Source organism: Tenacibaculum sp. AHE14PA (genome assembly GCF_019278465.1).
GTDB classification, from domain to species: domain Bacteria; phylum Bacteroidota; class Bacteroidia; order Flavobacteriales; family Flavobacteriaceae; genus Polaribacter; species Polaribacter bernardetii.
In genome coordinates this window covers 57,672-115,342 of sequence record NZ_CP058983.1, presented here as the reverse complement: position 1 = coordinate 115,342, position 57,671 = coordinate 57,672, and the positions used below count along the sequence as shown (strand labels likewise).

Annotated in this window: 58 protein-coding genes (1 of these 58 only partly in view); 29 read left to right on the top strand and 29 right to left on the bottom strand. The window is 30.4% G+C overall.

What is annotated here, in order from left to right; genetic code table 11:
• The first annotated feature begins 25 nt into the window (after positions 1–25).
• Positions 26–904 carry a bifunctional methylenetetrahydrofolate dehydrogenase/methenyltetrahydrofolate cyclohydrolase FolD gene (gene folD / locus H0I30_RS00540; protein ID WP_218772367.1) on the top strand — a complete coding sequence of 293 codons (879 nt, stop codon included), beginning with the start codon at positions 26–28 and terminating at the stop codon, positions 902–904.
• A gap of 42 nt (positions 905–946) precedes the next feature.
• Here the strand turns inward: folD and pepE are convergent, their stop codons facing one another.
• Complete coding sequence (gene pepE, locus H0I30_RS00535; protein ID WP_218772366.1) at positions 947–1,648, bottom strand: dipeptidase PepE; 702 nt, start codon at positions 1,646–1,648, stop codon at positions 947–949.
• Positions 1,649–1,718: 70 nt separating this feature from the next.
• Between pepE and H0I30_RS00530 the strand changes: the two genes are divergently transcribed.
• The 6 genes from H0I30_RS00530 (at position 1,719) to H0I30_RS00505 (ending at position 9,209) form a co-directional block, all read left to right on the top strand.
• Complete coding sequence (locus H0I30_RS00530; protein WP_218772365.1) at positions 1,719–2,498, top strand: hypothetical protein; 780 nt, start codon at positions 1,719–1,721, stop codon at positions 2,496–2,498.
• 4 nt (positions 2,499–2,502) lie between these two features.
• Positions 2,503–3,324: a carboxypeptidase-like regulatory domain-containing protein gene (locus H0I30_RS00525; RefSeq protein WP_218772364.1), complete on the top strand. Its 822-nt coding sequence runs from the start codon at positions 2,503–2,505 to the stop codon at positions 3,322–3,324.
• Positions 3,321–4,112: a carboxypeptidase-like regulatory domain-containing protein gene (locus H0I30_RS00520; RefSeq protein WP_218772363.1), complete on the top strand. Its 792-nt coding sequence runs from the start codon at positions 3,321–3,323 to the stop codon at positions 4,110–4,112. The genes H0I30_RS00525 and H0I30_RS00520 overlap by 4 nt, the downstream gene beginning before the upstream one ends.
• Positions 4,113–4,145: 33 nt before the next feature.
• A complete protein-coding gene (locus H0I30_RS00515) occupies positions 4,146–4,637 on the top strand; it encodes a DUF6702 family protein (RefSeq protein ID WP_218772362.1) in 492 nt (163 codons plus the stop codon).
• 65 nt (positions 4,638–4,702) lie between these two features.
• On the top strand, positions 4,703–6,823 hold the full coding sequence (locus H0I30_RS00510) for a M1 family metallopeptidase (RefSeq protein ID WP_218772361.1): 2,121 nt from the start codon (positions 4,703–4,705) through the stop codon (positions 6,821–6,823).
• A gap of 157 nt (positions 6,824–6,980) precedes the next feature.
• Complete coding sequence (locus H0I30_RS00505) at positions 6,981–9,209, top strand: M1 family metallopeptidase (protein WP_218772360.1); 2,229 nt, start codon at positions 6,981–6,983, stop codon at positions 9,207–9,209.
• 70 nt (positions 9,210–9,279) lie between these two features.
• On the opposite strand, the gene H0I30_RS00500 is transcribed toward H0I30_RS00505, so the two are convergent.
• A complete protein-coding gene (locus H0I30_RS00500) occupies positions 9,280–9,714 on the bottom strand; it encodes a hypothetical protein (RefSeq protein WP_218772359.1) in 435 nt (144 codons plus the stop codon).
• Positions 9,715–9,864: 150 nt separating this feature from the next.
• Between H0I30_RS00500 and H0I30_RS00495 the strand changes: the two genes are divergently transcribed.
• Positions 9,865–11,076 (top strand): peroxiredoxin, encoded by a 1,212-nt coding sequence (locus H0I30_RS00495; RefSeq protein ID WP_218772358.1) that lies wholly within the window; start codon positions 9,865–9,867, stop codon positions 11,074–11,076.
• A 71-nt stretch (positions 11,077–11,147) separates the two neighbouring features.
• The gene (locus tag H0I30_RS00490; protein ID WP_255554333.1) at positions 11,148–11,765 is read left to right on the top strand and encodes an HPP family protein; all 618 of its coding nucleotides are present in this window, start codon (positions 11,148–11,150) and stop codon (positions 11,763–11,765) included.
• A 22-nt stretch (positions 11,766–11,787) separates the two neighbouring features.
• On the opposite strand, the gene H0I30_RS00485 is transcribed toward H0I30_RS00490, so the two are convergent.
• The gene (locus H0I30_RS00485; RefSeq protein ID WP_218772357.1) at positions 11,788–14,316 is read right to left on the bottom strand and encodes a DEAD/DEAH box helicase; all 2,529 of its coding nucleotides are present in this window, start codon (positions 14,314–14,316) and stop codon (positions 11,788–11,790) included.
• A 61-nt stretch (positions 14,317–14,377) separates the two neighbouring features.
• Between H0I30_RS00485 and H0I30_RS00480 the strand changes: the two genes are divergently transcribed.
• Both H0I30_RS00480 and H0I30_RS00475 read left to right on the top strand, forming a co-directional pair.
• The gene (locus tag H0I30_RS00480) at positions 14,378–15,589 is read left to right on the top strand and encodes an RsmB/NOP family class I SAM-dependent RNA methyltransferase (protein WP_218772356.1); all 1,212 of its coding nucleotides are present in this window, start codon (positions 14,378–14,380) and stop codon (positions 15,587–15,589) included.
• Between the two features lie 303 nt (positions 15,590–15,892).
• Positions 15,893–16,327: a hypothetical protein gene (locus H0I30_RS00475; RefSeq protein ID WP_218772355.1), complete on the top strand. Its 435-nt coding sequence runs from the start codon at positions 15,893–15,895 to the stop codon at positions 16,325–16,327.
• Positions 16,328–16,367: 40 nt separating this feature from the next.
• Here the strand turns inward: H0I30_RS00475 and H0I30_RS00470 are convergent, their stop codons facing one another.
• Genes H0I30_RS00470 through H0I30_RS00455 form a run of 4 tightly spaced genes read right to left on the bottom strand, consistent with a single transcriptional unit; the run spans position 16,368 to position 19,007 of the window.
• A complete protein-coding gene (locus H0I30_RS00470) occupies positions 16,368–16,829 on the bottom strand; it encodes a MaoC family dehydratase (protein ID WP_218772354.1) in 462 nt (153 codons plus the stop codon).
• A gap of 14 nt (positions 16,830–16,843) precedes the next feature.
• Positions 16,844–17,464, bottom strand: coding sequence for a trimeric intracellular cation channel family protein (locus H0I30_RS00465; RefSeq protein WP_218772353.1), 621 nt, complete (start codon positions 17,462–17,464; stop codon positions 16,844–16,846).
• Positions 17,465–18,583 carry a DEAD/DEAH box helicase gene (locus H0I30_RS00460; protein ID WP_218772352.1) on the bottom strand — a complete coding sequence of 373 codons (1,119 nt, stop codon included), beginning with the start codon at positions 18,581–18,583 and terminating at the stop codon, positions 17,465–17,467.
• 34 nt (positions 18,584–18,617) lie between these two features.
• A complete protein-coding gene (locus H0I30_RS00455; RefSeq protein ID WP_218772351.1) occupies positions 18,618–19,007 on the bottom strand; it encodes a thioesterase family protein in 390 nt (129 codons plus the stop codon).
• Positions 19,008–19,108: 101 nt separating this feature from the next.
• On the opposite strand from H0I30_RS00455, the gene H0I30_RS00450 reads away from it, so the two are divergent.
• A complete protein-coding gene (locus H0I30_RS00450) occupies positions 19,109–20,446 on the top strand; it encodes an MATE family efflux transporter (RefSeq protein WP_218772350.1) in 1,338 nt (445 codons plus the stop codon).
• Here H0I30_RS00450 and H0I30_RS00445 read toward each other — a convergent pair.
• Positions 20,438–21,109 carry a DUF2461 domain-containing protein gene (locus H0I30_RS00445; RefSeq protein WP_218772349.1) on the bottom strand — a complete coding sequence of 224 codons (672 nt, stop codon included), beginning with the start codon at positions 21,107–21,109 and terminating at the stop codon, positions 20,438–20,440. The genes H0I30_RS00450 and H0I30_RS00445 overlap by 9 nt on opposite strands.
• A 217-nt stretch (positions 21,110–21,326) precedes the next feature.
• Positions 21,327–22,418 carry a redox-regulated ATPase YchF gene (ychF, locus tag H0I30_RS00440; RefSeq protein WP_218772348.1) on the bottom strand — a complete coding sequence of 364 codons (1,092 nt, stop codon included), beginning with the start codon at positions 22,416–22,418 and terminating at the stop codon, positions 21,327–21,329.
• A gap of 164 nt (positions 22,419–22,582) precedes the next feature.
• On the opposite strand from ychF, the gene H0I30_RS00435 reads away from it, so the two are divergent.
• Positions 22,583–25,327: a TonB-dependent receptor gene (locus H0I30_RS00435; RefSeq protein WP_218772347.1), complete on the top strand. Its 2,745-nt coding sequence runs from the start codon at positions 22,583–22,585 to the stop codon at positions 25,325–25,327.
• A 151-nt stretch (positions 25,328–25,478) separates the two neighbouring features.
• On the opposite strand, the gene H0I30_RS00430 is transcribed toward H0I30_RS00435, so the two are convergent.
• Positions 25,479–25,829, bottom strand: coding sequence for a 4Fe-4S dicluster domain-containing protein (locus H0I30_RS00430; protein ID WP_218772346.1), 351 nt, complete (start codon positions 25,827–25,829; stop codon positions 25,479–25,481).
• A 71-nt stretch (positions 25,830–25,900) separates the two neighbouring features.
• On the opposite strand from H0I30_RS00430, the gene H0I30_RS00425 reads away from it, so the two are divergent.
• The 12 genes from H0I30_RS00425 (at position 25,901) to H0I30_RS00370 (ending at position 35,927) form a co-directional block, all read left to right on the top strand.
• Positions 25,901–26,962: an acyl-CoA reductase gene (locus tag H0I30_RS00425; RefSeq protein WP_218772345.1), complete on the top strand. Its 1,062-nt coding sequence runs from the start codon at positions 25,901–25,903 to the stop codon at positions 26,960–26,962.
• A 54-nt stretch (positions 26,963–27,016) separates the two neighbouring features.
• On the top strand, positions 27,017–28,081 hold the full coding sequence (serC, locus tag H0I30_RS00420; RefSeq protein WP_218772344.1) for a 3-phosphoserine/phosphohydroxythreonine transaminase: 1,065 nt from the start codon (positions 27,017–27,019) through the stop codon (positions 28,079–28,081).
• Positions 28,082–28,171: 90 nt separating this feature from the next.
• A complete protein-coding gene (locus H0I30_RS00415; protein ID WP_218772343.1) occupies positions 28,172–29,125 on the top strand; it encodes an NAD(P)-dependent oxidoreductase in 954 nt (317 codons plus the stop codon).
• 15 nt (positions 29,126–29,140) lie between these two features.
• On the top strand, positions 29,141–30,379 hold the full coding sequence (locus tag H0I30_RS00410; RefSeq protein ID WP_218772342.1) for a DUF1015 domain-containing protein: 1,239 nt from the start codon (positions 29,141–29,143) through the stop codon (positions 30,377–30,379).
• Positions 30,369–31,049, top strand: coding sequence for a YggS family pyridoxal phosphate-dependent enzyme (locus H0I30_RS00405; RefSeq protein ID WP_255554334.1), 681 nt, complete (start codon positions 30,369–30,371; stop codon positions 31,047–31,049). Before H0I30_RS00410 ends, H0I30_RS00405 begins: the two co-directional genes overlap by 11 nt.
• 31 nt (positions 31,050–31,080) lie before the next feature.
• Positions 31,081–32,178, top strand: a complete 1,098-nt coding sequence (locus tag H0I30_RS00400) for an exonuclease domain-containing protein (RefSeq protein ID WP_218772341.1) — start codon at positions 31,081–31,083, stop codon at positions 32,176–32,178.
• A gap of 30 nt (positions 32,179–32,208) precedes the next feature.
• Positions 32,209–33,021 (top strand): ion transporter, encoded by an 813-nt coding sequence (locus tag H0I30_RS00395; protein ID WP_218772340.1) that lies wholly within the window; start codon positions 32,209–32,211, stop codon positions 33,019–33,021.
• Positions 33,022–33,930 (top strand): tRNA (adenosine(37)-N6)-dimethylallyltransferase MiaA, encoded by a 909-nt coding sequence (gene miaA, locus H0I30_RS00390; protein ID WP_218772339.1) that lies wholly within the window; start codon positions 33,022–33,024, stop codon positions 33,928–33,930. It abuts the gene before it with no gap.
• Positions 33,931–33,990: 60 nt separating this feature from the next.
• Entirely contained in the window at positions 33,991–34,494 is a 504-nt protein-coding gene (locus H0I30_RS00385) for an OmpH family outer membrane protein (RefSeq protein ID WP_218772338.1), read from the top strand.
• A gap of 21 nt (positions 34,495–34,515) precedes the next feature.
• Positions 34,516–34,680 carry a hypothetical protein gene (locus tag H0I30_RS00380; protein ID WP_218772337.1) on the top strand — a complete coding sequence of 55 codons (165 nt, stop codon included), beginning with the start codon at positions 34,516–34,518 and terminating at the stop codon, positions 34,678–34,680.
• A complete protein-coding gene (locus H0I30_RS00375; protein ID WP_218772336.1) occupies positions 34,680–35,501 on the top strand; it encodes a DUF1853 family protein in 822 nt (273 codons plus the stop codon). Before H0I30_RS00380 ends, H0I30_RS00375 begins: the two co-directional genes overlap by 1 nt.
• Before the next feature lie 21 nt (positions 35,502–35,522).
• Positions 35,523–35,927, top strand: coding sequence for a hypothetical protein (locus tag H0I30_RS00370; protein WP_218772335.1), 405 nt, complete (start codon positions 35,523–35,525; stop codon positions 35,925–35,927).
• On the opposite strand, the gene H0I30_RS00365 is transcribed toward H0I30_RS00370, so the two are convergent.
• The 14 genes from H0I30_RS00365 to H0I30_RS00300 form a co-directional block, all read right to left on the bottom strand.
• Positions 35,928–36,842 carry an EamA family transporter gene (locus H0I30_RS00365; protein WP_218772334.1) on the bottom strand — a complete coding sequence of 305 codons (915 nt, stop codon included), beginning with the start codon at positions 36,840–36,842 and terminating at the stop codon, positions 35,928–35,930. It abuts the gene before it with no gap.
• Positions 36,843–37,446: 604 nt separating this feature from the next.
• Positions 37,447–38,598 carry an SAM-dependent methyltransferase gene (locus H0I30_RS00360; protein WP_218772333.1) on the bottom strand — a complete coding sequence of 384 codons (1,152 nt, stop codon included), beginning with the start codon at positions 38,596–38,598 and terminating at the stop codon, positions 37,447–37,449.
• A gap of 134 nt (positions 38,599–38,732) precedes the next feature.
• Complete coding sequence (locus tag H0I30_RS00355) at positions 38,733–40,133, bottom strand: fasciclin domain-containing protein (protein ID WP_218772332.1); 1,401 nt, start codon at positions 40,131–40,133, stop codon at positions 38,733–38,735.
• Between the two features lie 293 nt (positions 40,134–40,426).
• Complete coding sequence (hisIE, locus tag H0I30_RS00350; protein ID WP_218772331.1) at positions 40,427–41,011, bottom strand: bifunctional phosphoribosyl-AMP cyclohydrolase/phosphoribosyl-ATP diphosphatase HisIE; 585 nt, start codon at positions 41,009–41,011, stop codon at positions 40,427–40,429.
• Positions 41,008–41,760 carry an imidazole glycerol phosphate synthase subunit HisF gene (gene hisF, locus H0I30_RS00345; protein ID WP_218772330.1) on the bottom strand — a complete coding sequence of 251 codons (753 nt, stop codon included), beginning with the start codon at positions 41,758–41,760 and terminating at the stop codon, positions 41,008–41,010. The genes hisIE and hisF overlap by 4 nt, the downstream gene beginning before the upstream one ends.
• 80 nt (positions 41,761–41,840) lie before the next feature.
• Positions 41,841–42,560, bottom strand: a complete 720-nt coding sequence (gene hisA / locus H0I30_RS00340; protein ID WP_218772329.1) for a 1-(5-phosphoribosyl)-5-[(5-phosphoribosylamino)methylideneamino]imidazole-4-carboxamide isomerase — start codon at positions 42,558–42,560, stop codon at positions 41,841–41,843.
• A gap of 10 nt (positions 42,561–42,570) precedes the next feature.
• The gene (gene hisH, locus H0I30_RS00335; protein ID WP_218772328.1) at positions 42,571–43,152 is read right to left on the bottom strand and encodes an imidazole glycerol phosphate synthase subunit HisH; all 582 of its coding nucleotides are present in this window, start codon (positions 43,150–43,152) and stop codon (positions 42,571–42,573) included.
• A 4-nt stretch (positions 43,153–43,156) separates the two neighbouring features.
• Entirely contained in the window at positions 43,157–44,290 is a 1,134-nt protein-coding gene (hisB, locus tag H0I30_RS00330) for a bifunctional histidinol-phosphatase/imidazoleglycerol-phosphate dehydratase HisB (RefSeq protein ID WP_218772327.1), read from the bottom strand.
• Positions 44,291–44,358: 68 nt separating this feature from the next.
• Positions 44,359–45,387: a histidinol-phosphate transaminase gene (gene hisC, locus H0I30_RS00325; protein WP_218772326.1), complete on the bottom strand. Its 1,029-nt coding sequence runs from the start codon at positions 45,385–45,387 to the stop codon at positions 44,359–44,361.
• On the bottom strand, positions 45,380–46,666 hold the full coding sequence (gene hisD / locus H0I30_RS00320; RefSeq protein ID WP_218772325.1) for a histidinol dehydrogenase: 1,287 nt from the start codon (positions 46,664–46,666) through the stop codon (positions 45,380–45,382). Before hisD ends, hisC begins: the two co-directional genes overlap by 8 nt.
• A gap of 12 nt (positions 46,667–46,678) precedes the next feature.
• Complete coding sequence (hisG, locus tag H0I30_RS00315; protein WP_218772324.1) at positions 46,679–47,536, bottom strand: ATP phosphoribosyltransferase; 858 nt, start codon at positions 47,534–47,536, stop codon at positions 46,679–46,681.
• A gap of 299 nt (positions 47,537–47,835) precedes the next feature.
• The gene (gene typA, locus H0I30_RS00310) at positions 47,836–49,608 is read right to left on the bottom strand and encodes a translational GTPase TypA (RefSeq protein ID WP_218772323.1); all 1,773 of its coding nucleotides are present in this window, start codon (positions 49,606–49,608) and stop codon (positions 47,836–47,838) included.
• A 67-nt stretch (positions 49,609–49,675) separates the two neighbouring features.
• Positions 49,676–49,978 (bottom strand): LETM1 domain-containing protein, encoded by a 303-nt coding sequence (locus H0I30_RS00305; RefSeq protein ID WP_218772322.1) that lies wholly within the window; start codon positions 49,976–49,978, stop codon positions 49,676–49,678.
• The gene (locus H0I30_RS00300; protein ID WP_218772321.1) at positions 49,978–51,141 is read right to left on the bottom strand and encodes a proline dehydrogenase family protein; all 1,164 of its coding nucleotides are present in this window, start codon (positions 51,139–51,141) and stop codon (positions 49,978–49,980) included. The genes H0I30_RS00305 and H0I30_RS00300 overlap by 1 nt, the downstream gene beginning before the upstream one ends.
• 103 nt (positions 51,142–51,244) lie before the next feature.
• Here H0I30_RS00300 and aroB point away from each other — a divergent pair, with 103 nt between their 5' ends.
• Entirely contained in the window at positions 51,245–52,303 is a 1,059-nt protein-coding gene (gene aroB, locus H0I30_RS00295) for a 3-dehydroquinate synthase (RefSeq protein ID WP_218772320.1), read from the top strand.
• Between the two features lie 39 nt (positions 52,304–52,342).
• Here aroB and H0I30_RS00290 read toward each other — a convergent pair whose 3' ends face one another.
• The 4 genes from H0I30_RS00290 to H0I30_RS00275 all read right to left on the bottom strand — a co-directional run bounded on the left by H0I30_RS00290 (position 52,343) and on the right by H0I30_RS00275 (position 54,979).
• A complete protein-coding gene (locus tag H0I30_RS00290) occupies positions 52,343–53,212 on the bottom strand; it encodes a mechanosensitive ion channel family protein (protein ID WP_218772319.1) in 870 nt (289 codons plus the stop codon).
• A gap of 58 nt (positions 53,213–53,270) precedes the next feature.
• Positions 53,271–53,774 carry a Dps family protein gene (locus tag H0I30_RS00285; protein WP_218772318.1) on the bottom strand — a complete coding sequence of 168 codons (504 nt, stop codon included), beginning with the start codon at positions 53,772–53,774 and terminating at the stop codon, positions 53,271–53,273.
• 239 nt (positions 53,775–54,013) lie between these two features.
• Positions 54,014–54,562, bottom strand: coding sequence for a hypothetical protein (locus H0I30_RS00280; protein WP_218772317.1), 549 nt, complete (start codon positions 54,560–54,562; stop codon positions 54,014–54,016).
• Positions 54,563–54,817: 255 nt separating this feature from the next.
• Complete coding sequence (locus H0I30_RS00275; protein ID WP_218772316.1) at positions 54,818–54,979, bottom strand: DUF1328 domain-containing protein; 162 nt, start codon at positions 54,977–54,979, stop codon at positions 54,818–54,820.
• Positions 54,980–55,292: 313 nt separating this feature from the next.
• Here H0I30_RS00275 and H0I30_RS00270 point away from each other — a divergent pair, with 313 nt between their 5' ends.
• On the top strand, positions 55,293–55,922 hold the full coding sequence (locus H0I30_RS00270) for an SOS response-associated peptidase family protein (RefSeq protein ID WP_218772315.1): 630 nt from the start codon (positions 55,293–55,295) through the stop codon (positions 55,920–55,922).
• Positions 55,923–55,944: 22 nt separating this feature from the next.
• Here H0I30_RS00270 and H0I30_RS00265 read toward each other — a convergent pair whose 3' ends face one another.
• Positions 55,945–56,982 (bottom strand): AraC family transcriptional regulator, encoded by a 1,038-nt coding sequence (locus H0I30_RS00265; protein WP_218772314.1) that lies wholly within the window; start codon positions 56,980–56,982, stop codon positions 55,945–55,947.
• A 158-nt stretch (positions 56,983–57,140) separates the two neighbouring features.
• Here H0I30_RS00265 and H0I30_RS00260 point away from each other — a divergent pair, with 158 nt between their 5' ends.
• Both H0I30_RS00260 and H0I30_RS00255 read left to right on the top strand, forming a co-directional pair.
• Positions 57,141–57,614: a hypothetical protein gene (locus H0I30_RS00260; RefSeq protein ID WP_218772313.1), complete on the top strand. Its 474-nt coding sequence runs from the start codon at positions 57,141–57,143 to the stop codon at positions 57,612–57,614.
• A 42-nt stretch (positions 57,615–57,656) separates the two neighbouring features.
• A protein-coding gene (locus tag H0I30_RS00255; RefSeq protein WP_218772312.1) for a hypothetical protein crosses the window boundary here: on the top strand, positions 57,657–57,671 show its 5' end (the start). It continues 186 nt past the right edge of the window; the window shows 15 of its 201 coding nt (coding positions 1–15); its start codon is at positions 57,657–57,659; its stop codon lies beyond the right edge, outside the window.

Sequence of the window (57,671 nt, the reverse complement as noted above, 5' to 3'; positions counted from 1 at the left end):
ACAATCACTACAACACAACAACACAATGATTTTACTAGACGGTAAAAAAACATCCGCAGATATTAAAGAAGAAATTGCTCTTGATGTATTAGATTTAAAAAATCAAGATAAAAAAACACCTCATTTAGCAGCCATTATTGTTGGTAACGATGGCGCTAGTTTAACCTATGTTAACGCTAAGGTAAAAGCATGCGACCGTGTAGGTTTTGAATCTTCTTTAATTAGACTTTCTGAAGAAACAACCGAAGAAGAATTACTTAATGAAATTGCCATTTTAAATATCGATAATGATATTGATGGTTTTATTGTACAGTTACCACTACCCGATCATATTGATGAACAAAAAGTATTAATGGCCGTAAATCCGGATAAAGATGTAGACGGATTTCACCCAACAAATGTTGGTAAAATGGCCTTAAACTTACCTACGTTTATTTCTGCTACGCCTTTTGGAATTTTAGAATTGTTAGATCGCTATAATGTTGAAACTAGCGGGAAGAATGTTGTCGTTATTGGTCGTAGTCATATTGTAGGTAGCCCAATGAGTATTTTATTGGCTCAAAAAAGAAAAATAGGTAACGCAACAGTTACTTTAACACATAGTAGAACCAAAAACTTAAAAGAAATTACTTTACAAGCTGATATTATTATTGCTGCTTTAGGTATTCCTGAATTTTTAAAAGCCGATATGGTTAAGGATAATGTTACTGTTATTGATGTTGGAATTACCCGTGTTGCCGACTCTTCTAAAAAACGAGGTTTTCGTTTAGTTGGTGATGTTGCTTTTAATGAAGTATCTGAAAAATCAGCATTTATAACACCAGTTCCTGGTGGCGTAGGTCCAATGACTATTGCCATGTTACTAAAAAACACATTACTCGCTTGTAAACGAAATGATTTATAACAAGTAAAAAAACTCCAAACATTTGTTTGGAGTTTTTTTGGGCTAAATTTTTATTTCTTTATTTGTTGCCAATTCAACAGGCATCTTATCTTTTTGAAATAATCGAGCAGATAAACTCCCTTTTAAAACAATCGAATCTCCATTTACTTCTAACCAACCTCCTTCTCGCAAACCTAAAACTGAAGTCATATTAAATACATGATACTCCTTTATTCTTGTTTCACGGGTTTCTCCCATATGCGTAGAATTTTCAATAGGATCTAAATAATGTGCATTTATATTAAACGGAATAAATTCTAACGTTTTAAAACTTGGCGGATATACAATTGGCATATCGTTGGTATTCATCATCGTTACTCCGCAAATATTACTTCCGGCACTGGTTCCTAAATAGGGCGTTCCGTTCTCTACAACTTCTTTTAAAGCACTTATTACATCGTTTTTATATAATTGATTTACCAGTTCAAAAGTATTTCCTCCACCTGTAAAAATCCCGTCCGCTTGTTTTAATGCTTCCTTCGGATTCTCGAACTCATGAATACCTTTTACTTTTTTAGCAATCGTAGCAAAAGCTTTTTTAGCAATAGCGGTATACTCGTCGTAACTTATTCCGCCAGGCCTTGCATAAGGAATAAATAAAATAGTATTCGCTTCTTTAAAGAAAGTAGTTAGCGTTGGTAATATATATTCTAAATATCCGCTTCCGTGAATCGTTGATGTACTAGCTATAATAAGTTTTTTCATACCTCAAATTAACAAAAATTTACCATCCTTTTAAAACATTTTTAAGACAAGTAGGTAGTTTCTTTGTAAAATGAGAAAGTTTTTATTTTTTATATGCTACTTAACTTCATTAATTATCGTTGCTCAAAACAATGCTAAAATTGTTTCCGGAACTATTTATTTAGATAGTTTAGCTTTGGAAGACGTACATATTATCAATCCTAAATTAGATATCGGTTCGGTTTCTGATAAACAAGGTCGTTTTGAAATTCTTGCTGCAAAAGGTGATGTTTTAATAATTTCTCACGTAAACTTCGAATATAAAGAACACCTTATTACAGAGGATGATTTAAGATTGCAACAGATTAACATTCATTTAGATAGTAAAACTTATATGTTAGATGAAATTGTTCTTAAAAAAAAGAAAGGTATTTTTGAAGTTGACAAAGACATACTAATATACAAAGGCCCAATTGTTAATGCCCAAACATTAAAGTTACCGTACGCTAAAAACCAACAGATTAAAGGTAAAAAAACGGTAGCTATTAACTCAGGTTTGTCTGTTAATTTAGGTGGACTCGTGAATGCTTTGAACGGTAATACAAAACAAAAAAAGGTTTTTAAAAAATTAAAGATCGAAGATGAAAATATCATTAAAATAAGAAAGCATTTTACAGATAGCTTCTTTATTTATCAGCTGAAAATAACAAAAGAAAACATCAATCCGTTTTTAGAATTTTGCATCTCAAAAGGTATTATCAATTTATATAGAAAAGATAAATTTTTAGAACTTACTACAGTTTTATTGGATAATAGTAAAAACTCTCCGTATCTTTTACATAAAGAAAACACTCGGGTTACTCAAAAATAAATCTATGAAAAAACAACTACTCTTACTTTTATTTTTTTTTACTATTTCTTTTAAAATCTTTGCTCAAGAAAATCGAAAATTTATATATGCTACGATAAAAGATAAAATCGGAGCAGTATCTAACGCACATATAATTAATCTAAAAACAAACCAAGGAACTTATACTAATGAAGAAGGTGAGTTTAGAATCTTAACAAAAGTTAATGATTCCTTACAAATATCGTTTGTTGGCTATAAAACAACCTTTTTTAAGGTGAAAATTAAGAATTTCGGCTTATTTAAGAATGAAATTATTTTAGAAAAAGAGGTTCTTGAGCTTGATGAAATTATATTAAAAAAACATGATTTAATAGGCTCATTAGGTGTTGATGCAAAAAAAACACCTAAAGATATTGGAAAAGACAAATCTAAAAGTGCTTTAGATTTTTCGATGATAGATTTTGAAAAAGTGGTTAGTACTATCGTTGATGCTATAGACCGTTCTAAAGCGCCAAACATGCAAAAACAAACGGATCCTACAGCTAAATTTGCTGGTGTAGGTGGTGGTTTTAATTCTGGTCCCGATAAATATGCTGCAGAAAAAAGAAGAGTTCGAAAAGAAATTAAATATAAAGAGAATTTTCCTAACATGTTAATTTCTCAGTTTGGTGAAAAATTCTTTTTTGATGAATTAAAAATTCCAAAAGAAAAATATCACCACTTTTTAGCTTACTGTAATTCCTTAAATATAGAAGGACTATATAAAGATGGCAAAGTCTTAGAAATGTTAAAAATATTACAACAAGAAAGTAAAAGTTATTTAAAAATTATAAATTCACCCGAATGAATAAACGGTTAGTCTTTTTTATTATATTAATTTCTTTTTTAAAAACACAATCTCAGGAAAATCGAAAATTCTTGTATGCTGATGTAAAAGATAAGATTGGCGGTGTTTATAACGCGCATGTTGTTAACTTAAATTCTAAACAAGGTACTTTTACCAATGAAAATGGCGAATTTAGAGTTTTAGCAAAAGTAAACGATTCTTTGCAAATATCTTTTATGGGTTATAAAACAGCTGTTTTTGTTGTGAAAATTAAGCATTTCGGAATACAAAAAAACAGCTTTGAGTTAGAGAAAACATTGTATGAATTAGATGAAGTTGCCTTAAAAAAAAATAATTTTTTAGGGTATTTAAGTTCAGACAGTAAAAATATTACCTCTACAAAAGAAATAAATGCAGAAACATTAAAACTTCCTTATGCTGGCTCTAGAATAATGACGCCTGCCGAAAGAAAATTACATACTGCAATGGGAGGAAGTCATCCGATAGGCTTAACCTCTGTTTCTTTAGATTATATCATTAATAGTATTTCCGGAAGGATAACTAAACTCCGAAAACTTAAATCTATTGAAACATTAGAGGTAAAAGTAAAAAAATTAAAAAACACGTATTCTAAGTATATTGTAAAGGAGTATAACATCAAAGAATCAGACGTTTACAAGTTTATTTATTTTTGTACTTCTGATGAAAATTTTAATCAGATTTATAATTCAGGTGACATAAATATGATTCTATTTTTAAAAAAGAAATCCGAAGCCTTTAAAAAACTACATTCAAACAATTATAATTAGTAATTTGGCGCAATAATTGGTCTTTAAAAAGTTATGAAAAAAATATTTATACTATTATTTATCCTTCCACTATTCTCTTTTAGTGTTCACAAATACTATATTTCTTTAACAGAAATTGAATACAAAGAAAAAACACAATCTGTTCAAATGATTATGAATGTTTTTATTGATGATATAGAAAATGCCATTAATAAAGACTACAACGTAGATTTACAATTAACTACAAAAGATGAGTTTAAAAAAGTTGATAAACTTTTCTTTAATTATTTACAAAAACATTTTAGAGTTAAAATAAACGATACTAATGTAACCTATCGTTTTATCGGTAAAGAATACGATGGTGATATTGTTTATTTTTATTTAGAAATTGAAAACATTACCAACATAAAAACCATCGAAATACAAAACGATGTATTAATAAATCATTTTCCTGAGCAACAAAACTTAATTAAAACGTCGATAAAAAAGGATCGAAAGAGTTTATTTTTAGATAAAAAAAATGATAAAGGTTTGTTAAAATTTTAACCTTCTTTAACAATACCAATTACTAATTATTACTTTTAAAAACTATTAAATAATTTACATACAGAATGAAAAAAAATATTTTATTCGTTTTCTCATTTTTTTTTGTGGCAGCTACTGCTTTTGCTCAACAAATTACTAAAGAAGGACATACGAATCAAAACAAATTCAGACAATTAAAACAAGAATTACCAACACCAAATAGTCAACGTACGGCTTCAGGAGCTCCTGGAATAAAATACACACAACAAAAAGTTGATTATACAATGGATATCGTATTGAATGACGATAAACAAAGTATTACAGGTAACGAAACAATTACATACCATAATAATTCTACAGATGAATTAACTTATTTATGGGTGCAGTTAGATCAAAATATGCGTGCAGCAGATTCTAAAACTCCAGATATTGCTCCAACTAAAATTCGTAAAAAATTGCCTAAACGTTTTTATGACAGAGCTTTTCCTGAAAAGCCTTTTGATGGTGGATTCAAAATTACAAATGTTACCAACGCAGACGGAACAAAATTATCACACACCATTAACCAAACAATGATGCGTATTAATTTACCCCAACCATTAGCTTCTGGCGATACATTTAAGTTTAATATTAACTGGTGGTACAACATCAATAATCACAGAACTCAAGGTGGTAGATCTGGTTACGAACATTTTCCTGAAGACAATAATAACAATTATGTAATTGCACAATTTTACCCAAGATTATGTGTGTATGATAATGTTGAAGGCTGGCAAAATGATCAGTTTTGGGGAAGAAGTGAATTTGCTTTAGAATTTGGAGATTTTAATGTAAATATTACTGTTCCTGCAGATCATATGTTAGGTGCAACAGGTGTATTGTTAAATAAAAAAGATGTTTTTTCTAAAACTGAATTAAAAAGAATTGAAAAAGCAAGAAAAACTTTCGACAAACCTGTTATTATTAGAACCCAACAAGAAGCTGAAAAAATTGAAAAAGGGCGTTCTAAAAAAACAAAAACTTGGAAATTTAAAGCGACCAATGTAAGAGATTATGCTTTTGCAACTTCAAGAAAATTTATTTTTGATGCAATGGCTGTTGATATTAATGGTAAAACAGTAATGGCTGAATCTTTATACTCTAAAGAAGCAAATCCGTTATACGGAGATCATTCTACAAGAGCTGTAGGACAAACGTTAAAAACATATTCTAGATATACATTTGATTATCCGTATCACAAAGCAATTTCTGTTGACGGACAAATGGGAATGGAATATCCGCAGATTTGTTTCAATCCAGGAAGACCTGATCTTGCTGATGGAGGTTATTCAGATAGAGTAAAATATAGAATGGTAAAAGTTACAATCCATGAGGTTGGACATAACTTTTTCCCGATGATTGTAAATTCTGATGAACGCCAATGGACATGGATGGATGAAGGTTTAAACTCTTACATGGAAATGTTAGCTGAATTAGATTACGACAAAGACTTTCCTATAACAAGAGGATATCCGAAGAATATTGTAAAATATATGAGCGGAGATCAAGCCAGAATTGCACCAATTATGTCTAAAGGAGATAACGTATATAGTTTTGGTAACAACGCTTACGGTAAACCTGCAACTGCCTTATGGATTTTAAGAGAAACCATTATGGGAAAAGAATTATTTGACCATGCGTTTGCAACCTATTCTAAAAGATGGAAATTTAAACACCCTACTCCTGCCGATTTCTTTAGATCTATGGAAGATGCTTCGGCAATGGATTTAGACTGGTTTTGGAGAGGATGGTTTTACTCTACAGATGTAACTGATATTGGCGTAAAAGATGTAAAGAAATTCTATACAACTACAAATGAAGATCATTCAGTTAATTTTACAGAAGACACTTCTAATGGTTTAGGTTTTACTAAAAAACAAAGTAAATATCATTATGAAATTACTTATAACAAACCAGGTGGTTTAGTAATGCCTATTATTGTTGAGTTTACTTATAAAGACGGAACAAAAGAAAAGAAAACATATCCTGCACAAATTTGGAGGTACAATGATAAGGAAGTAACAAAAGTATTTTCTTCATCAAAAGAAGTACAAAATATTACAATCGATCCTGATTTAGAAACTGCAGATGTAGATACATCTAACAACAGCTGGCCTAAAAAAACAACAACTAAATTCGATAAATTTAAGAATAAAGTTAAAGGTTAAAATAAACATATTTAAAGTTAAAAGCGGTACAAGATAATTGTACCGCTTTTTTTTGCACCTAAATTGTATAAAGGTTTGTTAAAATTTTAACAAACACCGTTTTCTACTTCTCAAAATTTAGTAACTTTCCGCATATTTTAACTAAATCAAACAAAAAATGAAAAAATACGCTACGCTATTACTTTCAGCCCTTTTTGTTTCTGCATCAATATTTGCACAAGAAACACCCAAAAAAGAGCCTCAAAAAGGTCATACCGATCAAAACAAATTCCGTCAACTAAAAGACGTATTAGCAACTCCAAACGACCAAAGAACTGCTTCTGGAGCTCCTGGACACCAATACACACAACAAAAAGTTGATTATGTAATGGACATTCGTTTAGACGAGCAAAATGATAGAATTTATGGTAATGAAACCATTACATATCATAACAACTCTAAAGATGCTTTAGAATATTTATGGGTTCAGTTAGACCAAAATATGCGTGCACCAGATTCTAAAACTCCGTTAGCACAATCTAAAGGAGCTAGTGGTTTTCAAACACCAAAGCAGTTTGTAAGTAGTAATATGGATGAAGCTAAAGATTTTGGATACAAAATTGAAGCTGTTAAGTATGAAGATGGTAGAGATTTACCTCATACAATTAATCGTACTATGATGCGTATTAATTTACCAACGCCTTTGGCTTCTGGTGAAGTATTTAAATTTAAAATTAAGTGGAACTATTTAATTAACGATATTAATGCAGACGGAGGTCGTTCTGGATTAGAAACATTTCCTGATGGAAATAAAAACTATACAATTGCACAGTTTTTTCCACGTTTAGCAGTTTATGATAACGTAGAAGGATGGCAGAACATGCAGTTTTGGGGTCGTTCTGAATTTGCTTTAGAATTTGGAGATTACGATGTTAAAATTACAGTTCCTGCAGATCATATTATGGAAGCTACTGGTGAGTTACAAAACGAAAAAGATGTTTTAACTAAAGAACAACGTAACCGTTTAGAAAAAGCTAGAAAATCGTTTGCAAACCCTGTAATGATTGTTACACAAGCTGAAGCTGAAGAAACAGAAAAAGGTCGTGCTACAAAAACAAAAACTTGGCACTATAAAGCAAACAGTGTACGTGATTATGCTTTTGCTTCTTCAAGAAAATATATTTGGGACGCTATGGCAACCAATATTAATGGTAAAACAGTAATGGCTACTTCTTTATATCCTAAAGAAGGAAATCCTTTATGGGAAGAACACTCTACAAGAGCCGTTGCTACAACACTTATCGAATATTCTAAATTAACATTCGATTACCCTTATTCTAAAGCTGTTTCTGTACACTCAGAAAGACAAGGTATGGAATATCCTATGATTTGTTTCAACTTTGGTAGACCAAATCCTGATGGAACTTATTCTGACAGAACTAAAAAAGGAATGATTGGTGTTATTGTTCACGAAGTTGGACATAACTTTTTTCCAATGATTGTAAACTCAGACGAACGTCAGTGGACTTGGATGGATGAAGGTTTAAATTCTTTTGTTGAAATTTTAGCTGAAGACGTATATGACCCTGTATTATTTGCTTCAAACCCAGCAAAAGATATTACAAGATATATGGGCGGAGATCAAAGTAATATCTCTCCTATTATGTCTCAAGGAGATTATGTAAAACAATTCGGACCAAATGCATACTCTAAGCCAGCTGCTGGTTTATATATGTTACGTAAAACTATTATGGGACCAGAATTATTTGACTACGCTTTTAGAACTTACTCTAAAAGATGGATGTTTAAACACCCAACTCCTGCTGATTTCTTTAGAACAATGGAAGATGCATCTGGAATGGATTTAGACTGGTTCTGGAGAGGATGGTTTTATACAACTGACTATACTGATATCGGAATTAAAGAAGTTAAGCCAATGTATTTAACTGATAAGCCAAATGAAAGAACAGCTGGTTTAATTAAAAAATACCCACAGTATTTTAACAACTTAGGGGAATTAATGTTTTTAACAACTAATAAAGAAGATGCTAATTCTTCAGTTTTAGAAAAGCATTTAAATACTTTATCTAGCGATGAAAAAGCTAAGTTAAAAGAAGTTCCTAAGTTTATGTATCAAGTTGAATTTGAAAAGCCAGGAGGTTTAGCAATGCCAATTATAGTTGAATTAACATATGCTGATGGAACTAAAAAGCGTGAAACTTTTCCTGCACAAATTTGGATGAACGATGACGCAAAAGTATATAGAGTATTTTCTTCTGCTAAAGAAGTTACAAATATTACTGTAGATCCTGATTTTGAAACTGCAGATGTTGATACATCTAACAATAGCTGGCCAAAGAAAACAGCTAACAAGTTTGATAAATTTAAAAATAAAGTAAAAAAATAACATTTACTTTCGTTTATATATCAAAAAAACCCGCTATGATAGCGGGTTTTTTATATACATTCAATATTCGTTATTTTTTAAATAACTTGTTAATCTCATCTAATGTTAACAATTTAGATTCTGTTAAAACATCTGGTTCTCTACTTACATATTGTTCAATTTGCAGCTTAATTTCACCTTCATGTCGTTCGTACTTTAAGTAAACAACGTCTCCATTTGCTTTTATTTGATATTTACTACCTGCAGCCTCTTCAAAACCTCTAACCATTATTGCATGCAATTTATCAGCATCATTATCTACATTTTTAAACGTAAATGAAACATACTCGTTTATAGGGTTGTTTATATTTTTATAAAATAAATTATATGCTTCATCACCTAACTTCTCTAGGTAAACAAATTCAACCCTACCTACAATTTCTACTCTTGCGGTTTCTATAAATTCAATTTGAGAATACGATGCAACAGAAACAAAGAATGTTGCTAAAAAAAATAGTTTTTTCATAAATATTAGAGTTTAAAGTTTGATATAAATATATTTGATTATAATTAAACAAAATAACGTTTTATTAAATAAAAAATTATATTCTTTTTTTGAAATATTCCCCTTCATTAAAAAAAAGAAAGTTAAATGCATTTTTACATGACTATTAAAATGAAAATACTTGCCTTTGCTACTATACTTTTATGTCTTGCTTCTTGTAAAAAACATAATAATTTATTAGAATCAACAACTTATAGAGCCAGCTTAAAAGTACAAGATAATCAAGAAATTCCGTTTACATTTAAAGTTAAATCTAGTAATCTAATTGAAATATATAATGCTGATGAAGTTATTATTGTAGATGAAATTACTTACAAAAATGATTCTGTTTATATACAAACTCCCGTTTTTGAAGGTTATATTGTAGCTAAAATTTCTGATGACAAGTCATTAAAAGGTTATTTTGTAAAACCCTCTTTAAACAGGTCTGTTTTATTTAATGCTACAACCAAAAATACATCTAGATTTAGAACAACTAAAAAACCACTATATAATATTACAGGAAACTGGCAAACAATTTTTAGTCCTAATAAAAAAGAAGACCGTTATATTGCAAAAGGAATATTTTCTCAAAATAAAAACAAAGTCGTTGGTACCTTTAGAACAACTACTGGTGATTATCGTTATTTAGAAGGTATCGTAAATGGTGACTCCTTAAAATTATCTACTTTTGATGGTGCGCATGCTTTCTTATTTACCGCCAAAGTAACTGACTCAACGCTAACTGGTGTTTTTTACTCTGGAAACCACTGGAAAGAACCATTTATAGCTAAATTAAATGAAAATTATGAATTACCAAATGAGAATACTCTTACTACTTTGAACAAAGATTACGATAGTTTCAATTTTTCTTTCCCTGATGAATCTGGTAAATTGGTTTCTTATTCTGATGAACTTTTTAAAAATAAGGTTACTGTAGTACAAATTATGGGTACTTGGTGTCCTAACTGTTTAGATGAAACGAAGTATTATGTAGATTATTTAAAAAAGAATTCAAACACAGCTATACAATTCGTAGCACTCGCCTTTGAAATAGATAAAACTCCTGAAAAAGCCTTTGAAAAGATTAATCGATTAAAAACCCGATTAAAAATAACCTACCCTATTTTATTAGCCCAATACAAAGGTGTTAATAAAAAAGAGGCTGCTGAAAAATTGCCAATGTTAAACCATATACTTTCCTACCCAACAACTGTTTTTATTGATAAAAAAGGTAAAATACGTAAAATACATACAGGTTTTAACGGACCAGCTACCGGACAAAAATACATTGATTTTAAAAATGAATTTAAGAGCTTTATAGACACTTTAGTAAAAGAATAATCCTTAGATAACAATGCTATTATTTAATATAAGTTCCAGTTGTTTAACGTATCAAAAATAATTTTAAAATAGTGACTAAAAAAAGTAAAATATTAGGTCAAAAAATAAAGAGAAATGCAAGGATTTCAAAATATATCATTTATAAAGAAACATTAATTGACTTTAAAGAGCAATTTTGGTCTTTTATCGGTGCTTTTTTTGGAATCGGATTAATAGCCTTTATTCAAGCTTCTTATTTACCTCGACTAGAAAATATTCTTTTAATAGGATCTTTTGGAGCTGCTAGTGTGCTTATTTTTGGCGCTATACAAAGTCCGCTTGCGCAACCACGTAATTTTATTGGTGGCCAAATAATTTCTGCTTTCATTGGTGTAACCGTATTTAAATTTTGCCCTGATATAATATGGATTACAGCTCCACTTGCCGTTGCGAGTTCTATTGTAATTATGCAGATTACAAAAACCTTACATCCGCCTGGCGGCGCAACAGCTCTTATTGCTGTTATTGGTGCAGAAAAAATAAAGAGCTTGGGGTATTTTTATGTTTTTTCTCCAGTATTAACAGGTACTTTAATATTATTTATCACCGCACTTGTTTTTAATAACATGACAAAACACCGACAATACCCAACAAATAGTAGATTAACAAGAGTATTTAAAAGTAAAAAACTTTCTAAAAATCAGAAATAAAATATCTTGAACATGAAAACGGCTAACTAATATTACTCCAAAGTCCGTTTTTTTTCTGTATTTGACTATATACTTTTAATAAACTAGCATTTTTAGGCTTAGAGATAGTTGCATCTTCCTCTAAAACACGACTAGCTGTTTGTCGTGCTTTGTGCAAAATAGCGCCGTCTTTTACAACGTCTGCAATTTTAAGGTTTAAGACGCCACTTTGTTGCGTACCCATAATATTGCCAGGACCACGGAGTTTTAAATCTACCTCTGCAATTTTAAACCCATCAGTAGTTTCAACCATAGTTTGCAAACGAGTTTTACTATCAGAAGATAATTTAAAACTCGATAATAAAATACAATAACTTTGTTCTGCACCACGCCCTACTCTACCTCGTAACTGGTGTAACTGACTCAACCCAAAACGTTCGGCGCTTTCAATAACCATTACCGATGCATTCGGTACATTTACTCCAACTTCAATTACTGTAGTTGCTACCATTATTTGAGTTTCTCCTTTTACAAAACGATTCATTTCGTATTCTTTATCCGCAGGCTTCATTTGCCCATGCACAATACTAATTTGATATTTTGGAGACGGGAAATCACGAACAATACTCTCGTAACCATCCATTAAATCTTTATAATCCATCGCTTCAGACTCTTGAATTAACGGATACACTACATATGCTTGACGTCCTTTATTTATTTCGTCCTTTAAAAACTTAAAAACACTTAAACGGTTACTGTCATAACGATGTACTGTTTTAATTTCTTTACGACCAGGAGGCAATTCATCAATTACCGAAATATCTAAATCTCCATAAACCGACATTGCCAATGTTCTCGGAATTGGTGTTGCGGTCATTACCAAAACATGCGGTGGCACAGATTTATCAACTCTTACCGAAGGAAGATTTTTTAAACTAGTTTCTAGCTTTGATATAACGCTTTCTATATCTTCTGTAATTTCTTTTTCGCTTAATCGAATAATTTGATACCCAAATTCATTTAAAATTGTGGTTCTTAAGTTAGCAGCTTCTATCTGTTCGGGTGTAACATGGTATTTCCCATCAACCTCTACAATTAACTTCTTCTCTAAACAGATAAAATCGACCATAAACTCATCAATAATATAATATCTTCTGAATTTAAAAGTGTTTTTTTTAGTGCTTAAAACTTCCCATAAAGCTCTTTCTTCTTTGGTTGTTTTATTTTTACGCTTTAACGCAATCTCTTTTAATAATTTATATTCTGAAGGATGTGTTTCTAGATATTTTTCACGAACTGCTTTTCCTTTTTCTTCAGAAATTGCTGTTACCGGGTTTTTCTCCCATAATTTAGAACGTTGTGCTACTCCAAAACGATGTTGTTCATCAATAATTGAAATACCTAAATTCTTAAACTGTACTTTATCTTCTAAAATGGCATGCGTTCCTATTAAAATATGCACAGATCCGTTTTCTAAACCTGTGTGAATTTCACGACGTTTTTTTATTTTACTAGATCCTGTAAGTAATTCAACTTTTATCGTTGTTCCTTCTAATAACTCAACTATTCCGTGATAATGTTGCGTTGCCAAAATTTCGGTCGGCGCCATTATTGTTGCTTGGTAACCGTTATCAATTGCAATTAACATGGTTAATAAAGCTACAATTGTTTTACCAGAACCAACATCACCTTGCAATAAACGATTCATGTGCGCACCAGAACCAATATCCTTTCTTATCTCTTTTAAAACTCTTTTCTGAGCATTGGTTAATTCAAAAGGTAAATTATTTTTATAAAAATTAGTAAATTCCTCTCCTACTTTCTCAAAAACATAGCCTTTAATTTTTGATTTACGGATGAGTTTTTTTTGCAGTAACTGTAATTGAATAAAAAATAATTCTTCAAATTTTAAGCGATATTGAGCTTTTGCTAATAATTCTTGACTTTTAGGAAAGTGGATATTTAACAAAGAATCTTTTTTTCCTAACAACTGATTTTCATCAATTAAATAGGTTGGTAGCGATTCTTCTATTTGCCCGAATACTTGCTGAAATAAATTCTGAATAAAACCTCTTAAAACTTTATTACTAATTCCTTTATTACTTAATTTTTCTGTGGATGGATATACAGGCTGCATAGACGTTTGCAACTTACTTTTATACTCTTTTACCGTTTCCATTTCTGGATGCGGCATGTTTGCAACATTATTATACCAATTTAATTTTCCGTAAATTACATACGGAACATCCGTTTTTAAACTATCCTTTATCCATTTTGCGCCTTTAAACCAAACTAAATCTATCGAACCCGTAGCGTCAGAAAATGTTGCCACTAACCTACTTCCTCTTTTTTGCTTCACTTCTTTAACACTCGTAATCTTACCAACCACCTGAACCTCAGCAGTATTTTGCGACAATTCTTTTATGGTATAAAACTGAGTTTTATCAATATAGCGAAACGGAAAAAGGTACACTAAGTCATTGCACGTTCTTACACCTAACTCGGTATACAACAATTCTGCTCGGGCTACACTAACGCCTTTTATGTATGTTACAGGATGATTTAAATTCATTAAATACGAAAATACAAAAAGACATTAAAATCAACTATCTTTGCACTCTTAAATTCACCAAATGAGATTACATAGAAATTTAGTTTACGCAGTGATTGATAGTTTACGTGACGTTTTTAACGACGACGTATATGCAGATAAAGCTGTTGAAAAGGCATTGAAAAGAGATAAAAGATGGGGAGCACGAGATAGAAAATTTGTTGCTGAAACTATTTATGATATTGTACGTTGGAAACGTTTATACGGTGAAATCGCCGATGTAAAAACTCCATATTCTAGACCCGACTTATGGCGTTTACTAGTGGTTTGGTGTGTATTAAGAGGTATTAAATTACCAGATTGGAATCAAATTGAAGAAACTCCAACTAGAAGAATTAAAGGTCGTTTTGATGAGCTTTCAAAAACTAGAAAATACAGAGAATCTATTCCTGATTGGATTGATGAATTAGGTGTTAAAGAATTAGGTGAAGATATTTGGACAAAAGAAATTGCAGCTTTAAATAAACGAGCTGATGTTATTTTACGTACAAATACTTTAAACGTAACTAAAGAACACTTACAAAACGATTTAAAACAAGAAGGTATTGAAACCGAATTTATTGATGGTTGTGATGATGCTTTACGTTTAGTAGAACGTGCTAATGTTTTTAAAACAGAAGCTTTTCATAAAGGTTTCTTTGAGGTACAAGATGCTTCTTCTCAATTAGTAGCTGCTTATTTAGATGTTGAACCAGGTATGAAAGTAATTGATACTTGTGCCGGTGCCGGTGGTAAAACATTACATTTAGCTGCTTTAATGAAAAACAAAGGTCAAATTGTTGCCATGGATATTTACGAAAGTAAATTGAAAAAATTAAAAGTTAGAGCGCGTAGAAATGGTATTAGTAATATCGATTTAAAAGTAATTGATTCTACCAAAGTAATTAAAAAACTATATGGTAAAGCTGATAGAGTTTTAATTGATGCTCCTTGTTCTGGTTTAGGTGTTTTGCGTAGAAATCCTGATAGTAAATGGAAATTACAACCTGAATTTATTGACAACATTAAAGAAATTCAGCAAGATGTTTTACAACGATATTCTCGAATGGTAAAACCTGGTGGTAAATTAGTGTACGCTACTTGTTCTGTATTACCTTCTGAAAATCAAGATCAAGTAAAAATATTTTTAGCTTCTGAAGATGGTAAAGATTTTTCACTTGTAAAAGATAATAAAGTACTGGCTCATAAATTTGGTTTTGACGGATTTTACATGGCGCAATTAGTTAGAAAATAATATTTCAACATCATTTCTATTTTATTTTAGAATGATGTTTTTCATAAAATTCAAAAGGCTCATGATTTTTAAATCACGAGCCTTTTTCAATCAACTATTAAAAACTAACGTAATACAAAACGAATAGTTATGTAATTACACTTATATGACGGTACAGTTCTTATATCGTTACACAGAAATCTTACTTTAACAGTTTTTTAAGATTACTTTTTTTTGCTTAAAGCAACACTCGCCACTTTTATAAATTTTCATATACGTTCGTTTATACTTATTTTAGAGGCAACTAACTAAATTTTTAAACTTATGACAAATTCAAAAAAACCAAATACCTTATTTTGGGTTATTGGTGTAATTTCATTATTATGGAACGCAATGGGTGTTAATCAATACCTACAGCAAGCTTATAATACCGCTACTTTTAAAGCAATGTATCCTGATGAAAAAGTATTAGAAATGGCGCAAAACACTCCATCTTGGGTTATGACAGCTTTTGCCCTTGCTGTTTTTGGTGGTTTTCTTGGAAGTGTATTTTTATTACTACGTAAAAAAATCGCAAAACCTATATTCTTAACTTCTCTAATAGCTATTGTTATACAAATGACATACAACGTATTTATGAGTGGAGCTATGGAAGTGTATGGTGCTGGTGTTTTAATAATGCCTTTTATGGTTATCGGATTTGCCTTTTTTATACTGTGGCACACTAAAAAATGTGAAACCAAAGGTTGGCTTTCTTAATGTTTAAAAAAAATTAAAGCTGTCTTTAAAAACAGCTTTTTTATTCTATTAAAACAAAAATAAATTCAGCCACACAAGCTGGTTCCTCTTGTCCTTTTATTTCTATTAAGCAATTGAACGTTAATTTTTTTCCATTAGGAAAATCTTCAATTTGTTTTAAAGTACTTATCAATCGTAATTGACTATTTACTGGGACAGAATTTGGAAAACGGACTCTATTTAATCCGTAATTCAAGCCCATTTTAACGCTTTTTATTTCTATTAAATCTGATATTAACTCCGACAGCATGGCAACAGACATAAATCCGTGAGCCATCGTAGTTCCTGTAGGAGAATGTTTAGCTGCTTTTTCTTCATCAACATGAATCCATTGTTTATCTAAAGTAGCATTAGCAAAATCATTAATCATTTTTTGGGTAACCGTAAACCAAGTTCCTACTGGTAATGTTTTTCCTTCTAAACTATGTAATGCTGCTAAATTTTCAAAAACCAATTTACTCATATCAATACTATTATTTACTTACCATAAACATCGTCTTTTACTTTTGGCAACTCTAATTCATATTTTACAGCAATAGTTCTTATTACAAAAATTACAATTGCTGGTATTATAAAATGAAGATCTTCATTTATATTAAAATTGCCCAAAATAAGATATACCACACCGCCGGCTAAACAAGCGGAAGCATATATTTCTTTTTTAAAAATTAACGGTACTTTTCGGGTAAGCACATCTCTTATTACTCCACCAAAAACAGCTGAAACCATTCCCATAACCAATGCTATAAAGGGGTGTAAATCGTATGCTAATCCTTTCTCTAATCCTAATAATGTAAACACACTTATACCAATAGTATCGAATAGAAACATGGTTTTTCTTAACGGCGCAATTTTACTTCTAAAAAGAAATGTAACAGCTACAGCTATTAAAATTGTCCAGATATAATTAATATCACCAATCCAATTTATTGGATGTGCATTAATTAAAACATCTCGCATCATACCACCACCTACTGCGGTAACAAAAGCAATGATAATAACTCCGAATAAATCAAAGTTTTTTTTCATTGCAACTAGTGAGCCACTTATGGCAAAAGCAAATGTCCCTGCAATATCAAGAGCGTAAATAATATCCACTTATATCTTTATTTCAGAAATTCGTATTTGTAAAGTTCTTTCTACCTCTTTTATATTATTTCTTTCATTGTTAAGAATTAAGACTAAAGAAACTCCTTTTTTACCTGCTCTTGCAGTTCTACCACTTCTGTGTGTGTAATATTCAATTTGTTCTGGTAATTGATGGTGCACAACAAATCCTAAATTATGTACATCAATCCCTCTTGCGGCAACATCTGTTGATACTAAAATTTGAAGATTCTCATTTTTAAAAGCACGCATTACTTTTTCACGATCTCTTTGCTGCATATCACCTTCTAAAGCCTCTACAGAAAAACCTTCTTCTTTTAACTCTTTCGTTAATTTTTGAGCTCCTGCTTTTGTTCTAGCAAAAATAATTCCCCTTTCAGCATTTCTTTTTTCTAAAAACTTAACAATTACATCTACTTTTTCTGGAATTGTAGTTTGCACAAACTGATGCGTTATGTTTGCGTTTACCAATGAGTTTTTATTCACTTCAACCTGTTTTGCTGAAGCATCCATATATTTTTTAATAATATTTCTTATTTCATCTGGCATTGTTGCCGAGAACAACCATGTTTTTCTTGTACCTGAAGTATATTTTAAAATACGGTTTATATCTAATTTAAACCCCATACTCAGCATTTCATCAGCTTCATCAAGCACTAAGGTGTTAATATCTTTTAAATCAACTTCACCTCTTTCTATCAAATCAATTAAACGACCTGGAGTTGCTACTACTACATGTGTCGTTCTTTTTAAATTATTAATCTGACGGTCAATTTTTTCTCCACCATAAACAGCTTCTATAAAAATCTTATCGTCTACATATTTTGTAAACTTAAATAATTGTTTTTTTATTTGCTGAACCAACTCTCTTGTAGGCGATAATATTAACGCTTGAATTGTGTCTTTTGATGTATCTATCTTATGTAAAGCAGGCAAACCATAGGCAGCAGTTTTACCTGTACCTGTTTGAGCCAACCCAATAAAATCAGCATCGTTTTGTAATAAATAAGGTATTGCTTGTTCTTGTACTTCAGTAGGTGTTGTTATTCCTAACTCCTTTAATCCCTGAACATATTCTTTTCGTATTCCTAATGCTGTAAATGTTGTCATTCTCTTTATTTATAAATGCAAAGATATTGCTTTATTATTTCCCTAAAAGTAAGTTTGTTATTTCTTTAGTGACTCTTTTTGGCTTTTGTGTTTTTGCGTCTAACAGACAAAATGTAGTTTGCGACTTCACTAAAAGAGTTGCTCCTCTTCGCATTTCGAAATGACGAACAGATTTTATTCCTGCTGTTTCACCTACCCAAGTTTTAACAGTAATTTCATCTCCTAAAGCACCTTGTTGTTTGTAATCTATTTCATGGCGAATTACAAACCAAACATAATCTGGTTTTGGTACATCTTTTATTAAAAACGTCCAATGATCTGCAGATACTTCTTGCATCCACTTTACATACACCACATTATTAACATGATTATACTCATCTATTTCATTTGCAGTAGCAATGTATTTTTTTTCATGAAAATTCATTTCACAAAACTACGCCAATGATGTTAATTATTACTTAAATATACCCTCGATTTTATATCTATATCATTTTATTGCTGATCTTCGAAGATTGAAAACTAAGTATGAATAAAACTACAAGTAACTTTGGTACCGAAAAGATTAGTAAACTTCTTTTAAAGCAAGCAATACCTGCTTCTATAGGAATTTTAGTAATGTCATTAAACATGATTGTCGACACTATTTTCGTTGGTCGTTGGATTAGTGTTATGGCAATTGCAGCAATTACGGTTGTTTTACCAATCGCTTTTTTAATTTCATCTATCGGAATGGGAATTGGTATTGGTGGTAGTTCTATTATTTCAAGAGCTTTAGGTAAAGGTGACACCTCAAAAGCTTTTAAAGTATTTGGTAATCAAATTAGTTTAACTGTTTTCTTATCTGTATTATTTGTAGCCATAGGAATCTTTTTTGGCTTTCCTCTTTTACAGTTATTTGGGGCTAAAGGAGAAATATTAACTCCTGCTACCGATTATTTTAATGTTATTCTTTGGGGAGTACCTTTTTTAGCTTTTGCAATGATGGGAAATCCTGTGGTAAGAGCCGTTGGAAAACCTAATTATGCCATGCTTACTTTAATTTTCCCAGCTGTTATTAATATTCTTTTAGACGTTATTTTTATAAAATTCATGAATTTAGGAATGTATGGTGCCGGGTTAGCAACTTCATTCTCATACGCTGTAAGTGGATTATTTATATTATGGTTCTTCTTATCTAAAAATACTGAGTTAAAAATTATTCCAAAATTTTTTATTATTGATTTCTCTATTTTAAAAGAAATTATTGCCCTGGGCGGAATTACCATTATTAGACAAGGAACAATTAGTCTTTTAATTATTATTTTAAATTATACCTTATTTAAATATGGTGGAGAAATATCAATTGCAGTATATGGAATAATCAACCGAGTAATGCTATTTTCTCTCTTTCCTGTATTAGGAGTAACGCAAGGTTTTTTGCCTATTGCAGGGTTTAATTATGGTGCAAACAATACTACAAGAGTTAAAGAGTCTATAAAAATTGCGATAACTTTTGGTTCGGCAATAGCTACACTAATTTTCATAGTAATAATGATTTTTCCTACCGAACTCGTAAGCCTTTTTACTGATGATGATAAATTGATTAAACTTACTTCTAATGCTTTAATTATAACATTTTTAGCTACCCCTGTAATTACAATTCAACTCATAGGTTCGGCTTATTTTCAAGCAGCAGGAAAAGCTTTACCTGCTTTATTGTTAACATTATTAAAACAAGGTTTTTTCTTAATTCCGTTAGTATATATTCTACCTAAATTTTTTGGTATAAATGGTGTTTGGATGTCTTTTCCAATTGCTGATATATTAGCTACATTGGTTACTTACTTATATTTAAACAGAGAAATTAAACGCAGTTTAAATTAAGCTTTCTCCGTTTAAATTTGTAGTTAACACATCGCTCATTAAGTTAAAAAACGGACGTAAAGCTTTAAAAGAAATATTTACTTCGGATAAAAAATCTTTAGATAATACCTCTTTATCTGTAAAATTACGAACTGCAATAAATCCTTTTTTTCGTAGTAAGTCGATATCAGGATGGTTTTTATCGAATCCTCTTGGTGCAGATTTTAGTTCCGCTCCTTCAAAACTAGCTCCAAAGTTCTTTACAAATTCTGGATCTTTTAAAATGTCTCTAAAATCAGCAGCATCCATTTCTATTTCTTTTCGTATACGTAATAAATCTTCTTTATTAGGTTCCCAAAATCCGCCAGCTAAAAAACTTTCTCCCGGACGAATACGTAAGTAATAACCTCCACGTAAATGTTTTCCTTTTCTAGAAAAAGAACCTGCAAAATGAGGTTTATAAGGTGTTTTATCTTTCGAAAAACGAACATCTCGATATATTCTGAAGAGCTTAAACTTGTCTATTTCGTCGTGTTTTTCTAAATCTTCTCTTATGTGTGCGTAAAAATCTTTTGCATGATCTTGTATTTCTTTAAAAGCATCTTTTTGAGCTGCAAACCAATCGCGATTGTTATTTTCTTTTAAATCTTTTAAAAATTGAAGCGTTGATTTTTCTAATTGCATACATGTTATTTTTTACAGTTTGAAAGGTACAAAAAAACGCTGTAGAAAAAATCGACAGCGTTTATATATTTTGTTCTTTTGCGTTAGGGATTGAACGGTTTGTTTGAGCTCTTTTTTATTGTCAATTCGAGTGAATTTGCTTTTTCGCAAATTATTATCGAGAATACAATAAAAAAAGCGAGTAGTGAAAGCCCGCTCGAACGCCCTAATAATTATTTTAAACGTTAAATCTAAAATTCATAATATCACCATCTTGTACGATGTACTCTTTACCTTCGATACCTAATTTACCTGCTTCTTTTACTTTTTGCTCACCGCCTAAAGTTGTGTAATCTTCGTATTTGGTTACTTCGGCACGGATAAACCCTTTCTCGAAATCGGTGTGAATTACTCCGGCTGCTTGTGGTGCAGTATCACCAATATTAATCGTCCAAGCTCTTACTTCTTTTACACCAACGGTAAAATACGTTTGTAAGTTTAATAATTTGTATGCTGCTCTAATTAAAACAGAAGCTCCTGCTTCTTTTAAGCCCATATCAGCTAAAAACATTTCACGCTCTTCGTAATCGTCTAACTCAGTAATATCTGCTTCTGTACCTACAGCTAAAACAATTACTTCGGCATTTTCGTCTTTTACAGCTTCTCTTACTTTAGTAACATAATCGTTACCATTCACAGCAGCACCTTCATCAACATTACATACATATAATACTGGCTTTGCAGTAATAAATTGTAATGATTGAACAATTTCTTGATCTTTTTCTGAAAAATCTATAGCTCTTACTGAAACTCCTCTCAATAAAGTTTCTTCAACTCTTAATAGAATTTCTAATTCTATTTGAGCTTCTTTATTACCAGTTTTAGCGGTTCTTTTTACACGCTCTAAACGCTTCTGAACAGTTTCTAAATCTTTTAATTGTAATTCAATATCAATCGTTTCTTTATCTCTAATAGGATCTACAGAAGCATCAACATGAATAATATTTTCGTTATCGAAACAACGTAAAACATGAATAATTGCATCTGTTTCACGAATGTTTGCTAAGAATTGGTTTCCTAATCCTTCTCCTTTACTTGCTCCTTTTACCAAACCGGCAATATCAACAATTTCTACTGTTGCAGGCATTACCCTTTCTGGGTTGACCATACCTTCTAAAACCTGAATTCTAGGATCTGGTACATTTACAACACCTACATTAGGTTCGATAGTACAAAAAGGAAAGTTAGCACTTTGCGCTTTTGCATTAGATAAACAATTAAATAACGTTGATTTTCCTACGTTTGGTAACCCTACAATTCCTGCTTTCATTCTGTTCTTTTATTGAAAATTTTGCGTTTGCAAATATACTATTTTGGTTTTTATAATCAATCATTAATTTTTTCAATAAAAAACATTAAAAATTAAAATAAAAAACCATAATCAATTGATTTTTACTACATTTAAGAAAATTTAACTAACCTAAATTAAAAATTATGAGAAAAAAAACACTTTTATTTATTGTATTTATGTTTGCCAGTGTGCACTTTTTAAGTGCTCAAATACAAATTAAAGGAACAATTAAAGATACAAGTAACGCGCCATTACCAGGCGCTAATATTCTAGAAAAAGGAACTACCAATGGTGGTTCTTCCGATTTAGATGGTAAATTTAGTTTAAGTGTAGATACAAACGCAACGCTTATTATTAGTTTTTCTGGTTTTGAAACTCAAGAAATAGCTGTTAATGGAAAAACTAATTTTAATATTGTTCTTAAAGAAGGTTTAGAATTAGACGAAGTAGTTATAACAGGTTCTAGAACACCTACAAGAAGTAATACTACGAGTGCTTTACCTATCGATATCGTTTCATCAAAAGATCTACAATCTACAGGTCAAGCTACTTTCGATAAAGCGCTACAATACAAAATACCTTCATTTAATACAGTACAAACACCTGTTAATGATGCTACTTCTTTATTAGATCCGTATGAAATTAGAAATATGGGACCAAGTAGAACGTTAATACTAATTAATGGTAAACGTAAAAACTTAAGTGCTTTATTGTATACACAAGATTCTCCTGGACGTGGAGAAACTGGTGCCGATATTTCTGCGATACCTACTGATGCAATAAAATCTATTCAAATACTTCGTGATGGTGCTTCTGCACAGTATGGATCTGACGCTATTGCTGGTGTTATGAATGTTATCTTAAAAGATAATTACAACGGTGGTTCTGCAACTTTTAGAGCAGGTATTACTTCTGAAGGTGATGGTGAAATGCTGGGAGTTAGTGTTAATAACGGAACTTCAATTGGTGATTCGGGTAAAGGTTTTATTAATTACACAGTTGATTTCTCTAAAACAACCTTGGCAAATAGACCAGGAATGGTTAGCGCCGAAGGTGAAGCAGTGGAGTTTGGAGCAGACATAGCTGATGTAAGAGAGTTTTTATCAAGAAACCCTGACGCTAATAATATAAATGGTGCTCCTGAAACTACTGCTTCTAAATTTTTAATTAATGGTAGTTATGACTTAACAGAAAACAGTAATCTATATTTTAATGCTGCATACGTTTATAAGAACGTAAATAGCTTTGCTAATTATAGAACTCCGTATTGGAAATCGGTAGTAACAGAACCATATTTAGCAGATTTATTTCCAGGAAGTCATCCAACAAACGCGGGTGGTTTTGACGGATATGTACCTACTTTTGAAGGTGTATTAAATGATTTTAATGCTACTTTAGGATTTAAAGCAAAGAAAAACGGTTGGAATAGTGACATTAGTGTAACTTTTGGAGGTAACAAGCAATCTTATGCTGTAAACAACTCTCATAATAGCTCTTACACTCTTACAGATCCTGTTTGGGATGATGCTAATAATAATGGGCAAGTAGATCCGGGTGAAGCTGTTTTCAATAACAATAAATATAGAGAAAACAGTCCTACATCATTTAACCCAGGAGGTACTGCTTTTAATCATGTTGTAGGTAATATAGATATTTCTAGAATATTATCAGACAATGTATCTATTGCTTTCGGTTCTGAATTTAGATCAGAAGTATTTGAAATTATTGCAGGAAGTACTGCTTCTTATGAAGGTGGTGGTTCTGATTCATTTGCGGGAAACAACCCTATAAACTCTGGTAGTTTTAATCGTTATAACTTAGGTGGTTATGTCAGTTTAGATTGGGATATTAATAAAGATTTCTTGATAAGCGGTACCGCTAGAGCTGAAAACTATTCTGATTTTGGTAGTACTTTTGTTTGGAAAATAAGTTCTCGTTATAAATTTGCTGATGATAAATACACTATAAGAGGGTCTGTTTCTACAGGATTTAGAGCACCTACATTACATCAAATTTATACTGAAAAGGCTCAATATTCTTTTGCTGATGATGGAGGTATCGAAATTAATGGTTTGGTTAACAACGTATCGCCAACAGCTAAAGCTTTAGGTATTCCTAAACTAAGACCAGAAGAATCTACAAACGTTACCGTTGGTTTTGGAGCTAAACCTATGAGAAACGTATCTTTTACTGTAGATTATTATAAAATTGATGTTGATGACAGAATCGTTTATACCAACCCTATAAATAATAATCAATTTTTTGTAAACGGATTTAGTACTACCACATCTGGTTTAGACTTTGTTGCTAGTTTTAATAGAATTGAATTAGGTGCAGGGAAACTAGGTTTTAATTTATCTGGTAACTACACGATAGAAAATGAAAGGACAAGCGATTTACCACAATTTGACGGACAAGATGTACTAGATAGAGCTAATTTAGCTTTAATGTTTACTTCTAGACCAAAAACAAAATGGATTTTAGGAACAAACTATAATGTTAACAAATGGGACTTTTCTTTAAACAATACATACTTCGGGAAAACTACATTTAAACAAAAGTTTATGAGTGATGATTTAAGAACAGAGTTTATACCTAAAATTGTTACTGATTTAGCTATTAATTATAGGTTCACCGATAAGATTAGTATCGCTCTAAACGTAAACAACATACTTAATGTTATCCCTGAATGGGAGTTTAAAGCTGAAAATGCAAACGGTCAATCAATTATTGATGATACAACAATCACTAGTTCTGGTTTAACACAAATTCAAAATGAAGCTAACGCTATAACATTTAACAATCGTTATGCTATAACAACTTATGATGGTTCACATTTTAGTCAATTAGGAACTATGTTTAATTTATCAGTGAATTATCAATTTTAATATTACACGTTTTTTATAATTATTTGATAGAAAGCCGAAATTTTTATGATTTTCGGCTTTCTTATTTTAAAACATCTAATTTTATTACTAATTAATCATAAAAAAAATCCTGAGGTAAAACTCAGGATTTTTTTTATTTCTAAAATAATTGTTATTCGTTATGCATAAACTTCTGCTTACCTAACAATGCTTCTTCAGTTTCAACGTTATCATCATCAGGCACACAACAATCTACAGGACAAACTGCCGCACATTGAGGCTCTTCATGAAAACCTTTACATTCGGTACACTTGTCTGCAACAATATAGTAAATTTCATCAGAAATAGGCTCTTGAGTTTCATCTGCATTTGCTTTTTTACCATTTGGTAAAACCACATTTCCAGTTAAATCTGTTCCGTCTGCATATTTCCAATCATCAGCTCCTTCATAAATTGCTGTATTCGGACATTCTGGTTCACATGCACCACAATTTATACATTCATCTGTTATAATAATTGCCATAATTAATCTGTTTCAGTTTTGTAACTTTGCAATCGCAAAAATAGTTCCAAATTAACTTAGAAACAAAATAAATGGATACAATCCAAAATAGAATTTCAGCTTTTGTAGAATTAGGGAAATTTTTAAGCCAGTTTACCCAAAAAGAAACTGCTCAAAAAAACGATATCCAATTCAATGATTTGTTTTTTGACGGATTTAAACATCAATTAAAAATAGCAGGAGAAAAAAATACTTGGTTTACCAAAGAAAACTTATTGTTTGCTACCGAAAGTTGGTCTAAAGCCTTAACAAACGAAAATATTCAACAATGGGTTGCTAACGAAAATTTAGGTAAAAATGACATCAAACAAGTTGCCGTTATTATGGCAGGAAATATTCCGCTAGTCGGATTTCATGATTTCCTATCTGTTTTAATTTCTGGGCATTCGGTTTTAGTTAAACAATCTTCTAACGATAAAAACTTATTGCCTTTTTTAGCGAAGTATTTAGAATACGTTCAGCCAGAATTAAAAGGTAAAATTACATTTACGGAACAAAAGTTAACTGGCTTTGATGCTGTAATAGCTACAGGAAGTAATAATACGGCGCGTTATTTCGAATATTATTTTAAAGATAAACCTAGTATTATTAGAAAAAGCAGAAATTCGGTTGCTGTTTTAACAGGAAACGAAACGGCACAAGATTTTGAAAATTTAAGTAATGATGTATTTTGTTACTTCGGATTAGGTTGTCGTTCGGTATCAAAATTATATGTTCCTAAAGATTATAATTTCGATCCTTTTTTTACGGGAATGTTTAACAAACAAGAAATTATCAACAATGCAAAATATGCCAATAATTACGATTACAACAAAGCGGTGTATTTAATGAGCGAGTTCGATATTTTAGAAAACGGGTTTTTAATGATTAAGGAAGATGAAAGCTATGCCTCTCCTATTGCTTCTGTTTTTTATGAATATTACGACAATGCAGATGATTTAAAAACAAAATTAAAGCAAGACGAAGAAAAAACACAGTGTATCGTTGCAAATAATTTTATAGAAGGAGAAATTGCATTTGGCGAAACACAAAATCCGCAGTTATGGGATTATGCTGATGGCGTAAATACCTTAGAATTTTTATCAAAAATTTAAAGATAAACTCCTTATAAATTTCGCACCTTTGTGCTAACAAAACACTACTAAATAATGAAAAAACATAACTTTAGTGCAGGTCCGTGTATTTTACCAGAAGAAGTGTTACAAAAAGCTTCTGAAGCTATTATAAACTTTAATGATGATAATTTATCGTTGTTAGAAATATCGCACAGAAGTAAACCCTTTGTTGCTGTTATTGAAAACGCACGAAGTTTAGCTTTAGAATTATTAGGCTTAGAAAACAAAGGTTACAAAGCGCTATTTTTACAAGGCGGTGCAAGCAATCAATTTTTAATGACTGCTTACAATTTACTAAACAAAAAAGCCGCGTATTTAAATACCGGTACTTGGAGTAGCAAAGCTATTAAAGAAGCAAAATTATTTGGCGAATTGGTTGAGGTAGCTTCATCCGAAGATAAAAACTTTAATTACATACCTAAAGGATATGAAATTCCTACAGATGTAGATTATTTTCATTGTACGAGTAACAATACAATTTACGGATCGCAAATGAAAAGTTTTCCTGAAACTAATGTTCCGTTAATTTGTGATATGAGTTCTGATATATTTTCGCGTCAATTAGATTTTTCTAAGTTTGATTTGATTTATGCTGGTGCCCAAAAAAACATGGGTCCTGCAGGAACAACGTTAGTAATTGTAAAAGAAGATGTTTTAGGCAAAGTAACACGCGAGATTCCATCAATGCTAAATTACCAAACTTTTATTGATAAAGATAGCATGTTTAACACACCTCCTGTTTTTGCGGTGTATACATCAATGCTTACTTTAGAGTGGTTGAAAGATTTAGGCGGAATTGAGTTTATAGAAAAAGTAAACAATCAAAAATCAGCACTTTTATATAGTGAAATAGATAGAAACCCTTTATTTAAAGGAGCTGTTGTTAAAGAAGACAGAAGCCATATGAACGCTACTTTTTCTTTAACAGACAACAATTTAAAAGAAACATTTAACACCCTATGGAAAGAAGCCAATATTAATGGTTTAGACGGCCACAGAAGTGTTGGTGGTTACAGAGCAAGTATGTACAATGCATTGCCATTATATAGTGTGCAAGCATTGGTAGATGTAATGCAAGAATTAGAACGAAAAGCATAATACAAACGTCATTCCGAACAAAGTGAAGGAATCTATTTATAAAGATTGCCACATCATTTTATTCCTCGCAATGACATTATAAAAGTAAGAATGAAAATATTAGCAAACGACGGAATCTCAGAAAGTGGAAAAGCTACTTTAGAAAATGCAGGATTTGAAGTAATAGTTACCAAAGTTGCCCAAGAGCAATTAGATAGTTTTATCAATGATGAAGAAATTAATGCCATCATTATTAAAAACACTACAGAAATACATGCTGAACTTATAGATAATTGTCCGACCTTAAAGTTAATTGCAAACGCAAGTACAAATAACGACAACGTAGATGTTATATATGCTGAAGAAGCTGGTTTACAAGTTGTAAATATTTCTGATGCTAGTGCCAATGCTGTTGCCGAATTGGTTTTTGCCCATTTATTAGGAATGGCTCGTTATTTACATCAAGCCAACAGAGAAATGCCTTTAGAAGGCGATGTAAGTTTTAATGCTTTAAAATCTCAATTTTCTAACGGAACCGAATTACGTGGTAAAACATTGGGTATTATTGGTATGAATGCTGCAGGACAACAAGTAGCTAAACTCGCTTTAGGACTTGGAATGAAAGTGGTTGCCTTTGATGTTAACTTCGATAATACAATAACAATTCCAGTGGAGTTTTTTAACGGTGAAATTATTGATATTCAAATTGATATGTTAAGTTCTGATGAGTTATTAAAAGAAGCACATTTTATCAGCTTACATTTATCTGCTCAAGAAAAGCATCTAATCGGAGTTAAAGAATTTGAAAAGATGAAAGACGGAGTTGGTTTTATTAATGTCGCTCAAGGCGGGTTGGTAGATGAGGTTGCCTTAATTAACGCTATAGAGAGCGGTAAAGTGAAGTATGCAGGTTTAGATACTTTCGAAAATCAACCAAATCCAGAGATTCAGTTATTAATGAATCCTGAACTTTCTTTAAGTCCTAATATTGCTTCATATACTATAGAAGCACAGCATAAAACAGGTACAGAGTTGGCAGATAAAATTATTAATTCTTTACACTAAAAACTAAAATTATTAATGGCAATTGTAAAACCATTTAAAGCAGTACGAGCAACTCGAGATAAAGTTGCCATGGTATCTTCTAAATCATATGAAGTTTATCCTCCAGACATGTTAAATGCTAAGTTAGCTTTTAATCCTTTTTCATTTTTACATGTTGTAAATCCTGGGTATAAATATCATAAACAAGATATTACTGGTGATCAACGCTTTAAATTGGTGCACAATCGTTATTTAGAATTTAAAGAAGATGGTATTTTTACAAAAGATAAGAACCCTGGTTTTTATATTTATCAAAAAATAACACCAACCAATTCTTTTTGCGGAATTATAGCTGCAACTTCTGTAGAAGATTACCACAACAATACCATTAAAAAACACGAAGGCACTTTAAGAGAAAGAGAATTATTATTTGAAAACTACTTAAAAAACACTGGGTTTAATGCAGAACCTGTGCTTTTAACGTATCCTGATGATGATATTATTAATAGTATTATTAAAAAATATCGTAAAAATAGGGCTGAATACGAATTTTCTACAACAGATAAGGATTCACATTTATTATGGATTATAGATGATGAAAAAGATGTTGCACAAATTTCTAATGCTTTTTCACAAGTAAACACTTTATATATTGCCGATGGCCATCATCGCTCTACTTCTGCTTGCTTGCTTGCAAAAAACTTGGCAAAAGAAAATCCGGAACATACTGGTAACGAAAAATATAATTTCTTCATGAGCTACTTGTTACCCGAAAGCCAATTAAGTATTTATGAATTTAATCGATTTATAAAAGATTTAAACGGCTTAGCTGTTGATGAGTTTTTAATTGAATTAGACACCTTTTTTAGAATAGAAAACAGAGGTCAGGAATTATATAGGCCAAAAGAAAAGCATCAATTTAGCATGTATTTAAATGGGGAGTTTTATGCTTTACACTTGCGAAAATCTGTCTATAAATTTACAGATGCTTTAAGTAAATTAGATGCTCAAATTTTGTATCAAACCATTTTAAATCCGATTTTAGGAATTAAAGATATAAGAAACGCATCAAAAATAATGTATTCGCAAGATAAATCAGACAGTTTAGAGTTGAAAACAAAAGTTGATAGTGGCGATTTTAAAGTTTCTTTCGGTATGTTACCAACCACAATAAACGAACTAAAAGAAATTGTAGATGCGGATATGTTAATGCCACCTAAAACCACTTATATCGAACCTAAACTGAGAAGTGCTTTAACTATTTATGAATTTTGATATGATGACAGGAATTAAAGAAAATCTTCAAGAAATAAAAAATACTATTCCCGAAAATGTAACCTTAGTTGCGGTTTCTAAAACCAAACCTATTACCGACCTTCAAGAAGCATATGATGCAGGTCAGCGTGTATTTGGTGAAAACAAAATTCAGGAAATGGTAACAAAGTTTGATGCTTTACCAAAAGACATTAAATGGCATATGATTGGACATTTACAACGCAATAAGGTAAAATACATGGCGCATTTTGTTGATTTAATTCACGGTGTAGATAGTTTAAAAACCTTGACAGAAATTAACAAACAAGCTAAAAAACACAATCGTGTAATTAACTGCTTACTTCAGGCTCGTATTGCAAAAGAAGATACCAAGTTTGGTTTGTCCTTTTTAGAGATTGATGAAATTATTTCATCAGAAGAATTTTCAGAGTTACAAAATATAAAGGTTGTTGGCTTTATGGGAATGGCTACTTTTACAGATAATCAGGAGCAATTACAAGAAGAATTTTCATCGTTAGCTACATTTTTTACTGAAAGGCAAAATAAAAACTCAAAACTATCTACGTTATCAATGGGAATGAGCGGTGACTATCAATTAGCTATCGAAAATGGTAGTAATATGGTAAGAATTGGTAGTGCTATTTTTGGAGTTCGAAATTATATTGTTTAGATTTACATTAATCAGCTAAAAAGAAAAAGAATTGTACGCAATATTAGATATTGAAACAACAGGGGGTAAATTTAATGAAGAAGGAATGACTGAAATTGCTATTCATAAATTTGATGGACACCAAATAGTCGATCAGTTTATTAGTTTAGTAAATCCTGAAAGAGATATTCAAGAATTTGTTGTTAAATTAACAGGTATAAATAATAAAATGCTTCGAAATGCACCAAAGTTTTACGAGGTGGCAAAACGAATTATAGAGATAACTGAAGGGTGTACTATTATTGCTCACAACGCTAATTTTGATTATCGTATTTTACGTCTAGAATTTAAACGTTTAGGCTATGATTTTAAGAGAAATACACTTTGTACTGTAGCACTTAGTAAAAAATTAATTCCAGAATCTCCTTCACACAGTTTAGGTAAACTATGCCGTTTTATTGGTATTCCTATGTCTGATAGACACAGAGCTAACGGAGATGCTTTAGCAACTATACAGTTATTTAAATTATTGTTAGAAAAAGATGTTCATAAAAGCATTATTCAACAATCAATAAAATATGCTGATAACAGGCAAGAAAAGCAACGTCTTATAAAGATATTAGATAAGCTACCTGAAAAACAAGGTGTGTTTTACGTGCATAATGAACAAGGTACTATTATATTTATTGGTAGAGGAAAAAACATCAAACAAGAAACAAATAAACTATTTTTAAAAGAAACTCCTAAAGCTAAGAAAATATTAAAAAGAGTTAACGATGTTAGCTATGAAGAAACCGGTAATGTACTTTTTACTCGTTTAAAATATCATTTAGAGCTTACAAGGTTAAAACCTAAGTTTAACGTTATTCGCAAACGAAAAAATGCTGATAAGAATTTTAATCACGATAATTTATTAATTGTAGATAAAGGAAGGGTCCCAGAAGAACATGCTGTCATTTTAATAGAAAACAACATCGTTTTAGGATATACGTATACCAACTTAGCTTTTCAAGAAAATAATTTAAGTATATTAAAATCAATGCTTACTCCTATAGAAAGTGCCGATTTAGCCAAAACAATTATTAAAAATTATTTACTAAAAAATAAAGTGTCTAAAATAGTAAGATTACAAATAGAAAATAATTTGTAATATTGTTAAAACATCATAAAAATATTTTTTTTGGAAAACAAAACGAAAAACTGGAAAGACAAATTACATGATGTAATTTACGGAACAGATACTCCAGCTGGTAAGTTGTTTGACATCGTGTTACTATTTGCTATTTTAATTAGTATCTTATTAGTAATGCTTGAAAGTATTGAGAGCTTTGATAATAAATATCATGATTTTTTAAATACTGCTGAGTGGGTTATTACCTTTTTATTTACCATAGAATATTTTGCTAGAATAATATCCATTAAAAAACCATCAAAATATATTTTTAGTTTTTATGGCGTTGTTGATTTTTTATCTACCATACCTAAATATTTATCACTATTTTTAATAGGTTCACATAGTTTAGTCGCGCTAAGAGCGTTTAGATTGCTACGAATTTTTCGAATTCTTAAGGTTTCGAGATACGTAGGAGAATCTAATCAACTTATAAAATCTTTAAATGCAAGTAAAGCTAAAATAGGAGTATTCTTATATTTTGTTCTTATTGTTTGCATTATTTTAGGTGCTGTAATGTACTTTATAGAAGGTGCTGAAAATGGTTTTACTAGTATTCCTAGAAGCATATATTGGTCTATCGTAACATTAACGACTGTTGGTTACGGAGACATTGCTCCGCAAACTGCTTTAGGTCAATTAATCGCAAGTATTACTGTTATTATCGGATACGCTATTATTGCGATTCCTACAGGAATTGTAAGTTCAGAAATGGCAAGAAAACAAGCTTTGTCTGATTCAAAAAAATGCCCTGATTGTTCAACTACCGGACATAAAGATGATGCCGAATTTTGTTATAACTGCGGAACAAAACTTAATTAAATGTCTCAAAAAAATATATTAATAACCATTGTTGGTGCTACAGCTATTGGTAAAACTGCACTTAGCATAAAGTTAGCACAACATTTTAATTGCGATATTATTTCGTGTGATTCTCGTCAGTTTTTTAAAGAAATGACTATCGGAACTGCGGTACCTGATTCTGATGAATTGGCTGCAGCTACACATCATTTTATTCAAAATAAAAGTATTTTCGAAGAGTATTCGGTTGGTCAGTTTGAGAAAGATACTTTAAGTAAGTTAGATGAATTATTCCTGAAAAATCCAATCCAAATAATGGTTGGCGGTAGTGGTTTATATGTTGATGCGGTTTTAAAAGGGTTAGATTACTTTCCGGAAATTGATCCATCAATAAGAATAAATCTTACCAAAGAATTAGAAGAAAACGGAATAGAACCGCTTCAGAATAAATTAAAAGAACTAGATATTGAAACGTATAATTCGATAACTATTGATAATCCGCATCGGTTAATGCGTGCTTTAGAAATTTGTATCGGCACAGGTAAAACCTACGCTTCTTTTAAAAACAAACCAAAAGCTCCTCGTAATTTTCAATCGATAAAAATTGGATTGACTGCCGATAGACAAATAATGTACGATCGTATTAATAAACGTGTTGATATGATGATGGATACTGGTTTATTAGAAGAAGCTAAAACAATGTATCCTCATAAAAAATTAAATGCTTTAAAAACGGTTGGATATAGAGAATTATTTGAATATTTAGATGGTAATTTTACCAAAGAATTTGCTATTGAAGAAATTAAAAAAAATACTCGTCGTTTTGCAAAACGACAAGGAACTTGGTTTAGAAAAGATAAAGAAATCGTTTGGTTTGATTATCAATCTGACCTCGAAACAATTGTAACAGCTATTAAAAATCAATTTTAACAAATTTTAAAGCACTTAGCTCGTTCACTTTTTTATATTTGTCAAAAACATCAAAAAAACATGAAATCAAATATTATATTTTTAGCTGCAATTCTTTTATCTACAGTAACATTTTCTCAAACTAAATTAGGTACTGTAAATAGTAACTTAATTATAGGTAAAATGCCACAAATGAAAAATGTTTTACGAAGAGTAGAAAATTCTGGTAAAAAATTAGATTCTTCTTTTAGCATAAAAGCTACTGAGTATCAAACGAAATCTCAAACCTTTAGTGAGACTCAAAAAACATTAAGTGAAGCTGATAAAAAAACAAAATATCAAGAACTAATTTCTTTAGAACAAGATTTACAAAAATTTCGTGTTAACGGTACAAAAATGATGCAATTACAAAGAGAAGAATATATGCGACCGTTATATAAAAAACTAAGTGAAGTTATTAGCGAAGTTGCTAAAGAAAATGGTTATACTCAAGTTTTAACTACTGATGGGAATGAATTTGGTTATGTTGATGAAAATTTTGACATCACTCAATTAGTTTTAGATAAATTAGGTATCAAAGAATAATTTTGACTTTTCAAAAGCATTATGAATAAAAAAGAATTTATAGGACTCGCATTAATATTTATTGGAATGATAATGCAATTGATGCTAAAAATTGAAATTATTAATTTTATTTCCGGAATCTTAATTGGTGCTGGGATAGGCTTTCTTATTGCTAATAAAATTAAGAATAATCCTATTTCTTTTTAATGGATAAAAAATCTAAAAACTTACAATTACAATACGAAGGATTTTTACAAACACCTTTTCTATGGCATGGAAAAGGTGTTTTTGATTTTGACCAATTTGAAATAAACCCAAATAAAATAACTATTTTTAACGCTGTAATTACCCAAAATTTACGCTTAGGAAAATTAGTAGAACGTTTTGTTTCTTATGAGCTACAACAAAATTCATCAATTAAAATTATTGCCGAAAACATTCAAATTCAACAAGAAAAATTAACTTTAGGCGAGTTAGATTGTATTTTATATAAAAATGAAAAACCAATACATGTAGAAATTGTTTACAAATTTTATCTATATGATAATACCGTAGGAAGTACAGAAATAGCACATTGGATTGGGCCAAACAGAAAAGATTCATTAGTACAAAAACTAACAAAACTTAAAGAAAAACAATTACCACTACTCTACTCTAAACAATGCGAAACTTATTTAGATAAACTAAATTTAGTTACTAACGAAATTGATCAGCAACTCTATTTTAAAGCCCAGTTATTTGTTCCTTTAAAAGAATATGGAAACAAGTTTCCTCTAATAAATAATGACTGTATTATTGGGTTTTATGCAACGTTAAAAGAACTCGAACAATTTAAGGAATGTAAATTTCACATTCCGAATAAACACGATTGGTTGGTTAAACCACATACAAATATTGATTGGCTTAATTTTAATCTTTATACTGAAAAAGCTAACTCTTTTCTTGAAGAAAAAAGAGCACCTTTATGCTGGATAAAACACCCGAACGGTAAAATCATGAAGTTTTTTGTTGTTTGGTGGGATTTTTGATATCACCTAGAAAAATAAATTATGAAAATAATAAAAACCGTATCATTTACCCTTTCAGTACTTTTTATTTTCGCATTTTCTTCCTGTGTTGAAGATGAAGTTAAAAGCGCATCATGCATAGAATTCGATAAAATCTCACAAGGTTACAATATTTTAGAAACAGCTGTTTTTACAACTAAAATTATTGAATTCGAAATTTATAATACATGTCCTTATAAAATAAAAGTTACCGATATAAAAATCCGAGGAAAAAATGCTAGTGAATTTACAATTCAGGGAATTGCAGAAGGCACCTATCTAACAGAGAATAAAATAAAATTCAATATTCTTTTCTCTCCTAAAAGTTTAGGGAAAAAAGAAGCTGGCTTAACGATTTTTCATGAGTTTGGATCTCAAGTTATTTTTGTGAATGGCGAAGGGGTTTAACTATGATCCTTTTCTTGCGACAGTTTTTACCAATCTTTTTCTAGATGTAATAAAATAAACACCTGTTAATAAAATTACAGATGCTATTACCGATTGTTCGGTAAGTTGCTCATCTAACAAACTCCAACCTAAAAACAAGGCTATTATCGGGTTTACATAAGCGGATGTTGCTACTTTTTCTGGTGATACCGATTTTAAAAGATAATTAAAAGCTGTAAAAGCAACAATACCTCCAAAAATAACCAAGAACAGCATCGCTCCTTGTGTTTTACTAGCCCAATTTAATGGCGAAACCCATGTTTCTTTAAAAATTAAACTTGATATTACTAATATAGTTCCTGCTATTAACATTTGATATCCCGTAGCAACCAAGTAATTTTTTGGTAAATCTGCTTTCGATACAAAAACACTTCCGTAGCTCCAACTTAACACACAGGTTAAGATCATAAAAATACCTAAAACACCACCTTCAGAAGTTGTAATTTCTTTCTGACTTACCAATAAATACATTCCCGCTAAACCAAATAACACTCCGATTACTGATTTCCGTTGCATTTTTTTACCATCTATTAAACGCAATAAGAAAAGCACAAACAATGGTTGTGTTGATGCTAATAATGCAGCAAAACCTGTATCAACATATTTTAAAGCCCATACAAAAACTCCGTTTCCATATACTAGAAACAAAAAACCTGCTATTGCTGAATTTAGAAGTTGTGTTTTGTTTATTTTTATTGATATTTTTAACAATGTAGCAATGATCATAATCAACACACCTGCCACTAAAAATCGAATAGAAGCCAAAAATAAGGGAGACAATTCGGTTACCGCAATTTTATTAAATAAATAAGTAGATCCCCATATAATATATATCGAAAAAAATGCTGCAATAATTAATAATTTGGAGTTTTTCATACTTACTTAGTTTATAAAGTAAAAATACTATAATTGTAATTTATAAAAGTGGATTAAAATATATTTTTTCAGAAGCTATTTCCCGCTTTTCGCACTCGCTCTCTGCGAGGAGCTCAAACAAATGCTACAATCGGGGCTAGACTGCTTATTAAATTATGGCTAAGTTCTATACTTCTAGTTATTTTATTAAAACATGTGAGATTTTTAAAAACAAAAAAATTACCAATAGTGGTGATCTTTTGTTTGAAATATATCAAAGTATATTCTATAAATATCAAATCGTCTTTCTGAATTTATTTCAGAATCAAATTCTCTTAATTCAAACTAAATTGCCATGAGAAACTGAAATAAATTCAGGTTGACGTAAAATCTACATAAAAAAAATAGTCGTCATACTGAACTTGTTTCAGTATCACATCCTAAAAGCAATACTAAATTGCCATGAGAACCTGAAATAAATTTAGGTTGACGTAAAATCTACATAAAAAAACATAGTCGTCGTACTGAACTTGTTTCAGTATCACATCCTAAAAAGCAATACTAAATCGCCATGAGAACCTGAAATAAATCAGGTTTTCATAAACATTAATCAATCAAAATACTTTTATATAAGTGTCTCTAAATAATGACTTTCTATAGCATATGTTTCTTTTAAGCCAGATATTTTATCATCTATTTTAGAAGTATCGTTCTTTTTAGATGATTTACTTGCCACCAACATTACATTTTTACGCGTATGTTCGTTACTTATAAATTCAAATACTTTTGTATTGTAATTACTTTTTTCTAAAATAAGCGCACGGATCGTATCAGTAACCATTTCGAATTGGCGCTCTTTAAAGATTCCGTATTTTAAAAGCGGACTCTCCTGCTCTTTTCCTTTTACTTGCTGGCGGATTTGTTTATGACAACATGGTGCACAAATAATTAATTCAGCTTTAGCTGATAATCCTTTGTAAATGGCATCGTCTGTTGCGGTATCACAAGCATGTAAAGCAATTAAAATATCAATTTTATTATTATCATATTCCTGAATTGGCTGAGCTACAAACGATAATTTTTTAAACTCAGATTTTTCGGCTATATCATTACAATAATCCACCAATTCTTTACGCAATTCAATACCAGTAACTGTAGCACTGTATTTTTTTTGATTTACTAAATAATCATACAAAGCAAAAGTTAAATAGCCTTTACCCGATCCCATATCAACAATATTAATATGTTTTGGTAATTTGGTAGACTTTAATAAACCTTCAATAATCTCTAAATATTTATTAATTTGACGGTATTTATCGGCCATTTTATGAATCACCTTACCTTCTTTATCGGTAATTCCTAAATAATGTAAATAACTTCCAGCTTCGGCTAAACGTTCTTTTGGTTTATCATGGGTTACGGGCAATTTATTTTTAAAACTCGCCGCATTTTCACGATAAGAAACCTTTTTCTTTTTTGATATAAAAACCAATAAATCTTTAGATAATGTAAATAAAGTTGCCGCTCTAAAATTATCCATCAATAAGATTTCTAATTCAGATAATGCTTCGGTAATAGTATAATTTTTAACCTTATCATTTGTAGTATAATGATAGGTAAATTGCATCATTTCTGCTCCTTTAATAGTTACCAAACGAACATATACGTTTGGCAATCCATCACTTTTCTTGATAGGTTTACTTAAAGTTAGTTTTACAAATTCAGATTCTAAAACACTTTCGTTTAACGCATCTCTTAGTTGTTGAAATTCATTCATATTGCAAAAATAGTTAATAAGCATTAGTTTATTAGTAAAATAGACTAACTAAAACTTTTTTCTATGCAAAAAAGAAGGATAATAAACATTGCTGTTTATTATCCTTCTTAAATTTAATAACTAAATATCTTTAATTACGGTAAAAGAACATTATTAACAGCATGAATTACCCCATTTGTTCCTTGTACATCTGTTACCGAAATAACTACTGATTGACCGCTTGATGTTTCTAATTTAGCCCCATCTGTTAAATCTACAGTTACCATTCCTTCTGATAACATAGTAATTTCTTGATTATCTGATAACTGATCAGCTTGTACATTTGCTCCGTTCACTACGTGATATTTTAAAACTGCATCTAAAGTTGCAATTGGTACATCTCCTAAACCGTTCCAATCATCATTGCTATCTAATAATGCTTGAAAAGCAGCATTAGTTGGTGCAAATACTGTAAAAGGTCCGTCTCCGTTTAATACAGCAACGAAATCAGTTGTATGTCTATCATCTGTTAAGGCAGCTACTAAACTTGTAAAACCTGAATTATTTAAAGCTAAAGTTACAATGTTTGCTGGTAACATTACTTTATCAATAACGTGAACTACACCATTACTTCCTTGAATATCTACTATTACAGGTTTAGAATCTCCATTGAATTCAACACCTCCTGTAGTTTCTATTTGCAATGATAAGCTCTCATCATTTGGTCCTGTTGCTAATGTATTTACATAAGTATCTGAAAGACCTGCTGATTGTACGTTTGCTCCGCTTAATACGTGAAATCTTAATACTGAATCTAATGTTTCAATAGGAATATCGCCTAAAGAGCTCCAAGAATCATTACTATCTAATAATGATTGAAAAGCTGCGTTTGTTGGTGCAAAAACGGTGAATGGTCCATCACCATTTAATACTGAAACAAAATCTGTTGTATGTCTTGTATCTGTTAAAGCAGCTACTAAACTTGTAAGTCCGCTATTATTTAAAGCCAAAGTTACAATAGTAGGTGGTAACATTACTTTATCTATAATATGTACAACACCATTACTTGCTTCAACATCAACTGTTATAGGTTTAGAATCTCCATTAAACTCTACACCTCCAGTAGTTTCAACCTGTAATGATAAATTTTCATCGTTTGGTCCTGTTGCTAAAGTTTTAACATAAGTATCAGAAAGATCTGCTGATGTTACTTTAGATGTTAAAACATGAAACTTTAATACTGTTGCTAAAGTTTCAGTAGGAATGTCGTTTAAAGTACTCCAATCATCGTTTGAATCTAATAACGCAGCAAAAGCATCGTTATTTGGTGCAAACACAGTATAAGGTCCATTCATTTTTAAAGCATCTACTAAATCGGCTTTTACAACCGCATCAACTAATATACTTAATGACGGAGTAGCCGAAGCTAACTCTATAATGTCTTTAGGGTTGTCAATAACAACTACAGGATCGTCGTCATCACTACAAGATGTTAATAATGATAAACTTAGTAATAAACCAAGTGCCGCAATACTTTTAAATTTTTTAATAACCATTTTTAATAATTTTTTAATTAATAATTAGTGTTTGTTATTTGATAATTTTTATTGAAATAAAATTACTTTGTTTATCTTATTTTACAAATTAATAAACAAATTAAAATTAGATATAAAAAATATCACTTAATACTTATAGTAATTAGTGATACACAAATATACAAATGTTTAACTAAATGACAAATAAGTTAAACGTTATTTTTATGTTAAAAAAAACACCTCCTAGAATTAACTAAAAGGTATTGGTAAATTATTATTATTATTATGAAAAATGTTTTACAAAAGAAATTTAATTAATTTCTTTCTTTTAAAACAGCTTCTATTTCTGTTAATGTAAATCCTTTCGCCTTTAAAAGAATTACAATATGATAAAATAAATCGGCAGCTTCATTTTTAAATAAATCGGCATCATTATCTTTTGCTTCAATAACCAATTCTACCGCTTCTTCTCCTACTTTCTGTGCTACTTTATTAATTCCTCGTTTATATAGTTTATTTGTATATGACGTTGGATGATCAGTATCTATACGATCGCTAACAATTCGCTCTAATTCATATAAAAACCCTTTTGGAGTTTCTTCCGCAAAACAAGAAGTAGTTCCTTTATGACAAGTTGGACCTGCTGGCATTACTTTTATTAAAATAGTATCGTTATCACAATCGATTTTAATATCGTTCACTTCTAAAAAATTACCAGACTCCTCACCTTTTGTCCATAACCTATTTTTACTTCTACTAAAAAAAGTTACTTTATTTTCTTTCTTTGTTTTTAAGAAAGCTTCTTCGTTCATATACCCTAACATTAATACTTGTAATGTGGTATTATTCTGAATTATTACAGGAACTAACCCGTCTCCTTTTGTAAAATCTATATTCATCGTACTGGTATATTTTGTTCTTTTAAATATTCTTTAAGCTTTGGCACTGGTATTTCAGCGAAATGAAAAATACTAGCTGCTAAACCTGCACTCGCTTCTGTTTTTGTAAATACATCTTTAAAGTGTATTTCTTTACCGGCTCCGCCTGATGCTATTACAGGTATATTTATTGCTTTACTAACATCATTTGTTATATCTAGCGCAAAACCTGCTTTTGTTCCATCGTTATTCATTGATGTTAATAAAATTTCTCCTGCACCTAATTTTTCAACTTCCTTAGCCCAAGCAACCGTTTCTAACTCAGTTTCATGAGTTCCTCCTTTTGTAAATACTTTCCAATTATTATTTACATTTTTGGTATCAATAGCAACTACTACAAACTGACTTCCAAAACGATTTTTTAAATCGGTTATTAACTGCGGGTTTTTAACTGCCGATGAATTGATACTTACTTTATCTGCACCTGCTTTTATCAAAGCCAAAGCATCATCAACCGTACTTATTCCACCACCAACTGTAAAAGGTATATTTATTTCTTGCGCTATTTTCTCTACTAACTCAACTAACGTTTTTCTGTTTTCGAGCGTTGCAGTAATATCTAAAAACACCAACTCATCAGCACCATCTTTTACATATTGCTTAGCCAATTCAATCGGATCACCTGCGTCTTTAATATCAATAAAATTAACACCTTTTACTGTGCGACCGTTTTTGATATCTAAACAAGGTATTATTCTTTTTTTTAACATATTTAATAGTTATCATCATTTTTAAAATCCAAAGAAACCTTTTAAAAGATCACTTCATCATTCTTTCTTGCAATGATGTATTATTTTATTATAAAATTTTCTAATTGCTTCAACGAAATTCTATTTTCGTAAATCGCTTTACCCAAAATTGCGCCTTCACAACCTATTTCTTTAAGTCGTATTAAATCATCAATATTAGCAACACCACCACTTGCTATTAAGTTAACGCCACTTTTACTTAATATTTCTTGGTATAACTCAACAGATGCACCTTGTAACATTCCGTCTTTAGCAACATCTGTACAAATAGTATTTTTAATTCCTAATTTCTCATATTTTATGATAAAATCAATCACCTCTACTTCTGATGTTTCTAACCATCCGTGTGTAGCAATTTTACGATTGATACAATCGGCACCTAAAATAATTTTATCGCTACCATATTCTGTTAACCATCCTGTAAAAATATCAGGGTTTTTAACAGCGATACTTCCTCCCGTTATCTGACTTGCACCGTTATCGAAAGCAATTCGTAAATCTTCATCTGATTTTAATCCACCACCGAAATCGATTTTTAAATTTGTTTTGGCAGCAATTTCTTGCAACACTTTGTAATTTACAATGTGTTGTGATTTGGCTCCATCTAAATCTACTAAATGTAAATATTCGATTCCGCTATCTTCAAATTCTTTTGCTACTTCAACAGGATTTTCGTTATATATTTTTTTGGTTGCATAATCGCCTTTTGTTAAGCGTACACATTTTCCGTCAATAATATCTATGGCAGGTATAATTCTCATTTTCTTAATTTTATAATTCTAAAAAGTTTTTTAGTAATTTTTCACCGATGCTTGCTGATTTTTCTGGATGAAATTGCATGGCATAAAAATTATCTTTTTGCATAATCGAACTAAATGGTTTTATATAATCACAAGTTGCAATAGTATTTTCACAAACTTCAGCATAATAACCGTGCACATAATATACATCTTCATTAATAGCTAGATTCTCTACTATTTTTGATGGTTTTATTTCTGAAAAGTTATTCCATCCCATGTGTGGCACTTTCATTAAAGGAGGAAACTGTTTTGTTACGGTATCAAAAATACCTAAACATGTTGTATTGCCTTCTTCTGATGATGCGCACATTAATTGTAAACCTAAGCAAATACCCAATACTGGCTGGGTAAGAGATACTAAAAGTTCGTCTAATTTACGTTCTTTTAAATAAGCCATTGCCGAACTTGCTTCACCAACACCCGGAAATATTACTTTATCAGCTTGTTGTATTTCTATTGGATTATCAGTTATTATACTTTCATAACCTAAACGGTTAAGTGTATTTTGAACCGATCGTATATTACCGGCATTATATTTTATAATTGCAATCATAATACTATAGCGTTCCTTTGGTTGATGGTAAAATCATTTTACTAGTATCTCTCTTTACAGCTACTTTTATTGCTTTAGCAAAAGCTTTAAAAATTGCCTCTATTTTGTGATGCTCATTTGTTCCTTCTGCTTTAATATTTAAGTTACATTTTGCACCATCGGTAAATGATTTAAAAAAGTGAAAAAACATTTCAGTAGGCATTTTACCTACCATTTCTCTTTTAAAATCTGCTTCCCAAACTAACCAATTTCTACCTCCAAAATCAATAGCTACTTGCGCTAAACAATCATCCATTGGTAAACAAAATCCGTAACGCTCTATTCCTAACTTATTACCTAATGCTTTATTAAAAACCTCTCCTAATGCAATGGCTGTATCTTCAATAGTATGGTGCTCATCAACTTCTAAATCTCCTTTAACCTGAATATCTAAATCCATTTGCCCATGACGCGCAATTTGATCTAACATATGATCGAAGAAATCAATTCCTGTACTAATATTACTTTTTCCTGTTCCGTCTAGGTTTAATTGAATATCAATTTTGGTTTCGTTCGTATTTCTAACAATACCATCGGTTCTTTCTTCTAGTTTTAAAAACTCATAAATAGCATTCCAATCACTACTTTCTAAAGCAATAAATTCATCTAAATCACTTCTTTTTACCGTAATTTCATCGGTTCCTAAAAAAGTTTCATCATTGATGTAAATTCCTTTTGATCCTAAGTTTTTTGCCAATTCAATATCCGTTAAACGATCTCCGATTACAAATGAATTTGCTAAATCATATTCTTCAGAAAAAAACTTGGTTAATAAACCTGTATTTGGCTTTCTTGTTGGCTGATTATCTTTTGCAAAAGTGATATCAATAATTTCTTCAGCAAAAACAATTCCTTCGTCTTTTAAAGTTTTCATTACAAAATTGTGCACAGGCCAAAAACTATTTTCAGGATATACTTCGGTTCCCAAACCATCTTGATTGGTTACTAAAACCAACTCGAAATCTAACTCATTTGCAATTTTACTTAATCCTTGAAATACCTTCGGATAAAATTCTAATTTTTCGAATGAATCTGTTTGTTCATCTGCAGGTTCTTTAATTAAAGTTCCGTCTCTATCTATAAATAATACTTTTTTCATGTGTTTTCTTTTTATTAAAATCAATATTTTCTACTAAAATCTCTAGACTATGCTCAATGTGACAGTAATTATATGATTGATTTTAATGCTGTAATTAGTTGTGTGTTTTCTTCTTTACTACCAACGGTAATTCGTAAACAATTGTTTACTAAACTATTTCTGTTACGCGTAATTATTTTTTTAGCGACCAATGTATTATAAACTGTATTTGCATCGGTAACTTCTATCAAAATAAAATTAGCTTCCGTTGGGTATATTTTTTTGATAAGTTTTATATTCTTAAACTCATTCATTAAGCGATCTTTTTCGTTAATGATTGTGTTTTTATTCGCTTCGAACAAAGAAATATTATCTAATGAAGCAATAATTGCTTCTTGATTTAAAGTACTTACATTATAAGGTGGCTTTACTTTATTATACAAATCTATAACGTTAGAATTTGCATAGGCAACTCCTACCCTTGCGCCTGCCAATCCCCAAGCTTTACTAAAAGTCTGACTTACAATTAAGTTCGGATAATTAGCCAATTGTGTTGCATACGAATCTCTTGTACTAAAATCGATATAAGCTTCGTCTATAATTACCATTCCGTTAAAATTATCGAGAATATACTGAATAGTTTCATCCTCAAAACAATTTCCTGTTGGATTGTTTGGTGAACAAATAAATATAATTTTTACATCCTCCATATCTAAATATGGCTGTAGCTGGTTTAAGCTTATTTGAAAATCATTTACCAAAGGTTGCTTAATTAACTCAACATCATTAATACTTGCGGATACGTCGTACATACCATAAGTAGGCGAAAAAGTTAACGCTTTATCTTTACCAGGCTCACAAAAAATTCTGAATGCTAAATCGATTACTTCATCACTTCCGTTTCCTATAAAAATCTGATTATTCTCAACGTTTTTTATAGTTGATAAACGTTCTTTAATTTTTGTTTGCTTCGGATCTGGATACCTATTTAAAGTTCCAAACGGATTTTCATTAGCATCTAAATAAACCTCTGCTGTCCCTTTAAACTCATCTCTTGCTGATGAATAGGCTTTTAACTTTTGAATGTTCTTGCGAACTATTTTTTCTAAACTAAACATTTTCAACATCTTTTAATCTTAATGTAACAGCATTTTTATGCGCCTGTAGTCCTTCAGCGGCTGCCATTATTTCAATCGTTTCACCAATGTTTTGTATTCCTTCTTTGGATATTTTTTGAAACGTAATACTTTTTGTAAAACTATCTAAATTAACACCTGAATATGCTTTTGCAAATCCGTTTGTTGGTAAGGTATGATTCGTTCCTGAAGCATAATCACCAGCACTTTCTGGCGTATAGTTTCCTATAAATACCGAACCTGCATTAGCTATTTTGTCTATAAAAAAGTCATCATTTTTAGTTGCTATAATTAAATGTTCTGGTGCATAATCATTTACAAAATTAATAGCCTCATACTCATCTTTAATTAAAACAACTTTTGTGTTTTTTAATGCTTTTTCTGTAATTTCTTTTCTTGATAAATTAAGAAGTTGTGCATCTATTTCTTTTGATACTTCGGCAATTAAATTTAATGAATCTGACACTAAAACAACCTGACTATCTGCTCCGTGTTCTGCCTGACTTAATAAATCGGATGCTACAAATGCAGCATTAGCCGAGTCATCCGCCATTACTAATAATTCACTAGGACCAGCTGGCATATCAATTGCAATTCCGTATTGTGTTGCCAATTGTTTTGCTACTGTTACATATTGGTTTCCAGGACCAAAAACTTTAGATACTTTTGGTATCGTTTCTGTACCAAATGTAAAACTAGCTATGGCTTGTATACCACCAACTTTATATATTTTAGTTACTCCACAAAGTGCTGCCGTGTATAAAATAGCAGGATTAATTTCTCCTTTTTTATCCGGAGGAGAACATAAAATGATTTCTTTACAACCTGCAATATTCGCAGGGGTTGCTAACATTAATACTGTAGAAAATAACGGAGCAGTTCCGCCAGGAATGTACAATCCTACTTTTTCTATAGGCCTTTTTTCTTGCCAACATTGCACTCCTTTTGTTGTTTCTATCGCAATTTTTTCGGTTTTTTGAGCAGCATGAAAAATTTCAATATTTGCTTTTGCTTGTTGAATAGCATTTTTTAATTCTTTAGAAACTAAGTTTTCGGCATTTTTAATTTCCTCTGAACTAACTTCTAGTGTTTCTAAATTTACACCATCAAAAAGGGCTGTATACTTTTTTACTGCAATGTCGCCTGACTCTTTAACTTGTTTGAAAATATCATCTACAGTTTGTGCTATATCTTCAACAGATTTTGTGGGTCTTTTTAATAACGATTCCCAATTATCTTTATTTAATTCTACTGCTCTCATCTACCTTAATTTTTAAACAACCATTTTCTCTATAGGACACACTAAAATACCTTCTGCTCCATTAAGTTTTAGCTCATCTATAATATCCCAAAACTCATCTTTATCTAATACTGAGTGTACAGAGCTCCAACCTTCTTCTGCCAACGGTAAAACTGTTGGACTCCTCATTCCTGGTAAGATATCTATAATTTTTTCTAATTTATCATTTGGCGCATTTAACAAGACATATTTAGAACGTTTTCCTTTTAAAACCGATTGAATTCTGAATTGTAATTTATTTAAAATAGCTTTTCTTTCTTCTGTAATTAATGGTGAATTAGCTAAAACTGCTTCTGAAGTTAATAACACCTCTATTTCTTTTAAACCATTTTTAAATAAAGTAGAACCACTTGAAACAATATCACAAATTCCGTCTGCCAATCCTATATTTGGTGCAATTTCTACAGAACCATTAATGATGTGTAATTGTGCATCAATTTTATTTTTAGCTAAATATTTTTTAACCGTTTCTGGATACGAAGTTGCAATTCTTTTTCCGTTTAAATCTTTTAAAGAGTTTGCACTAGATTCTTTAGGAACCGCAATAGAAACCTTGCATTTAGAAAAACCTAAACGCTCTACAAATTCTAAATCATTTCCTTTTTCTATCAGTACATTTTCACCAATAATTGCAATATCAACGACACCGTCTCTTAAATACTGAGGAATATCTCCGTTACGTAAATAAAAAACTTCTAACGGAAAGTTACTTGCAGAAGCTTTTAGTTGGTCTTTACCATTATCTATAGAAATACCACAATCTTTTAAAAGTTGTAATGAATCTTGATTTAGTCTTCCTGATTTTTGAATGGCTATTCTTAATTTACTCATGTTGTTTTTGTTAATTTATTTGAGTAAATCTTAAGGTGTAGATAATTTCCTTTGTGGAAATAAAAAACCCGTTTGATTTACTCAAACGGGTTTAAAATATATGTTGATTTTATTCAATACATCTTTAGTTCGCCTGAGTGCAAATATGGTGATGATGATGATGTGCTTGAATAAAGTTCATTGTTCTTTTTTGATAGTGCAAATATTTCACTTTATTTTAAAATACACAAGCTTTTTATATAAAAATAAAAAACCACCTATTTTAGGTGGTTTTTTATTTTTATATAATTAAAGCTAGATTACGCTTTAAATACAATTTTACGCATACGTAAGCTTTCTGGAGTAACTTCCAAGTACTCATCTGCCTTAATGTATTCCATATTTTCTTCTAAAGAAAAATCGATTTTTGGAGCAATTTTCATAGCATCATCTGTACCAGATTTACGCATGTTTGTTAATTGTTTTCCTTTAATTAAGTTTACAGCCATATCATCAGATTTACTGTTTTCCCCAATTACTTGTCCAATATAAATTTCTTGGTTAACATCAATAAAGAATTTACCTCTATCTTGTAAACGGTTTAATGCATATGCTGTAGCTTTACCTGTTGCTGCAGAAATAATTGCTCCTTTTACTTCTTCAGTAAAGTCTCCTTTATAAGGTCCGTACTCACTAAATCTATGGTTAATAATTGCTTGACCAGCTGTTGCTGTTAAAATTTTATTTCTTAATCCTATTAATCCACGAGAAGGTATTGTAAATTCTAAGTGTTGTAAATCTCCTTTAGGCTCCATAATCATTAAATCTCCTTTACGTAAAGAAACTAAGTTTACAGCTTTAGAAGCAACATCTTCTGGTACATCGATAGACAATGTTTCCATTGGCTCATGTTTCTTACCATCAATCATTTTAATAATTACTTGTGGTCTTCCCACTTGTAATTCATATCCTTCACGACGCATTGTTTCTATCAATACAGATAAGTGTAATACACCACGACCAAATACGTTAAACTTGTCTTCAGAATCTGTAGTTTCAACTTTTAAAGCTAAATTCTTTTCTAATTCTTTAAACAGACGATCACGAATGTGACGAGATGTTACAAATTTACCTTCTTTACCAAAGAAAGGAGAATTGTTAATAGTAAACAACATACTCATTGTAGGTTGGTCAATTTCTGTTCTTGGTAATGCTTCTGGGTTTTCTAAATCAGCAATCGTATCACCAATTTCAAATCCGTCAATACCTGTAATAGCACAAATATCTCCACAAGGAACTTTATCTACTTGAACTTTCCCCATTCCTTCGAATACGTGTAGTTCTTTAATTCTTACTTTTTTAGTTGTACCGTCAGCTTTACATAACATGTAATCTTTACCAGCTTCTAAATCTCCTCTAAAAACACGTCCAATAGCAATTCTTCCTGTAAAAGAAGAAAAATCTAAAGAAGTAATTTGCATTTGTGGAGTTCCTTCGTTGTATTTAGTTTCTGGAATAGATTCTAATACAGCATCTAGTAAAGGTACGATATTATCAGTTTCGTTTTTCCAGTCAGTACTCATCCAGTTATTCTTTGCAGAACCGTAGATGGTAGTAAAATCTAACTGCTCTTCAGTAGCTTCTAAAGCAAACATTAAGTCAAAAACTTTTTCGTGAACGATATCAGGAGTACAGTTTTCTTTATCTACTTTGTTAACAACTACGATAGGTGTTAATCCTAATTCTAAAGCTTTACCTAATACAAAACGAGTTTGTGGCATTGGCCCTTCAAATGCATCAACTAATAATAAAACACCATCAGCCATTTTTAATACACGTTCTACTTCACCTCCGAAATCGGCGTGACCTGGTGTATCAATTACATTGATTTTTGTGTTTTTATAGTTTACTGATACGTTTTTAGAAAGAATTGTAATTCCTCTTTCACGCTCTAAATCGTTATTATCTAACAATAAATCAGTACGTTCTTTACGATCGTCTAAAACTTTTGCTTGATCTATAATCTTATCTACCAAGGTAGTCTTACCGTGATCAACGTGTGCTATAATAGCGATATTTCTAATTGGTTGCATTCTTGCTCGTTTTTTAAAGCTGCAAAAGTAGTGTATTAAAAATGAATACTATATAAATGTTGTAGAATTATTTTTTTTCGATTATATCTTCACCATCTACTCTAAAAGCACTTGGTAAAATATCCGGAATTAATTTTATTAATAAAGGCAACAGTAATGCGCCTCCAGGAAGCATAAACACAGTAAAAGCAGGTATTGCTTTACAAATATCTATTGTTTGCTCTTTTACCTTTGCTTTTTCTTCGTCTGTTAAGTTTGTGGTAATCGATTTTTTAATCAAAAAAACCAATTCTTTGCTTTCTTGAAGCTCTTGTGCTAATCGCTTTTTATTTATTTGAATAGCTTCCTTTATTTCGTCTACAGTATTCATTATAACTTACGACGTTTTCTTTCTGTTTTTAACAAGTTAAGTTCTCTTGACGTTTGTCCTGCTACCGATGTATTTTCTTCTGCTCTACGAATTAAGTAAGGCATAACATCTCTTACAGGCCCAAAAGGAACATATTTAGCTACATTGTATCCTTCTGCTGCTAAATTAAAGCTAATATGATCGCTCATACCGTATAATTGACCAAACCACATACGATTATCGTTTACAGCGATGTTGTATTCTTTAGATAAATCCATCAATAAACAAGAGCTTTCTTCATTATGAGTTCCTGCAAAAATAGCCATATTTTTATGCGCCATCATAAAGCGAACTGCCTCGTTATAATTAATATCTGTGGCTTGTTTATCGGCACATATCGGTGAATCGTACCCCTTCTCTTCTGCCCTAACTCTTTCTTTTTCCATGTAGGCACCACGAACTACTTTCATACCAATGTGGTACCCTTTTTGATGCGCTTTTTGATACAGAATACGTAAATAATCCATACGATCATGACGGTACATTTGTAATGTATTAAAAACAATTGCCTTGTCTTTATTATACGTTTCCATTAATTCCTCAATTAAATCGTCTGCAGCATCTTGCATCCAACTTTCTTCGGCATCTATTAATAACGGAACATCTTTTTCTACGGCTAATTTACAAACAGTATGAAAACGTTCTAAAACTCTAATCCATTCAGATTTCTCATCTACGGTTAATGCTTTTTTTTCTGATAACTTTTGATATAAAGCAAAGCGCCCAAAACCAGTTGGCTTAAAAACAGCATAAGGTATTGATTTTTTTTCTTCAGAAAACTGTATAATCTTTACAATTTTATTAAGTGCATCATCAAAACTTTCTTCTTCTTCTTTTCCTTCAACAGAATAATCTAATACACTATGAACATTGCCTTTTTCAAACATTTTATCAATTACCGGTAAACAATCATCTTCTGTTACACCTCCACAAAAATGATCGAAAACAGTAGAGCGAATTAACCCCTCAACAGGCAAGTGCGCTTTTAACGCAAAATTAGTTACTGCTGTACCAATGCGAACCATTGGTTGATTTTGTATCATTTTAAATAAAAAATAGGCTCTTTCTAACTCTGAGTCAGATTTTAATTTAAAAGCAGTTTCTGTATTATTAAAAAGTTTCATTACTGAAGTCTTAAAGTATTTTATTTGTAAAGACAAATATAAATTACCTGTATGATATATTTTAAATTTTTCTATTTATTTTCGCTGTAAATTAAAGATTAAAATGACTTCTATTAAAGCAGCAACATACCCTATTCATTTTAATGAAAAAGCGTATACTGAATTGGCGAATTTAATTCGCATTAATAATTACTCTTCTATTTTTTTATTAGTTGATGATAACACGCTTACTCATTGCTATCCTCGCTTTATGCCTTTACTAGAAACCGATAAAACTATTGAAGTAATTCAAATTGATGCTGGCGAAGTTCATAAAAATATTGAAACCTGTGTTGGTGTTTGGAATGTGATGACCGAACTTGGTGCAGACCGAAAAAGCTTACTAATTACTTTGGGTGGTGGCGTTATTACCGATTTAGGTGGTTTTGTTGCTTCTACTTTTAAAAGAGGAATTGATTTCATTAACATTCCAACCACATTATTAAGCATGGTTGATGCTTCTGTTGGTGGTAAAACTGGAGTTGATTTAGGTGTTTTAAAAAATCAGATTGGCTTATTTGCAAATCCTAAAATGGTTTTATTAGATCCTGAATATTTACATACACTTTCTGCTCGTGAAATTAGGTCGGGAACTGCCGAAATTATTAAATACGGAATGACACACGATATTCGTTTGTTTAATGAAATTAAAGATAATGCCGAATTAAACATTGTAGATTTAATACACCGCTCTATAGAAATTAAAAACGAAGTTGTTTTAGAAGATCCTACAGAGCAAAATATTCGTAAGGTTTTAAATTGGGGGCACACCATTGGCCACGGAATAGAATCTTACTTTTTAGACACTCCTAATAAAGAAAATTTAACGCATGGTGAAGCCATAGCTATTGGTATGGTTTGTGAAACATATATTTCTTCTAAAATATTAAATTTCCCTTCGGATAAACTTAAAGAGGTTAAAAAAGCAATTCATGTTATTTATGGTAAAATTGAAATTAAAGAAGAAGACTTCTCTTCTATTACAGGATTAATGAAACATGACAAGAAAAATGTTGGAGGAGAAATTAACTTTGTGCTCTTAAAAAACTATGGTGACTTTCAAATAAACTGTAAAGTTCCCAATAAATTAATAATTGAAAGTTTAGAATACTATAACTCATAATAAAACAAAAAAGCGCAACTTAAGTTGCGCTTTTTTGTTTTATTTAGTTACTGTTATTGGTATACTGTCTTGAGACCCATATAATTTAATTTCTGTAATATCTGCTGGCATATTTAAGCCATTTTTAGTAATTACTCTTTTAACATTTTTAATTACATCACTTTTAACCTCTAATGCTGCTCGTTTATACTCTTTGGTTTTTGTCCAAAAAATAATCTTTAAATTAACAGTACTCACCCCTAAACTATCTAATGTAACAAAACACTGGTGTTCATCTGTGTTAATTACACCTTCAGTATTCACAACCGAATATATAATTACTTTTTTTGCTAAATCAACATCATCTTCATAATCAATACCTACGGTAAAATCTAATCGATAATAACCATCTTCTGTATAATTATAAACTGCCTTTTTAATAATATCACTATTCGGAATGTAAACATCTCTACCATCAAAAGTTTTAAGTTTTGTAAACCTAAATTCCATCATTTTTACTTTTCCGAATATATCACCAATCATTACCGTATCATTTACATCAAACGGTCGGTTAAAAGATAAAATTACTCCCGATATAAAATTTTCACCAATATCTTTAAAGGCAAAACCAATTATTACAGCACCTGCACCTGCAGCCGTTAGTAAACCTGTTGCTATGCCTCCTAAACCTGCTGCTCTTAAAGCTAACATTATCGTTAAGATTACCAACCCTGCTTTAACTGTTTTTGTTAAAAAATTAGTCATTAAAGGGTCTTTAGTTCTTACAGAAATTGTTTTTCTGAAAATCTTAGCTATAGCGTTTGCAATTAAAAAACCTATTGTTATTATAAGTATTCCTATAAAAATATTGGGAACTTGTTGTATAAATTCATTCCAATATACTTGAATAGCATTTTTTAATTTTATCATAATTTACTTTAATTATTGGTTTATTTTTTAATAATTTATATTCTTATAGATAAATGTTTTATGATAAAACAATATCTTCTTTTAACTGTTCTACAGTACTCTTAGTCCATGCATTTAACATCCAACTAGTTTTTTCTAAAGAAGCAATATAACCACCCATTAAATCAATCGTACCTTCATCTTCTGCTTCTTCTGCTCTTTTTATAATTAAAGACATTTGCTCTAGTAAAACCTTATGATCGTCTAATAAGATATAAACCATATCTGTATCGGTTTGAAACGGACTTTCTTCTGAGATTGCTGCAATTTTTAAATACCTACTATATCTACTAATAGGATGGTATTGTAATGTTAAGATGCGTTCGGCAATTTCATCTATCTTAATTCTAGCATCGCCATACATTTCTTCAAATTTATTATGAAGTTCAAAGAAATTTTTCCCCACTATATTCCAATGAAAGTTTCTTAATTTTTGATAGTAAATATGATAATCTGCTAATAATTGATTTAATTCTTTTGCTACTGGTAAAACATTTTCATTCTGCATATTTAAATAACTCATATTGTTTTATTTTTAGATTAATATTTTTTTCTCCTACAAAAGTAAGTAGTTAAGCTACCGCCTGTTTGCTCATTTAATATCGATGCTTGCTCATATCATTTTCTCAAATTTTTAAGCATAAAAAAAGGATGAGTAAAACTCATCCTTTTCGAGATTTTCGTATTGAAATACAATACGGGGAGACCTCATTATTTTAATAAAATTAACTTTTAAATAAAAAAGAGGTTCTATTTCTTATATTACATTTTAAACGTCTCGAAAATTGCATATTCTAATTTATTTGACTTTTTGTTTTTATATTCTATTATAAAATCGCCGTGCTTATTAAAATATCCTACTCCGTTAAAATCATTTCCTTCAACAATATAAAAGTTATTATTTATTGATTTTAATGCTTTCGCTGATGTAATATCTTTATCATCTAATTTATAAGTAATTAATAAATCATTTTGATTGATTAAAAAATCATATTTAACATCTTTATGTTTAAAGTATATAACTTTTGTTTTCGTATCATAAAGCGGATCTTTATCATTATCAACCATTATTGTTTTAGATACCGTAACAGGGCTATCTACCGTTTTTTGATTTAATTTATTTTTCTGATTTGGATCAAACTTTGTTTTTTGCGATTTTTCAGTAACAACCTTTACCTTAGTATCGTATTTAACACCGTCTTTATCTACTTTTTGTGATTTTTCTACTTTTGTTGTTTTTACAACTTCTGTTTGAGAGTTTACTGTTGCAATTACTCCTACTAACAATAAACCTATGAATAAATTTTTCATTTTTAATATATTTTAAAAATTACAAATGCTTTTTTGCTTAGCGCGCACTTTTTAACACCTTATTTCTTTTCTTTTTCTTAATAACAACTTTCAATTATTTTCTTTTCCTACTTCAAAGATATTGGTAATAATCAATTATACTTTGCTCGTTTAGAGCCATTATTTGCTCATATCATAAAAATTATTATTTCGAAAAAAGGCAAAAAAAAATAAACATGCAGACCATGTTTATTCTTAAATAGTATATTTTATTTCTTATAATCTTTTTCTTCCGGTAATAAGAGAAATAACAAAAAGGATAATAAAAATAAAGAAGGCAATTTTAGCAAAACTTGTTGCTGCACCAGCAATTCCACTAAATCCTAAAAATCCTGCAATTAATGCTATAATAATAAATGTGATTGTCCAACGTAACATATTTTTTTGTTTTATAGTTAATAATAATGAGTACAACTATTGTACACTACAAAATTACCTATAAGCTTAAATAACGCTTTACTCATTTAATTTGATTGTTGACTCATTTAAAAACATCTTCAAAAATTGAAATGAGCTAAGAACTGTTTCTATTGAAGTAAGAATACTCTACTCTTATATTTAAATTTGTTCATGTAAAATATTAACCAAGAAACGTGTGGGCATATTAAATATCTTTTTTTTAGAAAAGTAAATCACCTTTTACTAAATAATAGCCTTGTGTTTCTTTTAGAAGAATCTAAACACAACAATAATGAATTACAAACTATCTAACATAGCTACAAAAGAACGGATAAAGGACTTTACTAAATTACCTTTTAAATACCCTTACTTATATAAGCCTAAGCGAAAAATAAACGGACTTAAAGAACAAACTGTTAGTCTTATTACGACAGAGAACCCAACTATAATTACCCAAGGTATTTGGGGATTATTACCTCAAAATTACACCGAAAACTGGAGTAAATTTCAAAACATTAAAAATACACTGCACACAGATAAGTTAGAGATCAAAAAAAATATATTATTTAAAGAAGCATTATTAACTAGAAGGTGCTTGTTAATCGTTACAGGTTTTTATACCCATAAAGTCATAGATAATACCATTAAAAATTATTTGGTAGAGAAAAACAATCAAGAACCTTTTTATTTAGCTGGCATATACAATGTAACAAACGATGGTTTTATAACCTGCTCTGTTATAAACACAAAAAGCACTGAAGAATTAAACTCATTTAATAATATTTACGAAGTTATGCCTTTACAAATACCTAAAATATTTAAAAGTATGTGGCTTAGTTCTGAAACAGATATTGATGAAATTGATTATTTAATTGACAATCCTTATGATACTAAACTAAATGTTCAAATAATAGCATCTTAACTATCTATTTTTTAAAAACTTGTTAACTTATTTTTATTTGACTTTCTTGTTTGTTTTTTAAAAACTCGCTAGGGCTAATTCCATATTTTCTTTTAAAAATTTTAGAAAAATAACTTCTACTAGAAAAACCTATTGAATATACTATTTGCGAAATATTATTATCGGTATTGTTAATTAAGTCACGTGCTTCTTCTAAACGAACATGCCTTACATACTCTGTTACAGTTCTTGAAAAAAGTAATTTAAACCCTTCTTGAAGCTTAGCTTGTGGCAAACCTATTTCATTAGCTAAATCTTCTACATTATAATCTTCAGCTACATTTTTAAGTATTTTTTGACCAACTTTTCTTACTAAACTAATTTCTTTTTTTGTTAAAGAAGTACTCGGTTTCTTATCCCTTTTTTCATCTTTATTATGCTGTTGCATATGTTCTGATAAAATTTGATATACGATCCCTTCTTTTATCAAAATGCGTATCATTCCTTTTTGTTTAATCCCATTATACTGCTTAATAAGATTAGCCATTTTTAAATTATAAGTACCAAAATAAGCAAAAACCTTTTCGTGTTGTTTATCATAAAAAACTTCATATAATTTCTTATTCAATACCGAAGCATCATTTAATCGCTTCTTGATAAACATTACTCTATTAATTTGAATTAAATGCATTTGTATTTTTACATTCTTTTCAAAATATTTATAATTGTAACCTCCGTCTTTACTTGTTATAATAACCGATTGATATTGTTCTAGTTTTCTTTTTTTATTTTCTAGTTCAAACCTATGATAGCTATGACCTTCTGTGGTATATGTAAAATGAATCGGATTAAATTCAGAGGCATCTATAGCTATTGTAATATCATCTAAAAAAACAATGTCATATTGTAGTACACTCCCTCCCCATTCAAAATTTAAAAAAGTAATTTTTCCTTTTGCAAACTCATTATCAACATCTAAAACATATTCTCCCCATCTTTCAGTAATATTTCCTCCAATTACTGCTTGTAACTGCTTAACTGCACCAGCAGTATTAGTAGCAGTAATTTTTATAGTCTTCATTTGTTTTTTGGCATAAAGTTACAGCTATTTCTTCTTTAAATGTTAAAATATTTTAAAAGAGTGTTTTTTTGGTATGAGCAAACATCAAAAACATATGAGCTAAGCTCACTTGTAATGATGGTGTAATTTTGCCTTGTAACAATAAAAAACATAAACAAATGAAAATTTTAAAAATAGTATTACTAAGTTCTTTCTTCTTTTTAGCTTTAAACGCTAGTGCTCAACAAATTTCAAAAAATGCCATTGGTGTAAGAGTTGGTGATAATGACGGGTTTGGAGGAGAACTTTCTTATCAACACTATTTAAAAGAAAATAACAGATTAGAATTTGATTTAGGTTTTAGAAACTCAAAAAATGTTGACGCCTTTAAACTTGTAGGTTTATACCAATGGGTAAACAAACTAGATGGTAACTTTAATTGGTTTATAGGTGCCGGTGCTGGTATTGGTTCATACGACACTCCTGGTGATGATGGTTTTTTCGCATTAATAGCAGGTGATTTAGGTATAGAATATAATTTTGATATTCCTTTAATTATGTCTTTAGATATTAGGCCTGAACTTGGTTTAAACAATGAATATAGTGATGATTTAGATTTAGATATTGCTTTAGGTATTAGATACCAGTTCTAATCAGAAGAAACTTTAATCAACTAACCTTAAAATAAAAACATTATGGATAAGATCATC

What these genes read in the sequence shown, in the direction of transcription:
- folD (WP_218772367.1), top strand. Translation starts at nt 26, where the DNA reads ATGATTTTACTAGACGGTAAAAAAACATCCGCAGATATTAAAGAAGAA.
- pepE (WP_218772366.1), bottom strand. Translation starts at nt 1,648, where the DNA reads ATGAAAAAACTTATTATAGCTAGTACATCAACGATTCACGGAAGCGGA.
- H0I30_RS00530 (WP_218772365.1), top strand. Translation starts at nt 1,719, where the DNA reads ATGAGAAAGTTTTTATTTTTTATATGCTACTTAACTTCATTAATTATC.
- H0I30_RS00525 (WP_218772364.1), top strand. Translation starts at nt 2,503, where the DNA reads ATGAAAAAACAACTACTCTTACTTTTATTTTTTTTTACTATTTCTTTT.
- H0I30_RS00520 (WP_218772363.1), top strand. Translation starts at nt 3,321, where the DNA reads ATGAATAAACGGTTAGTCTTTTTTATTATATTAATTTCTTTTTTAAAA.
- H0I30_RS00515 (WP_218772362.1), top strand. Translation starts at nt 4,146, where the DNA reads ATGAAAAAAATATTTATACTATTATTTATCCTTCCACTATTCTCTTTT.
- H0I30_RS00510 (WP_218772361.1), top strand. Translation starts at nt 4,703, where the DNA reads ATGAAAAAAAATATTTTATTCGTTTTCTCATTTTTTTTTGTGGCAGCT.
- H0I30_RS00505 (WP_218772360.1), top strand. Translation starts at nt 6,981, where the DNA reads ATGAAAAAATACGCTACGCTATTACTTTCAGCCCTTTTTGTTTCTGCA.
- H0I30_RS00500 (WP_218772359.1), bottom strand. Translation starts at nt 9,714, where the DNA reads ATGAAAAAACTATTTTTTTTAGCAACATTCTTTGTTTCTGTTGCATCG.
- H0I30_RS00495 (WP_218772358.1), top strand. Translation starts at nt 9,865, where the DNA reads ATGAAAATACTTGCCTTTGCTACTATACTTTTATGTCTTGCTTCTTGT.
- H0I30_RS00485 (WP_218772357.1), bottom strand. Translation starts at nt 14,316, where the DNA reads ATGAATTTAAATCATCCTGTAACATACATAAAAGGCGTTAGTGTAGCC.
- H0I30_RS00480 (WP_218772356.1), top strand. Translation starts at nt 14,378, where the DNA reads ATGAGATTACATAGAAATTTAGTTTACGCAGTGATTGATAGTTTACGT.
- H0I30_RS00475 (WP_218772355.1), top strand. Translation starts at nt 15,893, where the DNA reads ATGACAAATTCAAAAAAACCAAATACCTTATTTTGGGTTATTGGTGTA.
- H0I30_RS00470 (WP_218772354.1), bottom strand. Translation starts at nt 16,829, where the DNA reads ATGAGTAAATTGGTTTTTGAAAATTTAGCAGCATTACATAGTTTAGAA.
- H0I30_RS00460 (WP_218772352.1), bottom strand. Translation starts at nt 18,583, where the DNA reads ATGACAACATTTACAGCATTAGGAATACGAAAAGAATATGTTCAGGGA.
- H0I30_RS00455 (WP_218772351.1), bottom strand. Translation starts at nt 19,007, where the DNA reads ATGAATTTTCATGAAAAAAAATACATTGCTACTGCAAATGAAATAGAT.
- H0I30_RS00450 (WP_218772350.1), top strand. Translation starts at nt 19,109, where the DNA reads ATGAATAAAACTACAAGTAACTTTGGTACCGAAAAGATTAGTAAACTT.
- H0I30_RS00445 (WP_218772349.1), bottom strand. Translation starts at nt 21,109, where the DNA reads ATGCAATTAGAAAAATCAACGCTTCAATTTTTAAAAGATTTAAAAGAA.
- ychF (WP_218772348.1), bottom strand. Translation starts at nt 22,418, where the DNA reads ATGAAAGCAGGAATTGTAGGGTTACCAAACGTAGGAAAATCAACGTTA.
- H0I30_RS00435 (WP_218772347.1), top strand. Translation starts at nt 22,583, where the DNA reads ATGAGAAAAAAAACACTTTTATTTATTGTATTTATGTTTGCCAGTGTG.
- H0I30_RS00430 (WP_218772346.1), bottom strand. Translation starts at nt 25,829, where the DNA reads ATGGCAATTATTATAACAGATGAATGTATAAATTGTGGTGCATGTGAA.
- H0I30_RS00425 (WP_218772345.1), top strand. Translation starts at nt 25,901, where the DNA reads ATGGATACAATCCAAAATAGAATTTCAGCTTTTGTAGAATTAGGGAAA.
- serC (WP_218772344.1), top strand. Translation starts at nt 27,017, where the DNA reads ATGAAAAAACATAACTTTAGTGCAGGTCCGTGTATTTTACCAGAAGAA.
- H0I30_RS00415 (WP_218772343.1), top strand. Translation starts at nt 28,172, where the DNA reads ATGAAAATATTAGCAAACGACGGAATCTCAGAAAGTGGAAAAGCTACT.
- H0I30_RS00410 (WP_218772342.1), top strand. Translation starts at nt 29,141, where the DNA reads ATGGCAATTGTAAAACCATTTAAAGCAGTACGAGCAACTCGAGATAAA.
- H0I30_RS00405 (WP_255554334.1), top strand. Translation starts at nt 30,369, where the DNA reads ATGAATTTTGATATGATGACAGGAATTAAAGAAAATCTTCAAGAAATA.
- miaA (WP_218772339.1), top strand. Translation starts at nt 33,022, where the DNA reads ATGTCTCAAAAAAATATATTAATAACCATTGTTGGTGCTACAGCTATT.
- H0I30_RS00385 (WP_218772338.1), top strand. Translation starts at nt 33,991, where the DNA reads ATGAAATCAAATATTATATTTTTAGCTGCAATTCTTTTATCTACAGTA.
- H0I30_RS00380 (WP_218772337.1), top strand. Translation starts at nt 34,516, where the DNA reads ATGAATAAAAAAGAATTTATAGGACTCGCATTAATATTTATTGGAATG.
- H0I30_RS00375 (WP_218772336.1), top strand. Translation starts at nt 34,680, where the DNA reads ATGGATAAAAAATCTAAAAACTTACAATTACAATACGAAGGATTTTTA.
- H0I30_RS00370 (WP_218772335.1), top strand. Translation starts at nt 35,523, where the DNA reads ATGAAAATAATAAAAACCGTATCATTTACCCTTTCAGTACTTTTTATT.
- H0I30_RS00365 (WP_218772334.1), bottom strand. Translation starts at nt 36,842, where the DNA reads ATGAAAAACTCCAAATTATTAATTATTGCAGCATTTTTTTCGATATAT.
- H0I30_RS00360 (WP_218772333.1), bottom strand. Translation starts at nt 38,598, where the DNA reads ATGAATGAATTTCAACAACTAAGAGATGCGTTAAACGAAAGTGTTTTA.
- H0I30_RS00355 (WP_218772332.1), bottom strand. Translation starts at nt 40,133, where the DNA reads ATGGTTATTAAAAAATTTAAAAGTATTGCGGCACTTGGTTTATTACTA.
- hisIE (WP_218772331.1), bottom strand. Translation starts at nt 41,011, where the DNA reads ATGAATATAGATTTTACAAAAGGAGACGGGTTAGTTCCTGTAATAATT.
- hisF (WP_218772330.1), bottom strand. Translation starts at nt 41,760, where the DNA reads ATGTTAAAAAAAAGAATAATACCTTGTTTAGATATCAAAAACGGTCGC.
- hisA (WP_218772329.1), bottom strand. Translation starts at nt 42,560, where the DNA reads ATGAGAATTATACCTGCCATAGATATTATTGACGGAAAATGTGTACGC.
- hisH (WP_218772328.1), bottom strand. Translation starts at nt 43,152, where the DNA reads ATGATTGCAATTATAAAATATAATGCCGGTAATATACGATCGGTTCAA.
- hisB (WP_218772327.1), bottom strand. Translation starts at nt 44,290, where the DNA reads ATGAAAAAAGTATTATTTATAGATAGAGACGGAACTTTAATTAAAGAA.
- hisC (WP_218772326.1), bottom strand. Translation starts at nt 45,387, where the DNA reads ATGTTTAGTTTAGAAAAAATAGTTCGCAAGAACATTCAAAAGTTAAAA.
- hisD (WP_218772325.1), bottom strand. Translation starts at nt 46,666, where the DNA reads ATGAGAGCAGTAGAATTAAATAAAGATAATTGGGAATCGTTATTAAAA.
- hisG (WP_218772324.1), bottom strand. Translation starts at nt 47,536, where the DNA reads ATGAGTAAATTAAGAATAGCCATTCAAAAATCAGGAAGACTAAATCAA.
- typA (WP_218772323.1), bottom strand. Translation starts at nt 49,608, where the DNA reads ATGCAACCAATTAGAAATATCGCTATTATAGCACACGTTGATCACGGT.
- H0I30_RS00305 (WP_218772322.1), bottom strand. Translation starts at nt 49,978, where the DNA reads ATGAATACTGTAGACGAAATAAAGGAAGCTATTCAAATAAATAAAAAG.
- H0I30_RS00300 (WP_218772321.1), bottom strand. Translation starts at nt 51,141, where the DNA reads ATGAAACTTTTTAATAATACAGAAACTGCTTTTAAATTAAAATCTGAC.
- aroB (WP_218772320.1), top strand. Translation starts at nt 51,245, where the DNA reads ATGACTTCTATTAAAGCAGCAACATACCCTATTCATTTTAATGAAAAA.
- H0I30_RS00290 (WP_218772319.1), bottom strand. Translation starts at nt 53,212, where the DNA reads ATGATAAAATTAAAAAATGCTATTCAAGTATATTGGAATGAATTTATA.
- H0I30_RS00285 (WP_218772318.1), bottom strand. Translation starts at nt 53,774, where the DNA reads ATGAGTTATTTAAATATGCAGAATGAAAATGTTTTACCAGTAGCAAAA.
- H0I30_RS00280 (WP_218772317.1), bottom strand. Translation starts at nt 54,562, where the DNA reads ATGAAAAATTTATTCATAGGTTTATTGTTAGTAGGAGTAATTGCAACA.
- H0I30_RS00275 (WP_218772316.1), bottom strand. Translation starts at nt 54,979, where the DNA reads ATGTTACGTTGGACAATCACATTTATTATTATAGCATTAATTGCAGGA.
- H0I30_RS00270 (WP_218772315.1), top strand. Translation starts at nt 55,293, where the DNA reads ATGAATTACAAACTATCTAACATAGCTACAAAAGAACGGATAAAGGAC.
- H0I30_RS00265 (WP_218772314.1), bottom strand. Translation starts at nt 56,982, where the DNA reads ATGAAGACTATAAAAATTACTGCTACTAATACTGCTGGTGCAGTTAAG.
- H0I30_RS00260 (WP_218772313.1), top strand. Translation starts at nt 57,141, where the DNA reads ATGAAAATTTTAAAAATAGTATTACTAAGTTCTTTCTTCTTTTTAGCT.